Genomic DNA, 51,803 nt, shown 5'->3' on the forward strand with positions numbered 1-51,803 from the left:
GTCGAATCGGGTCAAGCCCACTGTCACCTCGGTCGTGGTCTGCTGTGTATTACTGATGGCCGCTATTCACTCCATCTGGTGGAGCGCGCACATCTACTACCAGGTCCTGATGCGCACACACTTCAGCGATCCCGGCCGCCCCAAGTGGTACCAGTTCCCGTTGGCTCTCTCCAACGGCCGTGCCATGGCGAGTTGGGTCTGCCGCGACATCATTTCCGGGTCGGCGCACGTGAGTGGGCTGAGCGAGCAGTTGCGTCCGGGTAAGGAACTGCGGTCCAGCTCGGGCACTTAGGCGACCCGACGTGTGTTCGGCGGCGCGGAACGTGGGTTCGTCTTCGCTGTCGCCGCGTTCCTCGCCGTACTCATCGCGGTCTTTGCCGGGGTTTCAACCGCCGAGAAAACCGCGCAGGGCTCGCACCAGCGCTTCCGGGTTCTCCTCGGCCATATGGTGGCCGGAGTCGATGGGTACGCCACGGATGTCCTTCGCCCACGGCTCCCAGATCGCGAGCGGGTCGCCGTACAGGTCCTCCATGTCGTCGCGGGTCGACCACAGGTAGAGCGCCGGGCACTCGACGAGCCGGCCGGCCAGGCGGTCATCCTCCTCGTGTTCGCGGTCGATGCCGAGGCCGGCCCGGTAGTCCTCCAGCATCGCCCGGACCGTGGCCGGGTCGTGGACGGCGGCCCGGCGCTCCTCGAAATTCTCCTTGCCCATGGCGTCCGGGTCGCCGCCGTACCAGGCGTCGGGGTCGGCGAGGATGGCGCGCTCGGGCTTGTCCGGCTGGGCGAAGAAGAACCAGTGGTACCAGTCGTGGGCGAACTTGGCGTCGCAGCGGGCAAGGGCCTCACTGATCGGCACCCCGTCCATCACGACGAGCCGGTTCACCGCGTCCGGATGGTCGAGTGCCAGGCGCAACGCTACGTAGCAGCCGCGGTCGTGCCCGGCGGCCGCGAAGATCGGATGGCCCAGCGCCTCCATCAGGCGACGCATGTCCTCGGCTACGGCCCGCTTGGACTGCTGCGCGTGGTCCGGCCGGATCGCGGCCTTGCCGGAACTGCCGTACCCCCGCATGTCCGGGCAGACCACGGTGAACCCGTCGGCGACCAGCCGCGGCGCGACCCGGTGCCAGGTGGCCCCGGTGCGTGGGTGCCCGTGGATCAGCAGGACCGGCGGTCCCTCGCCGCCATGACGAACCCGCAGCTCAACCTCGCCGACGTCGACTCGCTCCTCCGCAAATCCCTCAAACATGGCGGTGACATACCCACCCGATCCGGCAATGAACAGACAACTTGGCAGACGACCGTCCGAGCGTCTCGACACCGCGGGGGGAGAGGCGTTGCGAAATGCGATCGCCTGGCCGGTTCGCGAGCTGCTCGGTGCGGGAAACCCCCGGCATGTCCGGGTCGCCGGCTACCGGTTGCTGATCGGCGGCGACGCATGGGAGCGGCTGGCCGTCAACCTGCTGGTCGACGACCTCGACGGCTGGTTGCGCACCAGTGCGCGAGCGGACATCGACGGATGGCTGGGTGGACCGGCGGCCACCACCTATCGTGCGGTTCCACGCCGGCCTTCCCGGCCGGTGACCATCGGTGGGGTCGGGAGTCAGTCGAAGCGGATGTGCAGGCCGATGATCTGGCCGGCCCGGCGCCGGATGTCGAGGGTGCCGGTGCCGCCGCGCGACCACGCGAAGGCCACCGTCTCGCCGTCCGTGCCGGGACGGACCTCGACGACGCGCATGGTGTCGCCGGGCGGGTTGGTGGCGTACGCGTCGGCGATGGCCTGGCGGCCGTGGAACGGTCCCACCGGCACCCCGGCGAAGGTCATCACGGCGTCGGGATGCAGGGTCGCGATCAGCGCGGACCAGTCACCGCTGAGCACGGCGGCGTTGAACCGGTCGATGTGGTCGTGCCGGACCGGATCGGTCATGGCCGCCATTCTGCGGCATCAACGGCTCGGACCACCGATCAGGGCTGCCGGCCGTTCCAGGACCAGCGCGGGACGGTCAGGCCGGTGGGCACGTCGTCGGGGGAGCGGTGGTAGCGGTTCATCGTCGTCGTGGTCGCCCAGGCGAAGTAGTCGTGCAGAACCTGCCGCAGCGGGTCGGCGGTGAAACCGGCGTCGGTCAGCGCCTCGTCGAAGCAGGCGATCGCTCGCCGGTCCATCTCCTCGTGCGGGCCGTTGCCGCTGTGCATGCGCACCACCGTGGACTCGTCACCGTAGTGGCCGGTGTAGGCCGTGGGACCGCCGAGGGCCTCGGCCCAGTAGGCGGCCAGCCGGGCGGTGTGCTCGGGGTGGTAACCGTGGCTGAACGCGTGGCTCACCACCTCGTCGGCCAGCACCCGGGCGTGCCAGGCCGCAGCCAGGCGGGTCAGGCCCTCGGTAGCGCCGGCTGCCTGGTAGACGCTCGGCATCGGGTGACCTCCGATCGCGCGATAGGCAAACCGTACCGCGAGACCGGACAACGCAGGGCGACGCCGCACCGGCCGTCCGTGGCCGATGCGGCGCCGCCGCGGGGGGGTGGGTAGGTCAGTACTTGAAGGCCGAGACCAGGCCGCGCAGGTCCTCGGCCGTGCGGGCCACCTCGGTGGAGGCCTGGCGGGTCTGCTCGACGCCCTCGGCCGACATGGCCGCCGCGGTGGCGACGTCGGAGATGTTGGTGGCGATGCGGCTGGAGCCGCTGGAGACCTCGCCGATGCTGCGGCTCATCTCGCCGGTGGTCGCGGTCTGCTCCTCGACGGCCGAGGCGATCGTCGTCTGGAAGTCGTTGATCTGGGCGATGACCTCGGAGATCCGGGAGATCACCTCGACCGCTCCGCCGGTGTCCTGCTGGATGGCGGCGACCCGGGCGCCGATGTCCTCGGTGGCCTTGGCGGTCTCCTGGGCGAGGTCCTTGACCTCGGAGGCGACCACCGCGAAGCCCTTGCCGGCCTCGCCGGCCCGGGCGGCCTCGATGGTGGCGTTCAGCGCGAGGAGGTTGGTCTGCTCGGCGATCGAGGTGATCAGCTTGATCACATTGCCGATCTCGGCGGAGGACTCGCCGAGCTGGCGGACGGTTTCGGTGGCGCGGGCGGCCTCGTTCACCGCGGTCGCGGCGATCTGGGCGGACTCGCTGGTGTTGCGGGAGATCTCGCGGATGGCCAGGCCCATCTCCTCGGAGCCGGCGGCTACCGACTGCACGTTGCGGGAGATCTCCTCGGCCTCGGCGGCGGCCGACACGGTCTGGGCGTTGGTGGCGCTCGACGACTCGGCGATGGTGCCGGCCACGGCGGACAGTTCGGAGGAGGCGCTGGCCAGCATGTCGGCGTCGGCGGCGATGGTGCTCATCGAGTCGCGGAGTTTTTCGAGCGACCGGTCCAGGTTGGTGGCCATGGTGCCGAGCTCGTCGCGGCTGGTGATCTCGCTGCGGACGGTGAGGTCGCCGGCCGCGAGGGCGTCGATGACCACGCCGAGGCGGCGGACCGGCGTGAGAATGGAGCGGACCAGCGGGACGGCCAGGCCGATCATCAGCAGCAGGCCGAGGCCGGCGACGATCAGGGCGAGGTTGCGGGAGAAGGCGACGGTGGAGTCCATGTCCTTCTGTGCCTGCTCGGCCGCCGCGGTGCTGGCGTCGGTCAGGGCGCCCAGCTCGTCGTCGGTGACGTGGTTGCGGTCGGCGATCTCGGCGATGTTCCTCACCGCGGCGGCCCGGTCGGCGAGCGCGGCCTTGGTGAAGTCGGTGATGAAGGCGCTGAAGTCGACGAAGTCGGGGCGGATCTTGGTGAATTCGGCCTGCAGTTCGGGGGTGAGGCCGGCCGCGGCGACCGCGTCCTGCGCCTCGACGGAGGACTGCACGTCGTCGACCACGTCCTGGGTGACGTCCTGGCCGAGCAGGGAACGGTAGGCGTCCACCTTGAGCTCGCTCTGCCGGGTGTCCAGGTGGTGCAACGCGGCGAGGCCGGCATCCAGGCCGGTGATCGTACGGCTCTGGGTGGCGACCTTGTTCTGGCTGTACAGGTTGATGGCGGCCAGCGCGGCCAGGAGAACTGCGCCGATGGTGACGATGAGCCCGAGACGCCGGGCGACACCGATGTTGTGCAGTCTCCGCATGTGACTCTGCCTCTGCTGTCAGGCCGCTTCTTCGCGGTGGTCGATGCCAGCAGAATCGGTGGTGATCCGGGTCACCTGAGGTCGGCAACCGCAAAGCAACAAATCAAGATCAGCGGCGGGCGGCGGTCTTCTCCTCGTACATCGCGGTGTCGGCGTCGCGGGTGAGGTCGTCCAGGGAGCGGGTGGAACCGGCCGGGCGGCAGGCGACGCCGATGCTGGTGCCGACGGCCACCTCCGATCCGTCGATGTCCACCGGGCGGCGGATCTCGTCGCGGAGGCGGGCGGCCAGCTCACCGGCGGTGTGCTCGTCGGCGCCCGGCAGCAGCACGATGAACTCGTCACCGCCGATCCGGCCGGCCAGGTCGCCCTGGCGCAGTCCGGCGGCGAGGCGGTGCCCGATCTCCTGCAGCAGCCGATCGCCGGCAGCGTGGCCGCGGGTGTCGTTGACCTCCTTGAAGCCGTTCAGGTCGAGGACCAGCACGGCCAGGGCCCGGCCGCGCTGCGCCTCGGCGTAGAGCACGACCTGGTCGCGGTTGGGCAGGCCGGTCAGGTGGTCGTGGTGGGCCTGGTGCTGCATGGCCCGGCGGGCCTCGTCGAGTTCCTCGACCTGCCGGGCGAACGCCTCGCCCTGGATGCCGGAGAGCACCGCCACGATGAGCCCGAGGATGATCGCGGTGGGCAGTTCGCCGTGCCGGAGGCTGGGCTGGGGGAGGACGCCCATCGACGCGGCGAAGCCGGCCGAGGTGACGGCCCACACGACCAGGGATCCGGCGAGCCGGTGCCGGTAGGCGCCGACCAGGATCGCGATGATCAGCAGCGGCCAGGCGGTCTGCTCGTGATAGCCCTGCGCCCACACCACGATGCCCATCACCGCGCTGGTGTCGACGCCCACCTGGATGACGCTGTAGGCCGAGTACCGGGGTCCGTCCGGGCGCCGGTAGTTGATCGCGGCGAGCACGTTCCCGCAGGCCATCAGCAGGACGCCGAGCATGCAGGAGGTGCGCAGGGTGGGCGGCACGTGCTGACTGACCGGGCCGAGCGCACCGGCCAGGAAGAGCAGCGTGCCGACCAGACCGACACCTCGTGCGACGAAGGCGGCGGCCTCCAGGGTGCGCCGCTTTCGCAGGACGGACGGTTCCATGCCCGGCAGCATCGGTCGCGGCGCCGCCGGGCTGAGCGTTTACCAGGTGGCGAGTACCTCGTCGACGGTCGAGGAGGTCACCGGGGCCGGCACCGGCGGCGGGGTGCGGCCGAACCGGGGTGCCGGTGCCGGCTGCACGACGCCACCGACCTCGACGAACGCGTCGCGGGCCCGGTTGTGCGGGTGGTCCGGCGCCTCGTAGGGGGAGAGCACCGGCGCGACGCAGGCGTCGGTGCCGGCGAAGACCTCCGACCACTCGTCCCGGGTGCGGGTGGTGAAGACCGACGCGAAGCGCGAGCGCAGCACCGGCCAGCCGTCCCGGTCGTGCTGGTCCGGCAGATCTGCGGAGGCGAGGCCGAGCCCGGCCAGCAGCGCGGCGTAGAACGGCGGTTCCAGCGCGCCGACGGCGACGAAGCGGCCGTCCGACGTCGCGTACGTGTCGTAGAACGGTGCCCCGCCGTCGAGCATGTTCTCGCCGCGCGGGAACGGCCACATCCCGGCCGCGTTCATGCCGTGGATGAACGTCATGAGCAGCGCCGACCCGTCGACCATGGCGGCGTCGACGACCTGGCCGCGCCCGGAGCGCTCCCGTTCGAGCAGGGCGGCGAGGATGCCGAGGGCCAGCAGCATGCCGCCGCCCGCGAAGTCGCCGACCAGGTTGAGCGGGGCGTGCGGGCGCTCCCCGGCCCGGCCGATCGGCTCGAGCGCCCCGGACAGCGCGATGTAGTCGATGTCGTGCCCGGCGCGCGGGGCGAGCGGCCCGTCCTGCCCCCAGCCGGTCATCCGGGCGTACACCAGCCTGGGGTTGATCTTGTCGGTGACCGAAGGGCCGAAGCCGAGCCGCTCGGCGACCCCGGGGCGGAAGCCCTCCACCAGCACGTCGGCGCGGGAGATCAGTCGCCGGAGAGACGACGTGCCGGCCTCGGTCTTCAGGTCGAGGAGAACGGAGCGGCGACCGCGCTGCAACGGACCGGGCGGGGGCGCGATGCCGTTGCCGCCGGGCCGGTCGATCAGGACGACGTCGGCGCCGAGGTCGGCGAGGATCATGCAGCCGAAGGGCGCGGGGGCGAGCCCGGCGAGCTCGACCACCCGGACACCGGACAGCGGGCCGCTCATGCGGCGAACCGGTCGCCGTAGAGCTTGGCCAGCTCCGCCGCCCGGTCCTCGAAGTCCGGATGCTGGGTGGCGAACCGCAGGACGCCACCGGTCCAGGCCGGGTAGCCGATGCCGAGGATCGAGCCGACGTTGCCGTCCTCCTCGGTGCGCAGCACGCCCTCGGCGAGGCAGCGCCGCGCGTCGAGCGCCTCCGCGAACAGGAAACGGTCGCGCAGGTCGTCGAACGGAACGGCGCGACCGGACGGGGTGGCGAGCCGGGCGAGGCCGTCCCAGAGGCCGGTGCGCCTGCCCTCGGCGTACGCGTAGAAGCCGCGCCCGGCGGCCCGGCCGGGCCGATCGTGGTTGTCGACCAGGTCGTCGACCAGTTCGTGCGAGGGCAACCGGACGAACTCCGCGCCGGCGGCCGCCTCGAACTGCCGCCGGATCCGCTGGACCAGGGCGAGGCTGACCTCGTCGGCGAGGGCGAGCGGCCCGGTCGGATAGCCGGCCTGCAGCGCGGCCTGCTCGATGGACGGCGCCGGCACGCCCTCGGCGAGCATCCCGATCGCCTCGTCGATGAACTTCCCGATCACCCGGCTGGTGAAGAATCCGCGGCCGTCGTTGACCACGATCGGCGTCTTGCCGATCCGCCGGCCGAGGTCGAAGGCGCGCGCGACCGCCTCGTCCCGGGTGTCCGCGCCGACCACGATCTCCAGCAGCGGCATCTTGCCGACGGGGGAGAAGAAGTGCATGCCGATGAAGTCGGCGGGCCGGGTGACCGTCCCGGCCAGCCCGGTGATCGGCAGCGTGGAGGTGTTGGAGGCGAGCAGTGCGCCGGGCGCCAGGACCGGCTCGACCTCGGCGAACACCGCGGCCTTCAGCGTCGGGTCCTCGAAGACAGCCTCGATCACGACATCACAGCCGCGCAGGTCGTTGACGTCGGCCGTGGTGACGATGCCCGGTCCGGCGGCGCGGGCCGCCAACTCCGGCGTCACGTCCTTGACGACCACCGGCAGGCCGGCCCGGGCACAGGCCTGCGCGATGCCGGCGCCCATCATGCCGGCGCCGAGGACCGCGATCCGGGTGGCCGGCAGCACCTCGACCCGGGGCCGGGCCAGGCCGCCGTTGACCGCGCGCATGTCGAAGAACAGCGCGCCCATCATGTTCTTGGCGATCTGCCCGGTGAGCAGGGAGATCAGGCGGCGGGTCTCGATCAGCTGGGCGGTCTCGAAGTCGACCTGGGCGCCCTCGACCGCGGTCGCCAGGATCGCCTCGGGTGCCGGCATCCGGTTGCCCTTGAGCTGCTTGCGCAGGGTGGCCGGGAAGGCGGGCAGCTGCGCGGCCAGCTTCGGGTGCGACGGCGTGCCGCCGGGCATCCGGTAACCCGGCCGATCCCACGGCTGGGCCGCGTCGGGGTTGGTGATGATCCATTCGCGGGCCAGGGTGATCAGCTCACCCTCGGTGGTCGCGATCCGGTCGACCAGGCCGTTGTCCCGGGCGTCCGCCGGCCGGTAACGCCGGCCGGTCAACAGCCAAACCATCAGAGCAGGACCAAGACCCAACATCCGCACCGTACGCGTGACCCCGCCCGCGCCGGGTAACAGGCCCAGTGTTACCTCGGGAAAACCCAGCCGGGTGCCCGGGCCGTCGAGAGCGATCCGATGATGGCAGGCGAGGGCCACTTCCAGCCCACCGCCCAGCGCGGCGCCGTTGATCGCGGCCACGACCGGACGCCCGTACGTCTCCAGCCGCCGGAAGTCCCGCTTGATGGTGCCCAGGAGCTCGAAGAGCTGCGGCACGTCCTCGTCGGTGACCCGGCTCATCATGGGCAGGTCGCCGCCCGCGAAGAAGGTCGTCTTCCCGCTGGTCACGATGACCCCGGTGACGTCGTCCCGCTCGGCCTCGAGCCGGTCCACGGCCGCGGTCATCGCGGCCGCGTACGCCAGGTTCATGGTGTTCGCGGTCTGGTCCGGGTCGTCGATGGTGAGGGTGACGATCCCGTCCGCCGCGCGCTCGTAGCGGATCATGAAAGCCTCTCGATCACGGTGGCGACGCCCATGCCGCCGCCGATGCACAGGGTGATCACGGCGCGGCGCTGGTCGCGCCGTTCCAGCTCGTCGAGGACGGTGCCGAGGAGCATGGCACCGGTGGCGCCGAGGGGATGGCCGAGGGCGATCGCGCCGCCGTTGACGTTGACCTTCTCGGGGTCGATGCCGAGGTCACGCTCGTACTTGAGGACGACGGCCGCGAAGGCTTCGTTGATCTCGAAGAGGTCGATGTCGTCTACTTCGAGATTCGCGGCTTTCAGGGCCTTCCGCGTGGCGGGGATCGGCCCGGTCAGCATGATCGTCGGATCCGCGCCCGTGACCGCGGCCGAGACAATTCGGGCGCGCGGGGTCAGGCCGGATTTGTCGCCCGCGGTTGCGCTGCCGATCGCGACCAATGCCGCGCCGTCCACGATTCCCGACGAATTGCCGGCGTGGTGCACGTGATCGATCTTCTCGACCCAGTGGTACTTCTGCAGCGCCACGGCGTCGAACCCGGCCGCCTCGCCGATGCCCGCGAAGGACGGCTTGAGCTTGCCCAGGCCCTCGCGGGTGGTCTCCGGGCGCGGGTGCTCGTCGGCTTTCAGAACGGTAAGACCGTTCGGGTCCCGTACCGGAATGATGGAGTTCTCGAAATGGCCGCTGGCGATGGCCTTGGCGGCGCGCTCCTGGGAACGCAGCGCATAGCCGTCGACGTCGTCGCGGCTGAAGCCCTCGACCGTGGCGATCAGATCGGCGCTGATGCCCTGGGGCACGAACCCGGTCTCCAGATTGGTCTCCGGGTCGAGAAACCAGGCGCCGCCGTCCGAGCCCATCGGGTTGCGCGACATCGACTCGACACCGCCGGCCAGGATCAGGTGCTCCCAGCCGGAACGGACCCGGGCCGCGGCCTGGTTGACCGCCTCCAGGCCGGAGCCGCAGAAGCGGTTGAGCTGCACGCCGGCCGCGGTCTCGGGCAGGCCGGCCAGCAGCGCGGCGGCCCGGGGGAGATCACCGCCCTGCTCGCCGACCGGGGTGACGATGCCCAGGACCAGGTCGTCGATGCTGTCCGCGTCGAGGGACGGGTTCCGTTCCCGCAGCGCGGCGATCAGGCCCGTCACGAGGGTGATCGGCTTGGTGCCGTGCAGGGATCCGCTCGCCTTGCCCCGGCCGCGCGGGGTGCGGACCGCGTCGTACACGAAGGCCTCAGAGAACACGGGCGATCAGCTCCTTCATGATCTCGTTGGTGCCGCCGTAGATCTTCTGGACGCGGGCGTCGGCGTACATCTTGGCGATCGGGTATTCGGTGGTGTAGCCGTAGCCGCCGAAGATCTGCAGGCAGCGGTCGACCACCTCGCACTGCCCTTCGGTGAGCCACAGTTTCGCCATCGCGGCGGTCGGCACGTCGAGCTCACCACGGGAGTGCCGGACGATGCAGTCGTCCAGGAAGATCCGGGAGGCCCGCGTACGGGTGGCGCAGTCGGCCAGGACCATCCGGGTGTTCTGGTGGGCGAAGACGGTCTTGCCGAAGGCGGTGCGCTCCTTCGCGTAGGCCACCGCGAGCTCGACCGCCCGCTGCATGGCGGCCACCGCGCCGACCCCGATGACCAGGCGTTCCTGGGGGAGCTGGGCCATCATCTGGAAGAAGCCGCCGCCCTCGGCGCCGAGCAGGTTGGCGGCCGGCACCCGGAAGTCGTCGAAGAACAGCTCGGCGGTGTCGTTCGAGTGCAAGCCGATCTTCTCCAGCAGGCGGCCGCGCCGGAAACCGGGCGGGTCGCCGGCGACCTCGCAGACCAGCAGGCTGATGCCGGCCGCACCCTGGCTGGTGTCGGTCTTCACGGCCAGGATGACCAGGTCGGCCAGGCCGCCGTTGGTGATGAACGTCTTCGACCCGGTGACCACGTAGTCGTCGCCGTCGCGGACCGCCCTGGTGCGCAGCGCCTGCAGGTCGGAGCCGCCGCCCGGCTCGGTCATCGCGATGGCGCCGATCAGCTCGCCGCCGGTCAGGCCGGGCAGCCAGCGCCGCTTCTGCTCGTCGGTGCCGTACTCCACCAGGTAGCCGGTCACGATGCCGCTGTGCACGGCCAGGCCCAGGCTGCCCTCGCCGACGTGTTGCTGCTCGTGCAGCATCACCGCCTCGTGGGTGAAGTCGCCGCCCCCGCCGCCGTACTCCTCCGGCACGGACAGGCCGAGCAGGCCGAGCTCGCCGGCCTTGCGGTAGTGCGCACGATCGGGGTGGCCCTGCCGCTCCAGGCGCTCGGCGTGCGGCAGCACCTCCTTCACGAAGAAGTCGCGCGCGAGCTCGGCGAGGTCGTCGTGCTCGGGTTTGTGCCACGACGGGATATACCCGTCCAGTCCGGGAGTGGGCATGGCCCCACTCTTTCGGCTTGTTGACACAGTGTCAACAAGCGCCGTGCCGTAAGGTCCACTTCGTGAGTGTCGACGTGGGCCAGCGCCGCCGGCTGGAGCCGGACGCCCGGCGCGAACAGATCCTGCTCGTCGCGGTGCGCCTGTTCGGCGAGCGCGGTTACGCCGACGTCTCCACCGGTGACGTGGCGCGCGGCGCCGGCGTCGCCCGCGGCCTGGTCAACCACTACTTCGGCACGAAGAAAGAGCTCTACCTCGAGGTCATCCGGGTGATGCTGACCGTCCCCGCCTCGGCGCTCACCCTGCTGCCGCCGGCCGACCTGCCCACCCGGGCCGACTCCATCGTCTCCTGGTTCCTCGACGTGGTGTCCCGCCACTCCACGTCGTGGCTGGGCGCGATCACCGCCGGCGGGATGGCCGGGGACACCGACGTCGACCGGGTCATCGCCGAGGCCATCGACGTCGCGGCCGACCAGGTGCTCACCGCCGTCGGCCTACCGGTGCACGGCGGTGCCCTGCACGCCATGGCCCGCTCCTACGTGGGCCTCGCGACCTCGACCGCCCGGGAGTGGCTGCAGCGCGGCGATCTCACCCGCGCCCAGGTCCACAAGCTCCTGACCGCGACCCTGCTCACCATGGTGGACCAGGTGTTCCCCGACGCGTGACCGTTCGGGTGACGGTGTTCTAACTCCAGGCTCGACACGATGGGTATCTGCGCGCCCTCGCCCGGCCACCTCACCGGTGACCGACGCACACGCCCACGCCTGGAGGCGGACCCATGCGCACCGACTTCTACAGCGAAGACACCCTCACTCTCGGCACCGCCGACCCGGCCGAGGTCGAGCGCCTCAACGACATACTCGAGAAGAACAACCTGGGCCGGCCCCTGGGGCAGCCCAGTCGCGCGGCCGGCCCCCGGATGATCGTGCCGGTGATCGCCGACGAGATGACCGCCGACCAGGTGGTGAGTGCCCTCGAAGCGGCCGGCGTCGACAGCGAGGTGCGCCGCGACCCGGTGGCCCTGGCCGGCACCCGCTTCCTCAACCTGGCCGGGCGGGACATCCCGCACAGCTTCGAGCCCGCCGAGGCGGCCGCGGCCGCCCACGAACGCCTGCCCTGGGAACCGCTGCCGGCCAACCTGCGCCGCCCGGTCGTCGCGCTGCTCGACAGCGGGGTCCAGCCGCACGAGTGGTTCCCCGACGACGAGGACGACCCGTTCCTGCTCGTCAGCGACTGGGAATCGCCGCTCGACGAGCTCGGGTCGATCGCCCGGCGGCACGGCCGGGACATCCCGCACAGCGGCACCGGCGAGGCCGGGCACGCCACGTTCATCGCCGGGATCGTCCGGGCCGCCGCACCCAGCGCCCGCATCCTGTCGGTCAAGGTGATGAGCGCCGACGGCAAGGTCCGCGAGTCCATCGTCACCAGCGCGCTGCACTGGCTGGTCCGTTACGCCGACGCGAACAACCCGCTCGACGTGGTCTGCATGGCGTTCGGCCGGGAGCCGGGCGACGACAGCGACCAGCAGGCGCTGGTGGACATGGCGGAACCGCTGCGGCTGCTCGCCGACCGCGGGGTCGCGCTGGTCGCCTCGGCCGGCAACGACCACGTCGACCAGGAGATCTTCCCGGCCGCGTTCCCGATGGTCACCGCGGTCGGCGCCGGGTTCGCCCGCTACCACGCCACGTTCAGCAACTACGGCGACTGGGTCGACCGCTACCGCGACGGCGTCGAGGTGCTCAGCACGATGCCGGACGACCGGTGGGCGCGGTGGAGCGGCACGTCCTTCTCGGCGGCGGCCTACGCCGGCGACCTGGCCCGCCCCCATGTGGTCTGACGCCCAGCTCGGGACCCTGCTCGAACGGGCTCGCGACGGCGACCGGGAGGCGCTGCGCGAGCTCGTCCGGGCGCTCGACCCGGTGCTGTGGCGGGTCGCCCGCGGCCAGGGCCTGGCCACCGAGGACGCCGCCGACGTCGTGCAGACGTCCTGGCTGGAGCTGATCCGCCGGCTGCACGACATCCGCACCCCGCGCGCCGTCACCGCCTGGCTGATCACCACCACCCGCCGGGAGGCCTGGCACCGGCGGCAGCGGGCCCGCCGCGACCTTCCCGACGGCGGCACCGCCGTGCGGGCGGTCCCCGACCCCGACCCGCCGCCGGACGAGCGGCTGATGGCCGACGAACGCGACCGGGTCCTGTGGCGGCACTTCGAGCACCTGTCCCAGCGCTGCCGTGATCTGCTGCGCATCGTCGCCCAGGTGGACCGGCCCGACTACACGGTGATCGCCGAGGCGTTCGGTATGCCGCACGGCAGCATCGGCCCGACCCGCTCCCGCTGCCTGGCCAAGCTCCGAGCCGCGCTGACCGCCGACCCGGCCTGGAGCACACCATGACCGATCCCCTCGACGAGGTCGACCGGGAGATCCTCGACCGGATCGGGCGCTACGACCCGCCGCCGCCCGACCTGGACGAGCGGGTGCTGTTCGCGCTGGCTCTCACCGGCCTCGACGACGAGGTGGCCCGGCTCGCCGAAACCGTCGCGCCCGCCGCCCGCGCCGGCGAACAGGCCCGCACGATCACCTTCGACGCGAGCAGCCGTACCGTCATGATCACTATCCTGGAACGCCCCGACGGCCTGGTCCGGCTGGACGGCTGGCTCGCGCCCGGCGCGGCCCTGACCGTCGAACTCCGCCGGCCGGCCCCCGCCCCGCCCCGCACGGTCACCGCCGACGACACCGGCCGGTTCGTCCTGGACGGCGTCCCGCACGGCCTCGCCCAGCTGGTCATCCACGGCACCACCCGGGTGGTGACGCCATCGCTCCTGCTGTGACCGCGCCGCCCGGCCTGCCCGCCCGAGCCGGCCGGCTGTTCGCCGCCGGTCACGCGGCCAACCTGGAAGGGCGGCCGGCGCTGGCGGTGCGCAAGCTGCGTGCGGCAGTCCGGCTGGCCGGGGCGTGCGAGGCGGAGGTACGCGGCCGCCTGCTCATCAGCCTCGCCTGGGCCGAGGCCGAGCGGGGCCGGGTCGACCTCGGCCTGCGCCTGCTCGACCAGGCGGAGCGGCTGCTACCACCGGCCGGGCAGGCGCTGCTGCACGCCCAGCGGGCCGTCCTGCTGCGCCGCAACGGCCGCAACGACCTGGCGCTGCCGGAGTTCTCCCGGGCGATCGCCGGTTTGGCCGAGCCGATCGACCTGGTGAAGGCCCTCAACAACCGCGGCCTGCTGCACCTGGACGGCGGCCGGGTCGGCGCGGCCCGCGACGACCTGCGCCGCGCCGCCCGCATCGCCCAGCGGCACGACTTCACCCTGGTGACCGCGATGGTGCGGATGAACCTGGGCTATCTGGACGTGGTGGCCGGCGACCTGCCCGCGGCGCTGGGCACCTTCGCGGCGGTCCGCCCCGACTACGAACGCCTTCTGCCCGCCCGGCTGTCCAACCTCGCCGTCGAGAAGGCCCGCGCGCTGATCGCGGCCGGGCTGTTCGGCGAGGCGGACCGGGAGCTGGCCACGGCGGTCACCCGGGCGACGGCCCACGGCCAGGACCACACCCGGGCCGACGCCCTGCAGGCCCGCGCCGAGGCGGCCCTGCTGGCCGGCAACCCGTCCGCCGCGGGCGAGTGGGCCTCCCAGGCCCGCACCGATTTCGCCCGCCGGGGCAACCGCCGCCGGGCCGCCCTGGCCGACCTGCTGTCCCTGCGCGCAAGGCTGGCCACGGTGCTTGGGGCAACCTCGACCTCAACCTCAGGTCGACCTCCCGAAGCAGAGAATGCGCAGCTCAAGGCGGGTGTGCCGCCCCCGGCGACCGGAGCGGGAGAGGTGGGCACCGAGGGCTCAACCTCAACCTCAGCTTTAGATTCTGCGATGATCGATGTGAATGGACCAGCGGTGCGGGAGGTCGCTGTTCGGGCGGGGCGGCTTGCTCGGAAGCTTCGGCGGCTCGGGCTGGTCGAGGACGCGCTGGTCGCGGTGCTGGTGGCGGCTCGGGCGACGGTGGCGGGCAGACCGCGGGCGGCGGCCCGGATGCTGGCCGGGGCGGGCGTGCCGGGGCGGCTCGATCGGCTGGACACCCGGCTGTTGTGGCGGCTCACCCGGGCCGAGACGGAGGCGGCGGCCGGGCGGGCGGGGGCCGCCTCGCGGGAACTGGCCGCCGGGATGGCGACGCTGCACCGGTACCGGGGGCGGTTCGGGTCGCTCGATCTGCAGACCGGGGCCTCGGCGCACGGGCGGGACCTGGCTCGTGCGGGGCTGGCCGGCGCGGTACGGGACGGGCGGCCGGGGGTGGTCTTCCGGTGGTCCGAGCGGGTGCGGGCGCAGGCTCTCCGGTTGCCGCCGGTCCGGCCGCCGGACGACCCGGGCGTCGCGTCCGCGCTGGAGGATCTGCGGCAGACCCGGCAGGCGATCCGGGCGGCGGAGATCGCCGGACAGTCCGCCGGTGGGCTGCGGGGGCGGGCCGACCGGCTCCAGCGGCAGATCCGGGAGAGCGCCTGGTCGGTCCGGGGAGCCGAAGGCGGGGCGACCGTTGCCTCGCTGACGGCGGTGCGGGCCGGGTTGGGCGAGACGGTGCTGGTGTCGTACATCGGTGCGGGCGAGACCCTGCACGCGCTGGTCGCCGACCGCTCAGCTGTTGCCCTGATCGGCCTGGGGTCGGCGGCGGCGGCCGAGGAGGCCGTCCGCCGGCTGCGGGCCGATCTTGATACGGGGGCCGGGCGGGCGATGCCGGCGCGGCTCGCCGCGGCCGTCGCCGCCGCCACCCGGCGCGACGCCGACGCGGTCCAGACCGCCTTGCTGGATCCGCTGCTCGGGCTGATCGGCGATCGGGCTCTCGTCGTGGTGCCGACGGGTTTGCTGATGACGGCACACTGGGCGATGTTGCCCGCCTGCCGGGGGAGAGCGGTGACGGTGGCCCCCTCGGCCACGGCCTGGCTCGCGGCACGGCAACGGCCGGCCGGCCGGGATCGGACGCTTCTGGTGGCCGGGCCGGGGATCTCGCGTGGCGTGGAGGAGATCGAGGCGATCGCCGGGATCCGCACCGGTGCGCGGATGCTGGCCGGTGATGCGGCCACGCCGGCGGCGGTGCTCGCCGCGCTGGACGGAGCGGGGCTCGCGCACCTCGCCGCGCACGGGCGGCACGAGGTGGAGAACCCGCTGTTCTCCGCGCTCGATCTGGCCGGTGGGCCGCTCCTCGGCTACGACCTTCCCCGGCTGCGGCGGGCGCCGGAGGTGGTCGTCCTGGCGAGCTGTGAACTCGGCCTGACCGAGGTGCGGCCGGGGGACGAGACCTTCGGGATGGCGTCGGCGCTGCTCGCGGCCGGCACCGCCACCGTCGTGGCGAGCGTCGGCCGGGTGGCGGACGACGCCGCCACCGACGCGATGATCGGTTTCCACCGGGCCCTGTCCGCCGGCCGGGAGCCCGCGGCGGCGCTGGCCGCCGCGGCCGCCGGAACCGGCTTCGTCTGCCTCGGCAGCTGAGATATCTACGCGCTCTCGAAGGCTCGGTTGATGTGGATCTCGATCTGGCGCTGAGCCTCGGCGCCGACCTCCGTCGTCTCCATGCCCAGCTCGATCTCCTCGCCGGTCTCGCGGCGGCGGACCACGCGGGCCGTCATGGTCACCGGGACGCCGTTGAGCTCGGTGGCCACGCCGACCGCGTCGCCGACCGCTACCGGGGTGCGGGCCGGGACCGTGCAGCCGAGGCCGCCGGCGCTCAGATCGGTCAGATGGCCCGCGACCGGCTCCGCGCGGGACGGCACCCGCAGGCGGACCCCGCCGCTGGCGGACAGGCGGTCGGCGCGGCGGCGTTCCAGGCGTTCGGCGACCTCGGACAGGTCCTGGATCTGGTGCATGGTCGCGTCGACCGTGGTGTTCAGGCGTTCGACGATCTGGTGCTGGTCGTCGGCGATGCCGTCGAGCAGGCCCATCGCCTGTTCGATCTCGCCGACGTCCTGGACGATCGCGGTCAGCGTGCCGCCCATCTGGGCCACGTCGGCCTCCAGGGTGGCGATCGTCGCGGCGATCTTGTCGGTGGAGTCGGCGGTGGTGTTCGCGAGGTTCTTCACCTCGGCGGCGACCACCGCGAAGCCCTTGCCGGCCGCGCCGGCCCGGGCCGCCTCGATGGTGGCGTTCAGCGCGAGCATCCGGGTCTGCGAGGCGATCTCGCTGATCACGCTGGCGATGCCGGCCACCTGGTGCAGGCTCTCGTTGAGGGCGGTCGCGGCCTCGTCGGCGCTGCGGGCCCGGCGCACCATGGTCGCCGCGGCGGCGCTGGTCGCCGAGACCCGCTCGTGGGTGGCGTTGGCCGCCTGGCGGGCCGCGCCGACCTGCTCGACCACGTCGCGCAGGCGCTCGCCGATGACGGCGCCGGTGTCGTCGATGGCTTCCTTGGCGCGGCGGCGCAGCCGGCCGTTGACCAGGCGCTGCTCCTGATCGGCCGTGCGGACCCGGTCCTCGCGGTCGGCGCGCATCTGCTCCACCTCGGCCTGCCGCTCGCGCAGCATCCCGTCCAGGCCGCTCAGCCGGTCGTGCAGGTTGTCGAAGGTCAGAGGGACGGCCCCGGCCGCCACCGGCGCCAGGCCGGCGATGCCGGTCTCGAAGGCGCGCAGGTCACGGCCGCGTTGGCGACGGGCTCCGACGAGGTACGCGGCGCCCACCAGCACCACCGCTACGCCGGCCCAGAGCCAGGTCACGCCGTGGTTCCGGGGGTGATGACGTGGTCCACGGCTCTCCGTTCCCCGCCGGCCCGGGGGTGGGGACCGGTCGGTCTGACTATGCCTACGCCGTATTCATCGGCTCCGCGGACACCTGCTTTAGAGGCGCCGCGGCAGCCAGCAGGGTGAGTTTCTCGGCGCTGCTGGAGCCCGGCTCGGCGTGGTAGACGACCAGGGTCTGACCGGCCGTCCCGCCGACCGTCAGCTTCTCCCGGCGCAGGGTGAGCTCGCCGACCTGCGGGTGGTCGAGGCGGGTCGGCCGGCCCACCCGGTGCTGCACGTCGTGCCGCGCCCACAGCTGCCGGAACTGTTCGCTGGCCAGCGAGAGCTCCCCGACGAGCTGGACGAACCGGGGATCGTCGGTGTCGGTGCCGACCGATTCGCGGAAGCCGGCGACCAGGCCGGCGGTGTCGGTGTCCCAGTCGGGGTAGAGGACGCGTTCCTGCGGGTCGAGGAAGACCGCGAGCATCCGGTTACGGCCGGGCTGCACGTTCGGCGACAGCGCGGTGGCCAGGGCATTGGCGGCGAGCACGTCGAAGTAGCGGCCCTCGACGAACGCGGGCAGGCCGATCACCTCCAGGAGCTGCCGGATGCCGGTCGGGACGGACTCGCGGCGGGGGCGGCGGGCCCGGCGGGGTTTCGGGGCGGCCAGGCCGATCAGGTAGTCGGTGGCGGCCTCGTCGAGCTGCAGCACCCGGGCGACCGACTCGAGGACCGGCAGCGACGGGTTGCGGTCACGGCCCTGCTCCAGGCGCAGGTAGTAGTCGCTGCTGATGCCGGCGAGCATGGCGACCTCCTCGCGGCGCAGCCCGGCGACCCGGCGCACCCCGGTGACCCGCACCCCGGCGTCCTCCGGCCGCACCAGGGCCCGGCGGGCCCGCAGGAACTCGCCGATCGCGTTGTCGCTCATGCCAGCCACGCTAGACCGGCGCCGGGCCTCGATCCTGGTCCTGTCACTACCAGGATCGAGGCGGTACTGCCTACTTCCGGCCGGCCGCCCGAAGCTCGATGCATGACAGAGAAGAGCATGAGCACGGTGAACCGGATGGGCTACGGCGCGATGCAACTGGCCGGGCCGGGAGTGTTCGGGCCGCCGAAGGACCGCGGCGAGGCGATCGCCGTTCTGCGTACGGCCGTCGAGCTGGGTGTGAACCACATCGACACGGCCGACTTCTACGGGCCGCACGTCACCAACCAGCTGATCCGGGAGGCGCTCAGCCCGTACCCGGAAGATCTTTTGATCGTCACGAAGGTCGGCGCCGTCCGCGACGACCGGGGTGGCTGGCTGCACGCCCGCGAGCCGGAGCAGCTCGTCGCGCAGGTGCACGACAACCTGCGCAACCTCGGCGTCGACACCCTCGACGTGGTGAACCTGCGGGTCGGCGGCGGCAGCGACGGCCACACCCCGGTGCCCGGGTCGATCGCCGACAAGTTCGGTGCCCTGGCCGAGCTGCGCGAGCAGGGCCTCATCCGGCACCTGGGCCTCAGCGTCGTCGACGCCGGGCAGGTCGCCGAGGCGCAGGCGATCGCGCCGGTGGTCACCGTGCAGAACTGGTACAACGTGGCGCATCGCGGTGACGAGCAGCTGATCGCCTGGCTGAACGAGCAGAACATCACGTATGTCCCGTTCTGGCCGCTGGGCGGCTTCAACCCGCTGCAGTCCGGCACCCTCGACGCCGTCGCCGCCCGGATCGGCAGCACGCCGAACGCGGTCGCGCTCGCCTGGCTGCTGCAGGCCTCGCCCAACATCCTGCTCATCCCGGGCACCTCGAAGACCGCCCACCTGCGCGAGAACCTGGCCGCCGCCGACCTGAAACTGCCCGCCGACGCCCTCGACGAGCTGGACGGGATCGCGGCCGGTACAGGCAAGGACCACTGAGCGTCCTGGCCGCGGTTACGGTCCGGGCATGACACCACGACCCACCGCCGACCCGACGATCGGCGAACGCATCCAGGCCCGCCGGATGCTCCGCGGATGGAGCATCCGCCACGCGGCGAGCCGGGCCGGCATATCCCACGCCACCTGGAGCCGGATCGAACGCGGGCGGCAGGCGGCGGACAACCGGTTCATGCTGGCCGACGTCGCGGCCGCGCTCGAATGTTCCCCGGCCGAGCTGGCCGGCACCGTGGTGCCGGCCGCCGACCGAGCCGCGCTGGCCGCGCACGCCGCCGTGCACGGCATCCGGCAGGCCCTGATCGACATCGACCTGACCGAACCGCCCTCGGTGCCGGCGCCACCGATCGCGGAGCTGGCCCGCACCCTCGCGCTGGCCGACGAGTTGCGGCAGGCCTGCGACTACGCGGGCGCGGCCCGGCTCACCGCCGGCCTGCTGCGCGGCCTGCACGCCGCCGCGACCGGCGCCGACCGGCAGCCGGCGGTGCGGATGCTGGTCAGCGCCGCCTTCATCGCCTCCTCGGTGCTGCGCAACCTCGGCCATCCGGCCGACGCCTGGCTGGGTGCCGAGCGCTGCCGGGACGCGGCCTCCGCCGCCGGCGATCCCGTTCTCCAGGGGTACGCCGATTACGCGCGCGCCGGTGCGGCGAACTCCTGCGGCTCCTTCGACCGGGCCGTGACCCTGGCCTCCCGGGCCATCGACGAGCTGCACGGCCACTCCGGCGGTGCCGAGGTCGTGGGCTCGCTGCAACTGCTGTGCGCGCACGCGACCCGCAGCCCCGACGACAGCCGCGCCTGGACCGCCGAGGCCGCCGCCCTCGCCGAGCGCACCGGCGAGACCACCACCCTGGGCCTGTACTTCGGGCCCACCAACGTCGGCATCTGGCGGATCGGCATCGAGGTCGACCGCGACGACCCGGGCCGGGCCGCCGAGACCGCCCGCGGCACCGAGCTGGGCGCCATCCCGGCCGGCTTCCGGCAGGTCTTCTACTACGCCGACACCGGGCGCGCCCTGGCCCGGCTCCGCAAGGACCGGGAGGCGATCCGGTTCCTGCTCACCGCGGAACGCATCGCACCCCAGCACGTGCACACCTCGGCCGTCGTCCAGGAGACCACGCGTTCGCTGCTGGAACGGGCCCGGCGGCAGGCCGGCGGCTCCGAACTGCGCGGGCTGTGCGAGCGGATGCGCGTGGCCTGACACCGTCGTGCCAGGATGCGGGCATGCTGCTGACCGCCCTGCTCGACCCCGCCGACCTCGACGACGCCCTGGTCGCGCCCTCCGGCCGGCACTCGCGGCACGACCTGCTCGGCTGGGCCGCGGCGATCGCCCGGGAGCTCGCCGCCGTACCGATCGTGGCGATCGACGCGGTGCCGGACGCGTCCACGGTCGCGGCCGTCGCGGGCGCGCTGCTCGCCGGGGTGCCGATCGTGCCGATCCCGCCGGACGCGGGCACCCTCGAACGGCAGCACATCCTCGCCGACTCCGGCGCCACCCTCATCGACGTCGACCGGGACGCGCGCGAGACGACGATCCCGGCCGAACCGCCCGCCTCCCGGCCCGCGCTCGTGCTCTACACCAGCGGCACGACCGGCAAGCCCAAAGGCGTGGTCATCTCCCGGGCCGCCATCGCCGCCGACCTCGACGCGCTCGCCGAGGCGTGGGGCTGGACGGCCGCCGACACCCTGGTGCACGGGCTGCCGCTCTACCACGTGCACGGGCTGGTCCTCGGTGCCCTCGGACCGCTGCGGATCGGCGGGCGGCTCACGCACACCGGGCGGCCCTCTCCCGAGGCGTACGCGCAGAGCAGCGGAACCATGTACTTCGGCGTGCCCACCGTCTGGTCCCGGATCGCCGGGCAGCCGGCGGCGGCCCGGGCGCTGGCGCCGGCCCGGCTGCTCGTCTCCGGCAGCGCGCCGCTGCCCGCGCCGGTCTTCGAGGACCTGCTCGCGCTGACCGGGCAGGCGCCGGTCGAGCGGTACGGCATGACGGAAACCCTGATCACGATCAGCGCCCGCGCCGCCGGGGAGCGCCGCCCCGGCCAGGTCGGGCTGCCCCTGACCGGCATCGAGTCACGCCTCGTCGACGAGAAGAATGCCCTCCTGCCGGCCGACGGCAGCACGATCGGGCAGCTGCAGATCCGCGGCACCACCATGTTCGACGGCTACCTGCGCGACGGCGCGGTGACACCGGCTCCACTGACCGACGGCTGGTACACGACCGGCGACGTGGCCACCATCGGCGAGGACGGCTGGCACCGCATCGTCGGCCGCGCCTCCACCGACCTGATCAAGACCGGCGGCTACCGGGTCGGCGCGGGCGAGGTCGAGGACGCCCTGCTGCTGCACCCGGCCGTCCGCGAGGCCGCCGTGCTCGGCCTGCCCGACCCGGACCTGGGCGAACGCATCACCGCCTTCGTCGTGGCCGACCCGGTGTCCGAGGCCGACCTGATCGCCTTCGTCGCCGAGCGCCTGGCCGCACACAAGCGCCCGCGCGCGGTCCGCCTCGTCTCCGAGCTGCCCCGCAACGCGATGGGCAAGGTGCAGAAGGCCCGCCTGCGCGACGCATAGCCGCCCGCCTCCGCAGCCGGCCGCGTCGCGAAATCGAGCCGGCCTCGCGCACCAGGCTCGTGTCTCGCTCGGGGGAGAGGCTCGCCTGGCTGGGACTGAGTGGCACGGGGTGGTTGTGTCGCGTACGGGGCAAGGAGCGTTCGGATCAGTCTCCGCTGAGGTCCCGGTTCAGGGTCAGGACGGCTACGGCCAGGGCGGCTACCGCCCAGACGGTGAAGACTTCCAGGCCGAAGGCGTCGCCGGAGGCGGCCTCCAGGTAGGCCGAGATCGGCAGCTCCCACTCCATCTTGCCGATGATGCCCTCGACGATGACGAACCAGACGGCGAAGCCGAACAGCAGCCACGAGGCGCGGCGGACGATCGCGGCGACGGCCGCGCCGAAGACGGCCATGACGGGTACGACGATCAGGGTGTCGTTGTAGGGCTGGCTCTGGCCCTTGAGCAGCACCGGGACGCCGGTCAGGGCGGCGAACAGCCAGGCCACCAGGACCGTGGTCAGCACCTGGGCGAACAGGACGGTCAGGCGTTTCGGGCGGGCCAGGTAGAGCAGGGCCACCGTGCGGTGCTGGAAGTGCTGGGCGACCGTCAGCGCCGCTATGCCGAAGGCGCCCAGGCCGGCGAACAGCGCCCAGAAGGTGGCCTCCAGGATGCCGAACGATGCCGCCACCGCGCCGTAGAGGGCCAGGGAGACCCAGCTCGAGCGGATCGTGGCCATGCGGTAGAGCTCGCTGCGGATCAGGGTGATCATGCGGACGCCGCCAGGGTGAGGAAGATCTGTTCCAGGTTCGGGGTGTCGGTGCTCAGTTCGTAGAGCGGGACGCCCTCGGCGAAGGCGATCTCGCCGGCGTCCTCGGCGGACAGGCCGTCCACCTCGAGGATCTCCTCGTCGGTGGTGACCTTCGCGCCGGCGTCCTCGTAGGCCCGCCACAGCCGCACGGGGTCGGCGCCGCGCACCCGCAGGCGGCCGGTGGCGCTGCTGTAAAGGTCGGCCAGCGGGCCCGAGTGGCGCAATTTGCCGTTCGCGATGATCACTACGTCGTCGATGAGCTGGGCCAGTTCGGCCAGCAGGTGGCTGGAGATGAGCACCGTGCCGCCGGCCGCCGCGTGTTCCCGCAGCAGCCGGCGCAGCCACGCGATGCCCTCCGGGTCGAGGCCGTTGGCCGGCTCGTCGAGGATCAGCACGGGTGGCTCGCCGAGCAGTGCCGTCGCCACGGCCAGGCGCTGGCGCATGCCGAGTGAGTAGTCGCCGGTGCGCAGCCGGGCCGCGTCGGTCAGGCCGACCTGGTCGAGCAGGTGGTCGACGCGGGCTCGGTCGGCGCCGGCCAGCATCGCCTGGCCGATCAGGTGGGCGCGGCCGCTCTGGCCGGGATGGGTGATGCCCTGTTCGAGCACCGCGCCGATCTCCCGCAGTGGCTGCTTCAGCTCGGTGTAGGGCTTGCCGTCGATCAGCGCCACCCCGGAGGTCGGCCGGGTCAGGCCGAGCAGCATGCGCAGCGTGGTGGTCTTGCCGGAGCCGTTGAGGCCGAGGAAGCCGGTGACCCGGCCGGTCTGCGCGGTGAAGGACAGGCCGTCGACGGCGCGGTTCCTGCCGTAGGCCTTGGTCAACTCGAGCGTCTCGATCATCGACACGCACCCTATCGATGCAGTGCCAGAAGTCCATCGGCGAAGGTGCGCCGCCAGTTCACGTAGTCGTGGCCGCCGGCGTACTCGAGGTATTCCACCGGGTAGCCGTGGCCGCGCAGGGCGTCGCGCATCTGCCGCACCACCGACACCTGGTCGGGGGCGCCGCCCGGGCCGGCCGTCGTCTCCCATGTGCCCACGTCGAGGAAGAAGCGCAGGTCGGCCCGGGGGTAGCGGGTGATCTGGCGGATCAGCCAGCCGGGCTCGCCGTCGGCCGGTTCCGGCCACCAGAAGCTGCCCGACTGGGCGAGCACCCCGCCGAACATCTCGTGCGCGCACAGCCCGACGTACGCGGCGGCCAGGCCGCCGCGGGACACCCCGGCGATCAGGTTGGCCTCGCGGGAACGGCCGGCGCCCAGTTGGGTACGCGCCCACGGCACCAGCTCGTGCTCGACGAACGCGTGGATCGGCCGGGTCGGCGACAGATCGGCCGAGCGGGTCTTCTCGAAGCTGCTCACGAACAGGGCCACGGTCGGCGGGATGCGGCCGTCGGCGATCAGATTGTCCAGGATCGTCGGCACCCGCAGCACGTGCCGGGCCAGGTAGCCGTCGAAGACGACCAGCACCGGCAGGCCCTCGGCGGGGGTGCCGGCCGGGCGGTAGACGGTGACCGGGCGGGGGCCGCCGAGCGCGAGACCGGGCAGGACGACCTCGGTCAGCTCGCCGGCCGGCACGCCGGGGCGGGGCGCGGTCCACGGCTCGGGCGGCGCCTCGGGCAGTTCGAGGACGGACGCCCAGACGTCCCGGTCGTCGGGGTCGGCCGGGTCGCGCGGGAAGTGCATCCGGTGCGGGTTGGCCAGGTCGATGTGGGTGGGGCCGGTGCCGGACAGGTCGAGGGGGAGTGTCTCGGCCTCGCCGTGTGCGAGGCAGTAGACGGTGCGGGCGTGCGGCGGCATCGCCCGGGAGCCGTGCCACAGGTCGGTGCCGGGCACCCGCTCGAGGGGGATCTCGAAGCCCCAGAACACCCGGGTGCTGGCCGCCTCGCCGCGCCACAGGAACGTGACGAGCAGCTGACCGTCGCCGGCCGGCTCGATCAGCGGGGTGCCGGTGGTGTCCCAGAAATCGGCCAGCCCTTCAGTGGACAAAGTGGACAGAAGGTGGGTGATGCGTGGACTCTGCACGGTGTCGGCTCTCCCACGATTCCAGCCCCGTTAACGTTCTCAGCACCGAGCGTTCCAAGTTGATCACTAGGTGTCAAGTGACTGAAATCGATGACTGCCCGACTATCCGGCGTACGCGTGCAGGCCGGCCAGCAGCGCCGCCAGTCCGGCTTTCGCGTCGGCGAACAGCATCGCGGTGCGCGGATCCGCGTACAGCTCGTTGTCGATGCCGGCGTAGCCGTGCCCGAGTGACCGCTTCAGCACGATCACGCTGCGCGCCTTGTCGACGTCGAGGATCGGCATGCCGGAGACCGGGTTGCCGGGCCGGCGCGCGGCCGGGTTGGTGACGTCGTTGGCGCCGATGATCAGCGCCACGTCGGTGCGGGCGAACTCCGGGTTGCTCTCCTCCAGGTCCTTGAGCTGCGGATAGGGGGCGTTGGCCTCGGCCAGGAGCACGTTCATGTGGCCCGGCATGCGGCCGGCGACCGGGTGGATGGCGTAGGTGACCTCGACCCCGCGTTCGGTCAGCGCCTCGGCCAGCGCGACCGCCTCGTGCTGGGCCTGGGCCGCGGCGAGGCCGTAGCCGGGGACGATCACGACCTTCCCGGCGTACGCGAGTTGGATCGCGGCGTCGTCGGCGGTGATCTCCCGTACCGAAGCGGCACCGGAACCACCGGCCACCGCGACCGCGTCGCCGGTGCCGAAACCACCCGCCATGATCGCGGTGATCGGCCGGTTCATGGCGTCCGCCATGAGCTTGGTCAGGATCGCACCGGCCGCACCCACCAGCCCGCCCGCGATGATCAGCGGGGTGCTCTCCAGGACGAAGCCGGCCATCGCGACGGCCGTGCCGGTGAACGCGTTGAGCAGGGAGATCACCACCGGCATGTCGGCGCCGCCGATCGGCAGGGTGAGCAGCACCCCGGCGGCCAGGGCGGCGACCGTCACGCCGGCCAGCAGCCACTGGTTGAAGTCGCCGGCCACGAACCAGACGCCCAGCGCGGCGGCGACGAGGGTGAGTGCCGCCATGATCGGGCGGCCGAACGGGACGGCGATCGGGCGGCCGGGGATGCGGCCGGCCAGCTTGCCCGCCGCCACCAGGGAGCCGGTGAAGGTCACGCCGCCGATCGCCACGTCGAGGACACCGGTCACCGCGGCCTGGTTCGACGCCGCCGGCTCGCCGAGGGCGATCAGGGCCGCGGCGCCGCCGCCGACCGCGTTGAACAGGCTCACCAGCTGGGGCATCGCGGTCATCTGCACCCGGCGGGCGGCGATCAGGCCGGCCAGCCCGCCCGCGCAGGCCCCGATGACCAGCGCGACGACGGCCCCGGTGGTCATCGTGTGGTCGCGGACCAGGACGACGGCGGTGATGGCGATGGCGACGGCCATGCCGGCCGCGGAGATCCGATTGCCCTTCTTGGCGGTGGCCGGCGCGTTCATCAGGTGCAGGCCGATCACGAAGGACACCGCGCAGGCGAGATAGACCAGATGAATCGTGGTGTTCATCGCCGGCTCCGGAACATCGCCAGCATCCGGTCGGTGACCACGTAACCGCCGGCGACGTTCATCGCCCCGAAGAAGGCCGCGATCGCCAGCAAAATATATCCGGAGATGTCGGTTACCGTTGCGGCCAGGAGCATCACGCCGATGAGCACCACGCCGTGGATCGCGTTCGCGCCGGACATCAGCGGCGTGTGCAGGGTGGCCGGCACCTTGCTGATCACCTCGAAGCCGACCAGCAGAGCCAGGGTGAACACGGTGAGGTCGGCCAGCAGCAGCGGACTCACGATCGGATCTCCTTCCTGGTGAGGGCTCCTCCGTGGCTGACCACGACGGCCGCCAGGATCTCGTCGTCGAGGTCGAGGACGACCTCGCCGCGGGGCATCAGGTGGGTGAGGAGGGCGAGAGCGTTCCGGGCGTACGCCGTGGAAGCCGCCCCAGGCACGGTCGAGGCGAGGTTCGCCGCCCCGATGACCGTGACGCCGGCGTCGGTGACCGTCCGGGTGTCCGGAATTGATCCCTCGACGTTGCCGCCGTCCGGGGCCGCCGCGAGGTCGATCACCACCGAGCCGGGCCGCATCTTGGAGAGGGCGTTCTCGGACACCAGCCGCGGCGCCGGCCGGCCCGGCACCTGCGCCGTCGTGATGATCACGTCGAACCGGGGTATCGCCTCGTCGAGCGCCGACTGCTGGGCGCTCTGCTCGTCGTCGCTCAGCTCGCGGGCGTAGCCGCCCTCGCCCTCCTTGCCCGTCCGCTCCGGCCCGGCCAGGACGGTGGCGCCGGTGGACGCGATATCGGCGCGGGCCGCCTCGCGCACGTCGTAGCCGGTGACCAGGGCGCCCAGCCGGCGGGCGGTGGCGATCGCCTGCAGGCCGGCCACGCCCGCCCCGAGCACCAGGACCTGGGCCGGGCGGGTCGTGCCGGCCGCGGTCATCAGCATCGGGAAAAAACCCGAGTACGCCTCCGCGGCCAGCAGCGCGGCCTTGTAACCGGCCACGTTCGCCTGCGAGGTCAGCGCGTCCATCGCCTGGGCCCGGCTGAGCGTGCGGGGCAGCAGATCGAGGCTGATCACGGTCACCCCCGCAGTGGCCAGGCGCTGCATCAGGTCCCGGTTCGACCGGGGGTTCAGCAGCCCGATCAGCACCTGCCCCGGCCGGCAGGCGGCCACGTCGTCCGGCGGATGCAGGCAGAGCAGCACGTCGCTGTCCGCGTACACCCGGTCGCGGCCGGCCACCACGGCGCCGGCGCCCTCATAACCGATGTCCTCGAACCAGGCGCGGGCGCCCGCACCCGCCTCGACCAGCACCGCGACATCCAGTTTTCGCAGGCGGGCGACCCCGTCCGGGGTGAGCGCGACCCGCCGCTCCCGACCCGCCGTCTCCCGCAACACACCGACCGTCGTCATGGACACCTCGTCGTCGATCCCAACCGTCAACATCGATGCTGTCCCACTCGGCGTCAAGGGGCCACCCTGCTCCATCTGTCGGGTCCGGTCGCCGCGCGGTACCGTCATCCGATGGCGGAGCGCATCGGTGCCGGCACCTGGTCCATTCAGGGCGAGACGGTCACGCTGCCGGTGACCATCACCGATGCCCGCATCACCGCGGCGGTCTTCACCGCACCCGCGGCCGGCGCCCGCCAGGTGCTCGACGGCGTGCCGCTGAAACCGGTCACCCTCTTCGGGCGGGCCATCTCCGTGCTGATGTTCATCCACTATCCGGAGTGGGCGCTGAAGAGCTACGACGAGGTCGGGGTCGCGCTGCTCGTGCGCGGGCCGGGCGGGCGGCCCGGACTGCACATCGTGGAACTGCCGGTGACCGGCGCGTTCACCCGGGAGGCCGGGCAGGACTTCTGGGCCCTGCCGAAATGGCTGATGGACGCGGACCTGTCGTTCGGTGGCACCGGGACGTCGGTGACCGTCCGCGACGGCGGGGCCGAGGTCCTGCACGCGTCGGTCGGCAACGGGCGGCTTCGCCTGCCCTTCGGGACGCGGCTCAAGGTGCCGTCGTGGTCGTTCCTCGGCCACGGCGCGCAGGCCGGGCGCCTGCTGCGCGGCACCCTTCCGATGAATCTGTCCGGCATCCGGGTGGGTCGCGGTGCCTATGCCGTACGGCTGGGAGAGCACCCGATGACCGCGAAGATGCGGGCGCTCGGGATGCTGGAGAAGCCGCTCCTCACCGTTACCGCGGCGCGGATGGCCGGCGCCCTGGGGGAGTTCCGGCCCGTTTCCCGCTGATTCTGGCTTCGCTTGCGCGCCGGTGAGCGCGGCGCCGTGGCGTCGCGCTCACCGGGTTGCGGTCCGCCGGGGGCTGCGGGCCGCGGTCACGGAAGCCGCAGGACCAAGCCGACCGGGATCAGGTCCGGGTCCGGGCCGATGGCATCCCGGTTGAGCCGGTAGAGCGCCTGCCAGCCACCCGGGATGTTCAGCCGCCGGGCGATCGTGGACAGGGTGTCGCCCGACTTGACCGGGTACTTCTCCGGCGTGTCCGGCTTCATGTGGCCGAGGTCGCGGCGCGCCTTGGACAGCATGTCGTCCGCGTCGTCCGGCGAACCCATGAACTCGAAGTGCATCGGGTCCTTGTGCCGGCCGCTGTAATTGCCACCCCAGGCGAACCCGAAACGGTTCCACATCGGCCCGACCCACGGCGGAAGATTGGTACGCAGGACACCGTCGAACCGTTCCGGATTTTTGTCCCAGTTCAGATCGACCGCCAGTCCCCAGGAATGGTTGCTGGCCTTTTTGGTGTTCTTGATGGGCCGATTCACGTACCCGCCGCACCGTTTCGGATCGAGCCGGTATCCACGCCGCTCGGTCTCGTCGAGCAGCAGGTCCACCAGCGCGGCGATCCGCTTGTGCACGTTGACCTTGGTGCCGGACCGGTCCGCCCGGACCCGCGCCATGTCCCGCGACCGATCCTCCGGCCAGCCGTTCTTCCAGCCCTTGCCCTTGGGACTGACCGAGTAGTCACTGATCGAGAACCGCATCGGACACCTCCTCGGGCTCCGGCTGGACGGAGTCGGTGACCTCGTCCTCGTGATCGGGTGGCTCGGGCAGATCCAGGTCGATCTCGGCAAGCCGGCTCTCATCGCCGACCAGATTGGTGTCGCTCATTTCCGCCCTCCTTTCCATGCCGCCAAGAATGGAAAGAATCGAAGCGGCGGTCAACGCACACGTCATATCCGGGACGGAATGTATCTGGCCGGCGGTCACCGCCCCCGGTCAGGCGTTTCGGCGGATGATGCGGGCCAGCCGCCCGGCCTCGACGGCCACATCGGAACGCCACGGCTCGGCGGCGGCCACCACCACATCGGGCAGATCCGCCCGAGCCCCGATGGCCGCCGCCGCGTCGGCGGCAACGGCCAGCAGATCAGCCACCCCGTCCGCGATGGGCCGCTGCCGCAGCAGCGCCGGCACCACGGCATAGGAGACCGCCCACACGACATGCCAGGCCCGCCCGGCCCCGATCCGCCCAAGGCTGTCCGCGGCCCACCCGACGACCCCACCGACGGCGGCGCCTTGGGCGGGCGTGCCGCCCTCAGCCGGTCCGTTCGCGGTTGTCTCGCTGCTGGCCGTCTCGGTTCTGGCGGTGAGCATGGCGCGTAGTTCGCGGCCGAGGAGGCCGGAGTCGAGGCCGCTACCGGATGCCAGGTGCAGCACCGCGTCGACGGCCGCCTCCCGCCGGCGGTCCTGCGGCGAAGTCAGTCCGTGGGCCAGGGCGAGTGCCATCGCGGGGCCGAACGGGCCGTCGGCTCTCGCCAGCGCCGACAGCGTCTCGGCGGCATCCGGGCCGTGGTGCGCGGCCGCGAGACAGTGGGCGGCGATCACCTCACGGTGGCGGGGAAGAACCATCGGCCAGCAGCGCATATCCGAAATGCCCGGCCGGGAGGCACCGTGGATGTCCGGCGGCGTCATCAAGTCGCGGACGATGCTGTCGACGGTCGCCGCTGGTGCGGCATCGTGCAGGAGCGGCGGGACCCCCGCCGGGGTCGGTTCCGGCTGCGCGTCGTGCGGCAGAGTCGGCGCCTGCGGTGGGAGGAAAGTCGCCCGCCGCTGCGGTTCAGCCTCCGTGCTCGCGCCGGCCGCGCCCGCCGACCGGCAGGTGGTGATGACCGTAGCCGTGACGGGCGGCAGGCCGCCGGCGCGCAACCAGGCCGCGAACTGCAGGCCGGCCGGGGACACCAGGCGGTCGGCGGCGCGCTGCACGGTCGGGTCCACGGCGGCGGGCAGGCGCAGCAGAGCCTGCGCGAGGTCGTAGGGACCGGGCTGCCAGCCGTCCCGCTCGGCGGCGATCAGCCGGAACAACATCCGCACCGGACTGACCAGCCCATCCGTCGTCGTCGGCGTGGCCAGCAGCGCGGGCGGTGCCACAGTGGCCAACTGCCGGGCCAACTCCCGAACCCGGCCCGGCACCATCGCCGCCGGCGGTGCGACAACCGACGGCGCCCGATCCGCGAACCGACCGGGCCGGGCCAGCGACCCCAGCAACATGTCGAACGGCGCCGGCGCCGCATCAGCGAGCGGCACGAGAGCAGCGGCAAGATCGTCCCGGTCGGAGTGCGCCAGCGAGACCACCGCGGCGAGCACTCGTTCCAAACCGACCGGCTCCAGCGGCTGCGAGAGCCGCACGGTGAGCTCGGCAACCAGCTCGGCAACCGTCGCGATCGGCGGCGGCATCCCGTCCGCCGGCAACGAAACCGGCGCAGCCGGAAACCGAGGCGCGACAAACTGCTGCGCCGGAACCGGAGCTACCGCATCCGCCGGTCCCAGACCCGCCGGCCCCGCGCTAGCCGGTCCCGGGGCCGTTGGTCCCGCGCTCGTGGGTCCCAGGCCGGCCGGTCCCGGGCCCGTTGTTCTTGCGCATGCCGATCCCGGATTTGCTGATCTCGCGCTTGCCGGTCCCAGGTCCGTTGTTCTCTCGCTTGCCGATCCCGGCCTCGGCGGCACCGCGTTCGTCGGGCCCAGGTCCGCCGGGCCCAGGACCCCCGGTCTGAGGTCCTTCGATTCCGGGTCCGTTGGATCTGGGCCTGCCGTCCCCGGCGGGCTCGTCGGTCCGTCGATCGCTGGCCCTGCGCCCGCTGGGATCGCGGCCGGATCGCCTGCGGTTTCGGCGAGATCATGATCATTAGCGGTTTGCTGGGCCTCGACCCGGATTGGCGCACGCTTCGCGGGCTCGGTGCGGCCTGGTACGGCCTTTGGCGTCCTGACCGGCGTCTGCGCGATCGGCGAGGTCTCGGCTCGGCTTGCTTCGGCTTTCCGCGTCCGGGTCGGGATCTGCGCGGCTGGCGGAGTGCCGGCTGCTGCGGACTTCGCTGTCCGGGTCGGGGTCTGTCCGGTCGGCCGGGCGTCGGCGCGGCTTGGCCCGGGCTTTCTGGTTCTGGCGGGGGATTGTTCGTCCGGCGGGGTCTCCGCTCGGCTTCGGGTGGGCTTTCGGGGCCGGGCCGGCGGTTGGGCGTCCGACGGAGTTTCGGGTCGGGTTCGGGCGGGCTGCTCGGCTGCCGGTCGGTTTCGTGAGGGCGCCTTGGTCTCGGGTCGGGTTCGGGCGGGCTGCTCGGCTGCCGGTCGGTCTCGCGGGGGCGCCTTGGTCTCCGGTGGGGACTGCAGGGCTCGACGGGCCAGCTCCGCGTGGGGGCCGTCCAGGAGGGCCGTGTAGTCCCGGCGGTGCTTGGCCGTCTCGGCCTGGGTCGGGGCCAGCAGGTCGTGGGTTGTCGCGGCGGGGCGCAGGGCCGCGGGGCTGCCGTCGGCGCGCAGGCGGTGCAGGGTTCGGCGGAGCAGTTGGGCGCGGTCGAGGTGGCCGGTCGCGGCCAGTCGGGTGAGGGCGGGTGGCCAGGCGCGGTCCAGGCCGGGGGTGTCGAACAGGTGGGGGAGCAGGTGTTCCAGCCACGGGTCGGCGGCCAGCCGGTCGGCGAGGGTGTCGGGGTCGCCGGCGTGGCCGCGGATCCAGGCGCGGAGGACGGCCTCGGTGGTGGGTGGGGGTGTGCCGGTGGCGTGGAGGAGCGCCGCGAGGATCGGCCATTCGCCGGGCCAGGCGGGGCGGGGGCGCATGCGGTCGGCCAGGACGGCGGCCACCGAGGCCGGGCGGGGGCGGCCGGGGGCGGTCAGCACGCGGAGCAGGTCGGCCAGGGTGGCGGCCGACGGTTCGTGGTGGAAGCGCCGCGAGCGTAGCCACGACACGATGGCGTCGGCGCGGGGCAGGCAGGCGGCGCCGGCGATCAGCAGGGCGGCTTCCGGCTGCTCGGCCAGGTCGGGGGCCGCGTGGGCGCCGGCCCGGCGGACCGCCATGGACAGGGCCCGGCGGTTCGCCTCGGGCAGCGACAGCAGGACGTCGGCCACGTCGGCGGGGGTGCCGTCGCGCAGGAGGGCCCGCAGCTCGTCCTCGGTGAGGTGGCGCGGGACCTGGGCCGCGGGCGTGCCGTCGTTGCGGCGGGCCGGGCGGCGGCCGCCGACACGCGACGGGAGCCGGTCGGCTGCGGTTTCGGTGGCCGCGCCCATGATCGCGACCGTACCGGGCGTTCCGCCCGGCTCGCGGCGATTCGCGGCGAGTGCCTGATCCCAAGGAGTCCCGGGAAGGTCCCGAAGGGACCGGACCTAGCCTCCTAGGACGACCTGCGAGGCGTACGCCCGGCCACGAAAGCGGGCGAAGCCGGTGGTAACGGAACGACCGACCATCTATGTAAACGGCGGTCGAATCAGGGAATTTCGCCCTGATCCTCATCGACGGTGACGCCCGTGCCGATCGTTACTACGGGATGTGTGATCACGAGAGGGCCAGGAATGGGACTGCTTAGTGGGTTCGACAACCGCTCTCTGCGGACCAAGATCGGTACGGCCGTTCTGATCGGCACGATCTGCGGTCTCATCGTCGGCGTCGTGGGCATCGTGACGCTGAACGGCCAGAACGACGATGCCGCGGCGGCGCAGCGCCGGACCATCGCGGTCGAGGCCGCGGCGGCGTCGTTCGCCAAGAACATCGAGTCGTACTCGGGTAACCAGTCGGCGCTCGCGCTTTATCCGAGCCTGGCCGAGACGATCAAGAAGGGGCAGGCGGCCAACAAGGCGGCCGTCAACGATGCCCTGACCAGCCTGGCGTCGAGCCTTGCCGGCGACAGTTCGGGCGTGACGGCGGTGGCGAAGGCCAAGACCGACTGGGAAGCCTTTCTCGCCTTCATCGCCGTCGACCGCAGCAAGTTCACGGCCGCTCAGCTCTCCACGGTCCTGGACGAGTACAACAGCCTCTACGGTGCGCTGGTGACCGACGAGACCGCGCTGCAGGACCGGGCCACGGCCCTCTCCGAGGCGAGCATCAAGGATGCCGAGTCCGACACCGCCCAGGCCACCTGGATCGTGTCCGGCATGCTGGCGGTCGGGGTGATCCTCAGCCTGCTGGTCGGGTTCCGGGTGGCGGGCCGGGTTCGCAGTGCGGTGCAGGGCGTCTCGCGCCTCGCCGAGGGCCTGGCCGAGGGCGACCTCACCCGGTCGTCCGGGGTGACCAGCGACGACGAGCTCGGCCGGATGGCGGCCGCGCTGGACCGGGGGATCTCCCGGCTGCGCGAGGACGTCATCCAGCTGGTCGGCAACGCCGGCACCCTGAACTCGGCGGCCGCCCAGCTGACCGCGGTGTCCGGCGAGGTCGACGCGGCCGCGTCGGAGGCGTCGGCGCAGGCCGGCTCGGTGGCCGACGCGGCCGACGTGGTCTCCAACAACCTGCAGGTCGTGTCGGCCGGCTCGGAGGAGATGGGCTCGGCGATCCGGGACATCAGCGTCTCCACCAGCGAGGCGTCCGAGGTGGCGGTGCAGGCCGTCGCGGTGGCCGCACAGACCAACGAGATCGTGGGGCGGCTCGGCGAGTCGTCGGCCGAGATCGCGACCGTGGTCAAGACGATCACCGCGATCGCCGAGCAGACGAACCTGCTGGCGCTGAACGCGACGATCGAGGCGGCTCGCGCGGGTGAGTCCGGCAAGGGCTTCGCCGTGGTCGCCGGTGAGGTCAAGGACCTGGCGCAGGAGACGGCCAAGGCCACCGAGGACATCTCGCGGCGGGTGTCGACGATCCAGACCGACACCGACGGCGCGGTCGCGGCGATCGGCGAGATCTCGGCGATCATCGAGCGGATCAACGGCATCCAGCTGGCCATCGCCTCGGCGGTGGAAGAGCAGACGGCAACGACCCAGGAGATGAACCGTACGCTGTCCGAAGCCGCCGCCGGCGCGGGCAGCATCGCCCAGACGATCGGTACGGTCTCGGACGCGACCCGCCGCACGTCGGGTGCCGTCGGCGACACCCGTCAGGCCGCGGACGAGCTGGCCATGACGGCCGGTCAGCTGCAGAGCCTGGTGTCGCGCTTCCGCTACTGAGGTCGTCGAACGAGAGCGTCAGTGCTCGAAGGCGTGGGCCATGGTGGCCTGCTCTTCGAGCACTTCGCCGATCCGGGCCTGCACCGCGTCCAGCTGGCCGATGGTCTCGCTGGTGGTGCGGATCCCGCCGGCCACCGACTCGGCGCTGTGCTGCAGGGCGGCGATCTGCTCGGACACCCGCTTGGTGGCCTCGGCGGTCTCCCGGGCCAGTTCCTTCACCTCGCCGGCGACCACCGCGAAGCCCTTGCCGATCTCGCCGGCCCGGGCCGCCTCGATGGTGGCGTTCAGGGCGAGCAGGTTGGTCTGGTCGGCGATCGAGGTGATCACCTTGATGACGTCGCCGATCGCGTTGGAGGCCTCGCCGAGCGCGGCCACGTCGCCGGTCATGTCGGAGGCCCGGGCGACCGCGTCGTCCGCGACCCGGGTGGCGTCGCTGGTGGCGTCGCGCAGCCGGGAGACGGTGTCGAGCAGGGCGCGGGCGTTGGTGGCCGAGATCTCGGCGCCGCGGACGATGTCGAGCCGCTGCGAGACCAGCTGCTGCACGTTGCGCAGCGCGTCGGCGCGAGAGTCGCTGAGGTCGATGAACTCGGTGGTGAAGAAGTCCATCGTGCCGACGATCCGGTCCATGCTGACGATCGGGAAGCAGACGCCGGAGCGGACCCCGGCGCGGGTGGCGGCCGGTGCGCGTACGCAGTCGGTCAGTTCGCCGATGTTGCGGACGAAGACAAGGTCCTTCGCCCGCCAGGCGCGCCCGGACAGGCCGACCCCCTCGGCGAACGTGGCCGCCAGGGTCACCTTGCGGAACTCGTCACCGGCCGAACCGGATTCAACCTTGAACTTGAGGACGTTCTCCTCGTCGTCGATCTCCCAGTAGGAGCCGTAGGCCCAGCCGAACGCGGTGCGGACCGCGTCGAGCGCGGACTTCAGCGCCCGGGCCGAGTCGGCGGTGTGGCCGAGGGCGCTGACCACGGTGGTGACCGCGAGCCGGTCGTCGGCGATCTGGCGGGTCAGGAACGAGGAGAGCGCGGCCTGCCGAGCCTGCTCGGCGACTCGCATGATCGCGCCCCACTTGCTGATCAGGGCGCTGTCCACCGCGGAGGGGTTGCGGCCGTACAGCTCGAGGACGGCGGTCACGGTGCCGCGCCGGACGATCGGCAGGGCGATGGCGGCGAGCGCACCGGCCCGCATCGCGGCGGCCATCCGGGCGTCGTTGCCGGCGGTGTCGGCGTAGGCCGCCTCGCGGGTGCGGATCGACTGCTGGACGAGGGCGGCCGAGCCGGCGGTGCCGTTCAGGGAACCGGCGATCCGGCCGAGCTCGTACTCGATGTGGGCCACGCCGTTCTCGACGCACCAGACCGCGCCGTACTCCATGTCGTAGAACTCGACGTAGGTGGACGCGAAGATTCGCCAGGTGCTCGCCTCGTCCGTGGCGGTCTCGAGGTTCGACACGAACTCTTCCAGCGCCTCGATGTCACGGGGCACGGCCCGCGTCGCCACGGGCTGGTCTGGCAGGCGCTTTCCGAAGAGACCCATGATGTCAGGCTACGGAGTGATTTCCCGGTTTTGGCAGCTTATCGGCAGGTTGGCGAGGTCGGTTCGGCGCAGATGGCGTACCGTTCGGCGCGCGTTCCGCCGCGGCCCCCGATCCCGCCGTGACGCGGGTGTTGACTGGGGCGCATGGGTGACTACCGGCGGGCGTACGAGCGGAGCGTGACCGACCCCGAGGGCTTCTGGCGAGACGCCGCCGCCCTGATCGACTGGGTGACCCCGCCCGGGCGCATCCTCGACGACAGCGCCGCCCCGCTGTACCGGTGGTTCCCCGGCGCCGAGCTCAACACCTGCCACAACGCGCTCGACCGGCACGTCGACGCGGGACGCGGGGAGCAGCCCGCCCTGGTGCACGACAGTCCGGTGACCGGAGCGCTCACGACGTACACCTATCGGGGTCTGCGCGACGAAGTCGCGATCTTCGCCGGCGCGCTGCGCCGGTTGGGAGTCGCCCAGGGTGACCGGGTCGTGATCTACATGGCGATGATCCCGGAGACCGTGGTGGCGATGCTCGCCTGCGCCCGGCTCGGCGCGGTGCACTCGGTGGTGTTCGGCGGATTCGGCGCCAAGGAGCTCGCGGCCCGCATCGACGACGCCCGGCCGGTCGTGGTGGTCGCCGCGTCGTGCGGGGTCGAGGCCGGGCGGGTCGTGCCCTACCTGCCGATGCTCGACGCCGCCCTCGACCTGGCCACGCATCGGCCGCAACGGTGTGTGATCTTCCAGCGTCCGCAGCATCCGGGCCGGTTGCGGGAGGGCCGCGACCTCAGCTGGGGCGCGGCGATCGAGGACGCCGAACCGGCCGGCTGCGTGCCGGTCGCGGCCACCGATCCGCTCTACATCCTCTACACCTCCGGCACGACCGGGAAACCGAAAGGCGTGGTCCGGGACAACGGCGGGCACGCGGTGGCGTTGCGCTGGTCGATGGAAAAGATCTTCAACACCGGGCCGGGGGACGTCTTCTGGGCGGCGTCCGACGTCGGCTGGGTGGTGGGTCATTCCTACATCGTGTACGGGCCACTGCTCACCGGCGCCACCACCGTCCTCTACGAGGGAAAACCGGTCGGCACCCCGGACGCCGGAGCGTTCTGGCGGGTCGCCGCCCAGCATCGGGTCACCACCATGTTCACCGCGCCCACCGCCATCCGGGCGATCAAGAAGGAGGACCCGGCCGGCCGTCTGGTGCGCGATCTGCCCAGCCTGCGGCTGCTGTTCCTGGCCGGGGAGAGGCTCGACCCGCAGACGTACGAGTGGGCCGGCTCCCTGCTGGGCGTACCGGTGATCGACAACTGGTGGCAGACCGAGACGGGCTGGCCGATCGCCGCCAGCCCGCGGGGCATCGAGGCGTTGCCCACCAAGCCTGGATCCCCGTCGGTGCCGATGCCCGGTTACCGGGTCCGGGTGGTGTCGCCGTCCGGTTCCGAGGCGGCCCCGGGCGAGGACGGCGCGATCGTCCTGCAACTGCCGCTGCCGCCGGGCTGCCTGCCCACCCTGTGGGGCGACGATGCACGCTACGTCAGCTCATATCTGTCCGCCTACCCGGGCAACTACCTGACCGGCGACGGCGGCCGGTTCGACGAGGACGGTTATCTGTACGTCATGGGCCGCACCGACGATGTCATCAACGTGGCCGGGCACCGGCTGTCCACCGGCGCCATGGAGGAGGTCCTGGCCGGGCATCCCGCGGTGGCCGAGTGCGCGGTGATCGGGGTGGCCGACCCGCTCAAGGGCCAGCTGCCGCGTGGCTTCGTGGTGCTGAAGTCCGGGGTCGAGGCCGACCCGATCGGCCTCGAGGAGGAACTGGTCGCGCTGGTCCGGGCCCAGATCGGCGCGGTGGCCGCGCTGCGCCGGGTCGACGTGGTGTCGGGCCTGCCCAAGACCCGCTCCGGCAAGATCCTGCGCCGCACCATGCGCGGCATCGCCGACGGCACCGACGAGCCGGTCCCGTCCACCATCGAGGATCCCGCGGTCCTCGACCGGCTGCGCCCGGTCCTCCTGGACCATCGCGGATAGTGATTCGGCGGTATTGCGTGATTTTTGAACGTGACCCTGCTGCCAATCTGCGGTGATTGAATCCGGGTGCGGCGGAAACCATCGAAGCTCTTCACGAGCACGGATTCCGGCAGACCGTGCTGACCGGAAACCTGCGATCGGCTGCGGAGGCCAAACTCCGTGCGACCGGCCTGAGCCGGCACATCGAGTTCGCCATCGGCGGCTACGGATCGGATGCCCGTGACCGCTTCGAACTGCCGGATGTGGTCGCCCAGCGTTTCCTGGCGACCTACGGTGAGGCCATCGATCCGGCTCGGACCGTCGTGATCGGTGACGCGCCCAACCCTGACGCGATCTTCGACGCCCTTGCACCGACGCCGTCGTCGGCGCGATCGAGTCGCTCGTGGAGGGGCGTGGCTAACCGGCGAACACCTCGTCGAGGCGGCGGACGGCTGGTTCGTCCTGCCACGGATCGAGTCTTCTCCGCACGCGCCGAGCCCGATCCATTCCTGTGCCCCGGCCAGGTCGACACGAGCAGCCGGACATTCACCTTGCTTCGGTCGTTCTCGGAGCGGGCCACAGCCTCGGTGAGGACCTCGACGGCCCGCTCGCGAAGTGCCTGGCGGCGCGTCTCGCGGGGAAAGGCGACCAGCCCTCGCTCGACTTTCCCGATGTCGTTGGCGCTCAACCGGCTGTGCGCGGGCAGCTGGGCATCGGCCGCGTCGGCGACCTGTTGTCGGCTCAGGCCCAATCGCAGGCGAGCCTACCGGAACAGTTCGTTCGCCACGCGGTCCACCTTCCGGCCGGCGACCGACGGGCGGGAAGGTGGTCCGTGGGGGAATTCCAGGGAATCGCAGATGGTGGTCAGGCCGATAATCGGGTCATGGTCACTGTGGAGACTGAGCGGCTTCTGCTGCGTGGGTGGCGGGATGACGATCTTGACGCTCTTGCGGCTATCAACGCGGACCCGGAGGTCATGCGGTTCATCCTGGACGGCTCGGTGTTCGATCGGGAGCGGAGTGCGGAGAGCCTTCGGAAGATCGTGCGGGACTGGGACGACCGTGGGTTCGGGCTGTTCGCCGTGGAGGTTCGGGGGAGCGGCGAGATGATCGGGTGGGCCGGGCTGTCGGTGCCCGCGTTCCTGCCGGAGGTGCTGCCGGCCGTGGAGATCGGGTGGCGGCTGGCCCGGCACGCCTGGGGCAACGGTTACGCCACCGAGGCGGCGGGTGCGGCGCTGCGGTTCGGGTTCGGCGCGGCCGGGCTGGATCGGGTGATCAGCATTCGGCACGTCGACAACGTGCGGTCGGAGCGGGTCATGCAGAAACTCGGGTTCGTGCACGAGTTCGACACCGTCGTGCCGGGGCACGGCCAGCCTGTTGCCGTCCACGCGATCAGCGCCGGTGGGTAGTCTCGGCCGATGTTCTCGGCTCAGGGACCCACTCTTCGCGAACTGTGCGTGCAGGCGTTGTCCTCGGTCGAGGGCGGCTATGACCGGCTCGCGCCGAAATTCGACCACACGCCGTTCCGCACCCCGGGGAGCATTCTTTCCGGGACCGTCGACGCGCTGACCGGGCTCGGGCCGTTCGAGGCGGGGCTGGACCTCTGCACCGGCACCGGGGCGGGCATGCTCGCCCTGCGGCCGCTGTGCACCGGGTTGATCACCGGGGTCGACTTCAGCTCCGGGATGATCGCGCGGGCGCGGGCCGCGCACCCGGACGCCACCTGGGTGCGGGCCGATGCCCGGGCGCTGCCGTTCGCCGGGGGCTTCGACCTGGCGGTGTCGTTCGGGGCGCTCGGGCACTTCCTGCCCGAGGAGCGGCCGGGGCTGTTCGCGGGGGTGCACCGGGCGTTGCGGCCGGGCGGGCTGTTCGCGTTTCCGATCGGGGAACCGGCGCCGGTCACCTCGGTCGCGCACTGGGCGCTGCTCGGTTTCGACGCGGCGATGCGGGTGCGCAACGCGGTGTGGCGGCCGCCGTTCGTCATGTACTACCGGACGATGCGCATCGAACCGGTCCGGGACGAGCTGGCCGCGGCCGGCTTCACCGTGACGGACGTCGACCTGCCCGCGGTGAACCGCTGCCGGCTCGTTCTCGCCCGCAAACAGCCCCTCAGCCGTCGGTGAATTTGCCGCGCATCTCCAGGGCGATCTGCGACGCGTCGAGATTGGCGAGGGCGTTGGCCAGCAGGTCGGCGTCGAAGGTGCCGTGGTCGCGGGCGTCGAGCAGCACCGACCGCTGCGCCGCCAGGATCGCGAGGCGGTACTCCTTGGCCGCCCGGAAGCCTTCCGCGGTGGGAGCGGTGGTGGCGGGCGGCGGGTGTTCGAGCGTCTCGCCGCTGGTCCGCATCAGTTCCATGATCCGGTTCCACTCGGCGTGTGCCTGCTCCTCGGCCGCGACCGGGTCGGCCTTCGGCGTGATCAGGCGCAGCAGCGGGCCGATGGTGCCGCCCTGGACCACCAGCGAGATCGCCGCGACCGCGTAGGCGATCAACACCAGGGTGGACCGCTGCGGGGTGTCCTCGGGGAGCGTCTGGGCCGCGGCCACGGTCACCGCGCCGCGCATGCCCGCCCACACCACGGCAACGCCCTCGCGCCAGCCGAGTGGCTCCCGCACGAAATAGTCGATGTTGGCGAGCCCCTGCCGGATCCGGCTGGTGAAGAAGTTGAGCTCGCGTTCCGACGCTTCCCGGTTGCGGCGGTTCATCTGCGCGAACGTCTCCTGCTTGCCCTCCGGCGTACTCATCCGGTCCTGCATTTCCCGCAGTTGCCGTTGCATGGTCAAGCCGTGCCGGGCCCGGCTGACCAGAACAGCCAGCAGCGGGACCACGTAGGCCGCCCGGACCAGGACCGTCAGGACAAAGGCGACGACCGCGACGAGTACGGCGGACAACACCCCGGAATGGTCCTGCTCGACGGTCGTCACGATCGGCTTGATCTGTACGCCCATGGTCAGGAACACCGCGCCCTCGAGGACGAGTTCCACCGTGCGCCAGTTCTGCGAGTCGGAGAGCCGGTTCTGCGGGGACAGGTCGCGAGGCGCCCGGATCCCGGTGACCAGCCCGGCGACGACCGCCGCGACCAGGCCGGACGCGCCGAGCAGCCCGGCCGGCACCGAGGCGGCGAACGGTACCGCGAACGAGATGACGGTGTTCACCGTCGGGTCGGTCACCCGCTTGCGGACCACCAGGTTGAGCCAGCCGACGAACCCGCCGACCACCAGGGCCACCACCACCGAGTACGCGAACGAGCCGAGCGCGCCCCAGAACGAGAACGCCACCGACGTCGCGACGATCGCGGCCCGCAGCATGACCAGCGCCGTCGCGTCGTTGAGCAGGCTCTCGCCGTCGAGCAGCGCCACCACCCGCTTCGACACCGGCATCTGCTTGATGATCGAGGTGGCGACCGCGTCGGTCGGGCTGACGATGGCGCCGAGAGCGACCCCCCAGGCGAAGCCGATCTCCGGGACGACCAGCATGAAGAACACCCCGAGCAGCAGCGCGCTGCCGACCACGAGCAGCACCGACAGGCCGCTGATGGCGCCGAACTCGCGGCGGAAGTTCATTGTCGGCATCGACACCGCGGACGAGTAGAGCAGCGGCGGCAGGACGCCTTCGAGGATCCACTCGGGTTCGATGTCCACCGACCCGAACATCGGCAGGAAACTCGCCGCGACGCCCATCGCCACCAGCACCAGCGGCGCCGCGATCCCCAGCCGGGGGCCGGCCTCCTTCGCGCCGGCGATCACCATCAGCGCGGCCACCATCACCACGAGCAGTTCGGTCACCGTTCCAGCCTGGCAGCCGCCCGGATGCCCCGTATCGGATTCGTCGCGCAGCGTGTAACACTCCACCTCATGGCGTGGGTCGCGCGGCATCGGCGGGTTCTGTTCGCGGTGTGCGGCGCGTTGATCGCGGCCGTTCTCGGTGCCGCCGTCCAGGAGATCCTCGACACCCGGCTGCGGATGGCGGCGGCCGCCGCGCTGGTCGTGTGCCTGCTGGTGGTGACGATGCTGGCCGGGCTGGCCGCGGTGGTGGAGAGCCGCATCCAGGCCGACCGGGAGATCACCGACGCGGTCCGCGACGAGGTGGCCCGGCACCACGCGCTGGCCGACGGCACCGCGGCCCGGATCGCCGCGCTCGGCCGGGACATGACCGCCATGGTGGGCAGCATCGGGATGAAGGTCGACACCATGCTGCTGAGCGAGCTGAACACGGCGAAGACGATCGAGGGTGACCGGACCGTTCAGCTCATGCTGTCGGCCAAGGAGGAGATCCGCATCCTCGATCTGCTGCTGGAGGACGGGCGATGGCCGGACGAGGCGATGGACCAGTCGTACCAGAACAACGCTTTTGATGTCTTTCTGGCGCTGCTCGAACAGCCGTCGATCTCCTACAAGCGGATCATCCAGGTCGCCGAGCCGGCGTCGTCGCTGAGCCGGGCGCTCACCCCGAGCCTGGTGAAGCACTGCACCGACGTCCTGGCCCTGCGGCAGGCGCGGGGCAGGGTGTCGCTGCGGGTGACCCGGCACCGGTTCCCGTTCAAGTTCATCCTCATCGACACCTCGGCGATCGTCCTGCAGCTGCAGGAGTACGGCGGGCACACCGGCGACCTGCGGATCTGGGGCGAGGTGCTGATCACCGACCCGGGCGGTCAGCTGGTCGCGGTGTTCCGGGCGATCTGGGACGAGTTCGTCGAGGACCCGTCGACCCGGGCCGTCAGGCTCGCCGACCTGCCGCGACCCGGCGGTTCCCCAGCAGAATGACCGCGGTCATGCTGAGCCCCAGGACGGCCAGGTAGGCGGCGAACGCGTAGTGCGCCGGCGACCACGTCGTGATGGTCGCCAGGGTGATCAGCGCGCTGACGGCCAGGCAGGCGAAGTTGAACCACGACTCGCTGCCCGGGTTCCGCCAGGCCTTCCGGTAGGTCGGCACGGCGGCCAGCGCGTCGGCCGCGATCGCGAACAGCACGGCGTAGGCGGCATGCCGGGTCAGGGCCCAGATGATCAGACCGGCCACCGACAGCGCACCGCAGAACAGGTCGCACGCGGTCACTCCCCAGGCGCCCTGCCGCCGCGCGATCAGCATCACCACGACGACGAGCGGGCTCGCACCGGTGAACAGCGTGATCAGCGACTGGACACCGATGTGCTCGCTGAGCTGCGCGACGAAGGCGACGAGCGGGGCGAGGGCCCACAGTGCCCAGGTGACGATGTGCGGCTGGATCTCGCGGCGGGCCAGACGGTACAGGTAGGAGCCGGCACCCAGGACGTTGAACGCGAGCGCGAGGAACACGAATCCGGCGGGAATCACGGTGGAGTCACCCTACCGTCGCGGCGGATCCGCGCCATCGAGTTACCCCAGCAGTTCGGCCAGCGCCGCGCCGAAGACCTCGTGGTGACGGTGCACGTCGGACAGCGTGGTCGCCGGCGACATCAGCGCCATGTTGTGGAACGGCGTCAGCAGGATGCCCCGGTTGGCCAGGTAGACGTGCAGGAAGTCCTCCAGCTCGGCGTCGGCCGAGGCGGCCGACTCGGTGCCGGTGCGCGGGGCCGGACTGGCGAACCGGTATTCGACCCGGGCGCCGAGCTGGGCGACCGACCACGGCAGGACGTGCCCGTCGATCAGCTTCCGGACGCCGTCGGCGAACGCCGTGGCCGTCGCGATCATCCCGGCGAACGCCTCCTCGGTGAGGACGTCGGACAGGGTGGCCCGGGCGGCGGCCATCGAGACCGGGTTGCCGGCCAGCGTGCCACCGACCCCACCCATGTCGACCAGGTCCAGGTCGGGGCGGCCGGTCAGCGAGTCGGCGAGCGCGGCCGACAGGCCGTACGCCCCGATCGGAATGCCCCCGGCGATGGCCTTGCCGATGGTCAGCACGTCGGGTTCGAGGGACCAGGCGGCGGTCGCGCCGCCGGGCCCGGCGGAGAACGTGTGGGTCTCGTCGTTGATGAGGTAGGTGCCGTACCGGCGGGTCAGCTCCCGGACGCCCGCGAGGTAGCCCGGTTCGGGCAGGACGATGCCGATGTTGGTGAGCGCCGGCTCCATCAGCACCGCGGCCACGTCACCGTGGGCCAGTTCGCGCTCCAGGCCGGCCAGGTCGTTGAACTCGGCCACCCGGCTGGTGCCGGTCACGTCGGTGGGGGCGCCCACGTTGCCCTCGCGGGAGACGCCGCGGCCGTCGGGACCCACGACGATCAGCGACTCGTCCACCGAGCCGTGGTAGCAGTAGCTGTTCACCAGGATCTTCGGGCGGCCGGAGACCGCCCGCAGCAGGCGGATCGCCCACCGGTTCGCGTCGGTCGCGGTCAGCGCGAAACTCCAGTACGGCAGGCCGAAGCGGCGGGCCAGCTCGGCGCCGACGGCGGCCGCGTCCTCGGTCGGCAGCATCGTGGTGGCGCCGCCCAGCGTCGCGAGCCGGTCGGTGACCGCGGCGACGACCGGGGCGGGGGAGTGGCCGGCCATCGCGCCGGTGTCGCCCAGGCAGAAGTCGATGTACTCGTGGCCGTCGATGTCGGTGAGCCGAGCCCCGCGGGCCCGGTCGACGTAGACCGGGAAGCCGGCGGCGTTCTTGTTCATCCAGGTCATCGGGACCCGGCCGAACAGGTGGTCGGCCCGGCCGTAGGCGGCCGCCGAGCGGGGGTGGCGCTCGGCATAGGTCGCCCGCTCACGTGCGGACAGTGAGGCGAGACGAGCGCGATCAACTCCGGAATCCGTCGGCATGGCGCGACGCTACCAACGATCAGCTCGTCACGGGAGGGGTCAGCTACGGAATCCGAGGATTCGGCGGAGGATCACCGGTGCGCCCGGCTCGGCCAGCGCCAGCACCACCCGTACGGCGGAAGCAGCGGAAGGATCCTCCCGCACCGCACCCTCCGGATCGACCCGCAGCGGCAGCTGCGGGGCGTCCGACGGCGCCAGCACGCCGACCGCGACGGCCGCGGCCAGGGGATCGTGCAGGGGAATTTCGCGTACGCCGAGCCGCGGCTGGTAGGACTCGAAGTAGACCGGCAGCATGTCGGCCAGGGCCTCGTGCAGGGGTGTGCCGCCGGCCCGTAGTGCCTCCTGGTCGGGCACGGTCCAGCGGTGCCGCATGGTCACGTCGAGCGGGACCAGGGTGACCGGCCACGGCGCGGCCAGCACGGCGGCGGCCGACCGCGGGTCGTCGCGGAAGTTGGCCTCGGCGTGCGGCGTGACGTTGCCGGGTGCGCGGACGGCGCCGCCCATCACCGTGACCGAGGCGATGAGCGTGGGCAGGTCGGGAGCGGTACGCAGCGCCTGGGCCAGGTTGGTGCACGGCCCGGTGGCGATGATGTGCAGTTCGCCGGGATTGTCGCGGATGACATCGGTCAGCAGGGCAACCGCCGTCCGGGCGTCCGGCGCGTCGCCGCAGGGCAGGGTCACGCCGCCGATCCCGTTGCCGCCGTGAACGCCGGCCGCCCCGCCGCGGTAACTGCCTTCGCCCACCGCGACGGGAATTCCGGAAATGCCGGAAAGCGCCAGCAGGCCCAGCGTGTTCCGGGCCGCCTGCACCGCCGACGTGTTCCCGTTGACGGTCCCGATCCCGACGATCTCGACATCGGGCGAGGCCAGCAGAAAGGCGAGGGCCAGGGCGTCGTCGACCCCGGTGTCGCAGTCGAGATAGATCTTCAGGACGCCGCCGCCTTCGGTCCGAACGCCGTGAAGAACCGGTCCCGGAACGCGTTCATCGGCCACACCGGGGTGTCCCCCTGCGGCCGCAGCCCGTCCACCCACTGCCAATCGGTGATCCTCTCCAGGACCGACCGGTCCTTGGTCACGATCGAGATCGGCACGTCGTGGCTGGCCCCGGCCCCGGACGCGATCGGCGACGGCTGGTGGTCGCCGAGGAAGACCAGCACCAGGTTGTCGTCGCCGTACCTGGTCACCCAGTTCACCAGGGAGGTCACCGAGTAGACGATCGACTTGCCGTACTCCGGGCGGACGTCGCGCGGATTGGCCCACAGCGCCTTCGGCTTCTTGCCGTTCTCGGCCATCGAGGCGTAGACCGACCCGTCGCCGATCTGGTCCCAGTCGTCGAGGTAGGTGGGGATCGGCGCCCACGGCGTGTGGCTGGACACCAGCGGCATCTCCACCATCAGCGGTTCCCGTCCCGGCTTCTTGTACTCGATCGTGTTGAGCTGCTTCAGCGTGTACTGGTCGGGCATCGGCGCCCAGGAGAACTTCGGCCCCTGGTAACCGAGATTACGGGAGTCCCAGACCGCGTCGTACCCGTAGAACTTGCCCTCCGGCCAGGCCCGGGTGGCGCCCGGCATGACGCTCACCGTGCGCGCCCCGGCGTTCTTGAACGCCCTGGTCAGAGTAAGCCGGTTGCTGGAGACCAGGTTGCGGTACCGCTGTTCGTTGTTGATCCACAGGCCGGACTCGAACGTCGAGTGGGCGAGCCAGCTGCCGCCGCCGAACGTCGGCGAGGTGAGCCAGCCCGACTCGGAGCCGAAGCCGGCCGCGGCGAGCTGCCTGGTGCCGGCGTCCAGGACCGGGTCGACCAGCGGGGCGAGGGCCGGGTGCTCGACGGCGCTGCGGCCGTAGCTCTCGACGAACGTGAAGATGACGTCCTTGCCCTTCAGCGCGGTCAGCATCTGGTCGGCCGGCACGTTCGCGAACGCGTCGTTCTTGACCTCCTCGGCGAACTTCGCCGAGTCGGCGAACCCCGCTTTGGCCTGGTGGGCGCGGTCCCACGCGTACGTCGCCGTGCTGCGCGCCGCGATCGGGACCGTGCCGGTGAAGGACGCGCCGAGGGCGAAGGTGGCCGCCCAGGCCACCGCCAGGCCGCCGGCCGCGTAGAGCGAGCGCCGCCGGCGGTTGCTCACCAGCCGGCCGATCCGCAGCGTCGCCCAGGTGGTCAGCGCCATGATCCCGGCGACCAGCAGCAGGATGGCGGCGACCGCGCCGATCGCCGCGACCCGGCCGTAGGAGTCGACCACGAAGCTGTATGCGTCGTCGAACAGCACCCAGTCCAGCACCGGGTCGAACGGCCGGTTCAACTCCGAGAAGAAGCCCATGTCCAGGCATTTCTCGATGACCAGCCAGCCGAGCAGGACACCGACGACGATGCCGGCGACACGGCGGGCCCGGGCCGGGACCAGCAGCAGTGCGATCAGGAACGCGCCCTCCACCGGAATACGGAGGAAACCGACGGGGGTCAGTCTGGAGACGACGTTCGGGAAAACCAAGGCGACAAAGAGCAACAAACCCGCCAGTACGGTCAATGTTCGGTTGACCGCCGGACGGGAAAGCAGAGTGAAGAAGCTACGAATCCGGGAGCGTGGGGGGAGTGGGGCATCGGGCTGCACGCCTTGGGGAACGGATCAACGACGGCCACGGTTCAGCGTCGCCGGAAAGTCACTCCAGGGCCATAAGACCCTACGAAAGCGGTTCCGAGACCACGTAGGTTTTTCCGTAGCCGAGGATCCGCGAAAGGAATCACCGTGACGACGGTCAGTGCCGATCTTGTCCGCACCCTGGGCGAGCCGAGCCAGGAAGACCTGGACCGGCTGGACGCGTGGTGGCGGGCCAACAACTATCTGACCATCGGTCAGATCTACCTGAAGGCCAACCCGCTGCTGCGCGAGCCCCTGAGTGCGGATCACATCAAACCCCGCCTGCTCGGGCACTGGGGCACCAGCCCCGGCCTGTCGTTCATCTACGCCCACGTGAACCGCCTGATCAAGCACACCGGGCAGGAGGCCATCTACCTGGCCGGCCCCGGTCACGGCGGTCCGGCGCTGGTGGCGGCCGGCTACCTCGAGGGCACCTACACCGAGCACTTCCCCGACGTCACCCAGGACGAGGGCGGCATCCTCCGCCTCTTCCGCCAGTTCTCCAGCCCCGGTGGCATTCCCAGCCATGTGTCGGTGACCACCCCCGGTTCCATCCACGAGGGCGGCGAGCTCGGCTACGTCCTGGTCCACGCGTTCGGCGCGGTCATGGACAACCCCGACCTGCTCGCGATCGCCGTGGTCGGCGACGGCGAGGCCGAGACCGGGCCGCTCGAGGGCTCGTGGAAGGGCATCTCGTTCATCAACCCGGAGCGGGACGGCGCGGTGCTGCCGATCCTGCACCTCAACGACGGCAAGATCTCCGGCCCGACCGTGCTCGGCCGCAAGGACCCGGAGCGGGTGCGCCAGCTCCTGCAGGGCCACGGCTACCAGGTCATCGAGGTCTCCGGCAACGATCTGCCCGGCATGCACGTGCGGTTCGCCCAGGCGCTCGCCGAGGCGTACGGCGCGATCAAGGCCAAGAAGTCCGGCGACAGCAGTGTCGCCTGGCCGGTGATCGTGCTGCGGTCGCCGAAGGGCTGGACCGGGCCGCACGAGGTGGACGGGGTCGTCGTCGAGGGCACGTGGCGCTCCCACCAGGTGCCACTGTCCGGCGTGCGGGAAAACCCGGAACACCTCGAGCTCCTGGAGAAGTGGCTCCGGTCGTACCGTCCGGAGGAGCTGTTCGACGCCACCGGCGCACCCACCGCCCTGGTCCGCGACCAGTCGCCGGAGGGCCCGCTGCGGATGAGCGCCACCCCGCACGCCAACGGCGGCCTGCTCACCCGCGACCTCGACATGCCCGACTTCCGCGCGTACGCCATCGACGTCACGAAGCCCGGCACCACGCGCGCCGAGTCGACCCGCAAGCTCGGCGAACTGATGCGCGACATCTACACGTCGAGCCCCGACCGGTTCCGGCTGTTCTGCCCCGACGAGACCAACAGCAACCGCCTCGGTGCCGTCTTCGAGGTCTCCGACCGGGCGTTCATGGAGCGCACCACCGCCGACGACGTGAAGCTGGGCCCGAACGGCCGGGTGATGGAGGTGCTCAGCGAGCACAACTGCCACGGCTGGCTCGAGGGCTACAACCTCACCGGCCGGCACGGCCTGTTCGCCACCTACGAGGCGTTCGCCATGGTCAGCGCCTCGCAGACGGTCCAGCACGGCAAGTGGTTGCAGGAGGCCGCGCACCTGCCCTGGCGGGCCAAGGTGCCGTCGCTCAACATCCTGCTGACTTCCACGGCGTGGCGTAACGACCACAACGGCTTCAGCCACCAGGGCCCCGGTCTGCTGCAGGTCGTGCTCAACCAGCGCGGCAACGTGGCCCGGGTCTACCTCCCGCCCGACGCCAACACGCTGCTGTCGGTGGCCGACCACTGCTTCCGCTCGCGCAGCTACGTCAACCTGATCGTCATCGACAAGCAGCCCCAGCTGCAATACCTGTCGATGGACGAGGCGATCGCGCACTGCGAGCGCGGCGCCGGCATCTGGGACTGGGCCGGCACCGACGACGGCGTGACCGACCCCGACATCGTCCTGGCCTGCGCCGGCGACGTGGTCACCATGGAGACGGTCGCGGCCGCGCAGATCCTCAAGGAGCGGCTGCCCAACTTCAAGGTCCGGGTGGTCAACGTCGTCGACCTGATGGCGCTGCCCCGCCCGAAGGACCACCCGCACGGCATGTCGGACGTCCAGTTCACCGAGCTGTTCACCGACACCGTCGACGTGGTGTTCGCCTTCCACGGCTACCCCGGCGCCATCCACCAGCTGGTGCACGGCCGGCCCGACGCCGACCGGTTCCGGGTGCGCGGCTTCATCGAGCAGGGCACCACGACCACCCCGTTCGACATGACGGTCCGTAACAAGACGTCCCGTTACCACCTGGTCATGGACGCCATCAACAACGCCAAGCGCCTGCCGCGCGGCGCCGCCGACCTCAAGTCCTGGTGCGAGTCGCAGCTGGCCCGCCACGAGGAATACGTGGTGGAAAACCTGGAGGACATGCCCGAGGTCCGAGACTGGGCACTGCCCGCTTAAAAACATATGAATACGGGATTCGGCAGAGTCCCGTGCGAACCGCACAGGCCGTAGACGGCCGAGGCCGTTCCCCGCCGCCGGGCATACCCGGTGGCCGGGAACGGCCCTTATCATCACCGCGTGACTACAGCGACGGCTGTCGAAGTCGACGTCCGGCCGGCCCCGGCGACCACTCCCGGCGTTCCCGGCATCGTGCGGCGCCGCCTGGCGACGCTGGAGAACTGGCTCGACCCGCACTCGTGGCTGGCGACCGCGGTCGTGACGCTGATCGCCGGGATCCTCCGCTTCCAGGGTCTGACCAGCGCGAAGGGCTACGTCTTCGACGAGGTCTACTACCCGACCGACGCCTGGGACATGCTCCAGCACGGCGTCGAGTGGGACGAGAAGAGCAACGGCCCGGCGTACGTCGTGCATCCGCCGCTGGGCAAATGGCTGATCGCGCTGGGCGAGAAGATCTTCGGCAACAACGAGCTCGGCTGGCGTTTCACCGCCGCCGTCGCCGGCACCCTGATGATCCTGGTCCTGATCCGGATCGCCTACCGCATGTTCCACTCGGTGCTGCTGGCCGGCACGGCGGGCATGCTGATGGCGCTGGACGGCTTCCAGCTGGTGCTGTCGCGCACCTCGCTGCTGGACATCTTCGTCGGCCTGTTCGTGCTGTTCTCGTTCGCCGCCATGGTCCTCGACCGCGACCACTACCGGCGCCGCCTGCTCCGGGCGCTGGAGGACGGCACGAAGCCGCGGATCGTGCCGTGGTGGCTGCTCGCCTCCGGCGCCCTGTTCGGCCTGGCTTGCGGCGTGAAGTGGAGTGCGCTGTTCTTCGCCCCGTTCTTCGCCGCCCTGGCGTGGGCGTGGCGGGTGCAGGCCCGCCGCTCGGCCGGCGCGCCCGCCCGGTTCCGCCCCGACGACCTGATCTGGGGCGTCCTCAGCGTCGCCCTGAGCCTGCTGTTCTACCTGGCCACCTGGACCGGCTGGTTCGTCACCAGCACCGGCTGGTTTCGGCACTACCGCGAGGCGAAGGGCCTGAGCGAACCCCCGATCCTCGGCGCCCTGCTCAACCTGGCCCACTACCACCACGAGGCCTACCGCTTCCACAGCGGACTCACCTCCCCGCACGTCTACCAGTCCTGGCCGTGGCAGTGGATGCTGCTGGGCCGGCCGGTCAACTTCTACTGGCCCGGCGCCACCGGCTGCGGCGCCCCGAGCTGCGCCCGGCAGATCCTGCTGCTCGGCACGCCCATCCTGTGGTGGTCGTTCCTGCCGGCACTGTCCGCGCTGGTCTGGTTCGGCATCGCGCGGCGCGACTGGCGGGCCTGGGCGATCCTGGTGCCGGTCGCCGGCGGCCTGCTCCCGTGGTTCTACTACGCGGTCAAGGACGGCCGGACGATGTTCTCGTTCTACGCCCTGCCCGCGCTACCGTTCCTGATCCTGGCCGTCACCTACGTGCTGGGCGCCATCATGAGCGCACCACCGGGCTCCGACCGGCGAGCACTCGGCATCGTGGCGGCCGGCATCTACGTGGCCGCCGTGGCGGTCTGCTTCTTCTATTTCCAGCCCATCTTCATCGGCCAGGTGATCACCTACGAGGGCTGGTCGCACCGCATGTGGCTGGGCAGCCGCTGGATCTAGAGATCTTTTCGGGTGGGGGTCCCGCCATTCCAGAAGGAGCGGGACCCCGGTTCAGGCCCGGCCCAAGCTCGCACCCCGACCTCCACAAGATCTGCGATGCCGGGCGCCACGACGGGCATCGACCCGTCACCGACCGGCCGAATACGTATAAACGCCCCTCCGGGCAGAGCTGGGCGGCGTGCATGGGTGAGCAGCGCAAGGCGTTGCCGCGCGGGGCTGGGTGCGTGGGTCGTTGCGCGAGAGTCGCGGCGCGTGCTGGTGTGGCCCGCTGCTTGCGGGGTGGCGGCGGTCGGGTGATG

Annotated in this window: 43 protein-coding genes and 1 pseudogene; 18 read left to right on the plus strand and 26 right to left on the minus strand. The window is 71.8% G+C overall.

Going from position 1 to position 51,803, the window contains the following annotated elements; all coding sequences use genetic code 11:
- Positions 1-292, plus strand: a 292-nt coding sequence (locus Ato02nite_RS41655; protein WP_213012228.1) for a hypothetical protein, incomplete at its 5' end; no start/stop codon positions are given.
- A 93-nt stretch (positions 293-385) separates the two neighbouring features.
- Here Ato02nite_RS41655 and Ato02nite_RS41660 read toward each other — a convergent pair.
- From Ato02nite_RS41660 to Ato02nite_RS41700, 9 genes are all read right to left on the minus strand, one after another.
- Complete coding sequence (locus Ato02nite_RS41660) at positions 386-1,246, minus strand: alpha/beta fold hydrolase (protein WP_213012229.1); 861 nt, start codon at positions 1,244-1,246, stop codon at positions 386-388.
- 354 nt (positions 1,247-1,600) lie between these two features.
- Positions 1,601-1,924: a nuclear transport factor 2 family protein gene (locus Ato02nite_RS41665; protein ID WP_213012230.1), complete on the minus strand. Its 324-nt coding sequence runs from the start codon at positions 1,922-1,924 to the stop codon at positions 1,601-1,603.
- 38 nt (positions 1,925-1,962) lie between these two features.
- Complete coding sequence (locus tag Ato02nite_RS41670; protein WP_213012231.1) at positions 1,963-2,409, minus strand: group II truncated hemoglobin; 447 nt, start codon at positions 2,407-2,409, stop codon at positions 1,963-1,965.
- A 115-nt stretch (positions 2,410-2,524) separates the two neighbouring features.
- Entirely contained in the window at positions 2,525-4,084 is a 1,560-nt protein-coding gene (locus Ato02nite_RS41675) for a methyl-accepting chemotaxis protein (RefSeq protein ID WP_213012232.1), read from the minus strand.
- Between the two features lie 109 nt (positions 4,085-4,193).
- Positions 4,194-5,225: a GGDEF domain-containing protein gene (locus Ato02nite_RS41680; protein WP_213012233.1), complete on the minus strand. Its 1,032-nt coding sequence runs from the start codon at positions 5,223-5,225 to the stop codon at positions 4,194-4,196.
- A gap of 39 nt (positions 5,226-5,264) precedes the next feature.
- The gene (locus Ato02nite_RS41685) at positions 5,265-6,341 is read right to left on the minus strand and encodes a CaiB/BaiF CoA transferase family protein (protein WP_213012234.1); all 1,077 of its coding nucleotides are present in this window, start codon (positions 6,339-6,341) and stop codon (positions 5,265-5,267) included.
- Complete coding sequence (locus Ato02nite_RS41690; RefSeq protein ID WP_213012235.1) at positions 6,338-8,347, minus strand: 3-hydroxyacyl-CoA dehydrogenase NAD-binding domain-containing protein; 2,010 nt, start codon at positions 8,345-8,347, stop codon at positions 6,338-6,340. The genes Ato02nite_RS41685 and Ato02nite_RS41690 overlap by 4 nt, the downstream gene beginning before the upstream one ends.
- Complete coding sequence (locus Ato02nite_RS41695; protein WP_213012236.1) at positions 8,344-9,561, minus strand: acetyl-CoA C-acetyltransferase; 1,218 nt, start codon at positions 9,559-9,561, stop codon at positions 8,344-8,346. The genes Ato02nite_RS41690 and Ato02nite_RS41695 overlap by 4 nt, the downstream gene beginning before the upstream one ends.
- Positions 9,551-10,714 (minus strand): acyl-CoA dehydrogenase family protein, encoded by a 1,164-nt coding sequence (locus Ato02nite_RS41700; protein WP_213012237.1) that lies wholly within the window; start codon positions 10,712-10,714, stop codon positions 9,551-9,553. Before Ato02nite_RS41700 ends, Ato02nite_RS41695 begins: the two co-directional genes overlap by 11 nt.
- A gap of 62 nt (positions 10,715-10,776) precedes the next feature.
- Between Ato02nite_RS41700 and Ato02nite_RS41705 the strand changes: the two genes are divergently transcribed.
- The 5 genes from Ato02nite_RS41705 (at position 10,777) to Ato02nite_RS41725 (ending at position 16,177) form a co-directional block, all read left to right on the plus strand.
- The gene (locus Ato02nite_RS41705; RefSeq protein ID WP_213012238.1) at positions 10,777-11,376 is read left to right on the plus strand and encodes a TetR/AcrR family transcriptional regulator; all 600 of its coding nucleotides are present in this window, start codon (positions 10,777-10,779) and stop codon (positions 11,374-11,376) included.
- Positions 11,377-11,489: 113 nt separating this feature from the next.
- Positions 11,490-12,548, plus strand: a complete 1,059-nt coding sequence (locus Ato02nite_RS41710; RefSeq protein ID WP_213012239.1) for a S8 family peptidase — start codon at positions 11,490-11,492, stop codon at positions 12,546-12,548.
- Positions 12,538-13,104: an RNA polymerase sigma factor gene (locus Ato02nite_RS41715; protein WP_213012240.1), complete on the plus strand. Its 567-nt coding sequence runs from the start codon at positions 12,538-12,540 to the stop codon at positions 13,102-13,104. The genes Ato02nite_RS41710 and Ato02nite_RS41715 overlap by 11 nt, the downstream gene beginning before the upstream one ends.
- Complete coding sequence (locus Ato02nite_RS41720) at positions 13,101-13,541, plus strand: hypothetical protein (protein WP_213012241.1); 441 nt, start codon at positions 13,101-13,103, stop codon at positions 13,539-13,541. The genes Ato02nite_RS41715 and Ato02nite_RS41720 overlap by 4 nt, the downstream gene beginning before the upstream one ends.
- Positions 13,538-16,177 carry a CHAT domain-containing protein gene (locus tag Ato02nite_RS41725; protein ID WP_213012242.1) on the plus strand — a complete coding sequence of 880 codons (2,640 nt, stop codon included), beginning with the start codon at positions 13,538-13,540 and terminating at the stop codon, positions 16,175-16,177. Before Ato02nite_RS41720 ends, Ato02nite_RS41725 begins: the two co-directional genes overlap by 4 nt.
- A gap of 5 nt (positions 16,178-16,182) precedes the next feature.
- Here the strand turns inward: Ato02nite_RS41725 and Ato02nite_RS41730 are convergent, their stop codons facing one another.
- Both Ato02nite_RS41730 and Ato02nite_RS41735 read right to left on the minus strand, forming a co-directional pair.
- Positions 16,183-17,391, minus strand: coding sequence for a methyl-accepting chemotaxis protein (locus tag Ato02nite_RS41730; RefSeq protein ID WP_213012243.1), 1,209 nt, complete (start codon positions 17,389-17,391; stop codon positions 16,183-16,185).
- 85 nt (positions 17,392-17,476) lie between these two features.
- Positions 17,477-18,322 carry a helix-turn-helix domain-containing protein gene (locus Ato02nite_RS41735; RefSeq protein ID WP_213012244.1) on the minus strand — a complete coding sequence of 282 codons (846 nt, stop codon included), beginning with the start codon at positions 18,320-18,322 and terminating at the stop codon, positions 17,477-17,479.
- A 102-nt stretch (positions 18,323-18,424) separates the two neighbouring features.
- On the opposite strand from Ato02nite_RS41735, the gene Ato02nite_RS41740 reads away from it, so the two are divergent.
- The 3 genes from Ato02nite_RS41740 to Ato02nite_RS41750 are packed head-to-tail and all read left to right on the plus strand — an operon-like array spanning position 18,425 to position 21,874.
- On the plus strand, positions 18,425-19,291 hold the full coding sequence (locus Ato02nite_RS41740) for an oxidoreductase (RefSeq protein WP_213012245.1): 867 nt from the start codon (positions 18,425-18,427) through the stop codon (positions 19,289-19,291).
- A 28-nt stretch (positions 19,292-19,319) separates the two neighbouring features.
- Positions 19,320-20,504 carry a helix-turn-helix domain-containing protein gene (locus Ato02nite_RS41745; protein WP_213012246.1) on the plus strand — a complete coding sequence of 395 codons (1,185 nt, stop codon included), beginning with the start codon at positions 19,320-19,322 and terminating at the stop codon, positions 20,502-20,504.
- Positions 20,505-20,527: 23 nt separating this feature from the next.
- On the plus strand, positions 20,528-21,874 hold the full coding sequence (locus Ato02nite_RS41750; protein WP_213012247.1) for an AMP-binding protein: 1,347 nt from the start codon (positions 20,528-20,530) through the stop codon (positions 21,872-21,874).
- 145 nt (positions 21,875-22,019) lie between these two features.
- Here Ato02nite_RS41750 and Ato02nite_RS41755 read toward each other — a convergent pair whose 3' ends face one another.
- The 6 genes from Ato02nite_RS41755 to Ato02nite_RS41780 all read right to left on the minus strand — a co-directional run bounded on the left by Ato02nite_RS41755 (position 22,020) and on the right by Ato02nite_RS41780 (position 27,592).
- The gene (locus tag Ato02nite_RS41755; RefSeq protein WP_213012248.1) at positions 22,020-22,622 is read right to left on the minus strand and encodes a hypothetical protein; all 603 of its coding nucleotides are present in this window, start codon (positions 22,620-22,622) and stop codon (positions 22,020-22,022) included.
- Complete coding sequence (locus Ato02nite_RS41760; protein ID WP_213012249.1) at positions 22,619-23,497, minus strand: ATP-binding cassette domain-containing protein; 879 nt, start codon at positions 23,495-23,497, stop codon at positions 22,619-22,621. Before Ato02nite_RS41760 ends, Ato02nite_RS41755 begins: the two co-directional genes overlap by 4 nt.
- Before the next feature lie 11 nt (positions 23,498-23,508).
- On the minus strand, positions 23,509-24,675 hold the full coding sequence (locus Ato02nite_RS41765; protein WP_246608032.1) for an alpha/beta hydrolase-fold protein: 1,167 nt from the start codon (positions 24,673-24,675) through the stop codon (positions 23,509-23,511).
- Between the two features lie 102 nt (positions 24,676-24,777).
- Complete coding sequence (locus Ato02nite_RS41770; protein WP_213012250.1) at positions 24,778-26,160, minus strand: NAD(P)(+) transhydrogenase (Re/Si-specific) subunit beta; 1,383 nt, start codon at positions 26,158-26,160, stop codon at positions 24,778-24,780.
- The gene (locus Ato02nite_RS41775; RefSeq protein ID WP_213012251.1) at positions 26,157-26,441 is read right to left on the minus strand and encodes an NAD(P) transhydrogenase subunit alpha part 2; all 285 of its coding nucleotides are present in this window, start codon (positions 26,439-26,441) and stop codon (positions 26,157-26,159) included. Before Ato02nite_RS41775 ends, Ato02nite_RS41770 begins: the two co-directional genes overlap by 4 nt.
- Positions 26,438-27,592: an NAD(P) transhydrogenase subunit alpha gene (locus Ato02nite_RS41780; protein ID WP_246608033.1), complete on the minus strand. Its 1,155-nt coding sequence runs from the start codon at positions 27,590-27,592 to the stop codon at positions 26,438-26,440. The genes Ato02nite_RS41775 and Ato02nite_RS41780 overlap by 4 nt, the downstream gene beginning before the upstream one ends.
- Positions 27,593-27,670: 78 nt before the next feature.
- Here Ato02nite_RS41780 and Ato02nite_RS41785 point away from each other — a divergent pair, with 78 nt between their 5' ends.
- Positions 27,671-28,390, plus strand: coding sequence for an acetoacetate decarboxylase family protein (locus tag Ato02nite_RS41785; protein WP_213012252.1), 720 nt, complete (start codon positions 27,671-27,673; stop codon positions 28,388-28,390).
- Positions 28,391-28,476: 86 nt separating this feature from the next.
- Here Ato02nite_RS41785 and Ato02nite_RS52715 read toward each other — a convergent pair whose 3' ends face one another.
- From Ato02nite_RS52715 to Ato02nite_RS52720, 3 genes are all read right to left on the minus strand, one after another.
- Positions 28,477-29,139, minus strand: coding sequence for a M15 family metallopeptidase (locus tag Ato02nite_RS52715; RefSeq protein WP_281419890.1), 663 nt, complete (start codon positions 29,137-29,139; stop codon positions 28,477-28,479).
- On the minus strand, positions 29,120-29,266 hold the full coding sequence (locus Ato02nite_RS41795; RefSeq protein ID WP_213012253.1) for a hypothetical protein: 147 nt from the start codon (positions 29,264-29,266) through the stop codon (positions 29,120-29,122). Before Ato02nite_RS41795 ends, Ato02nite_RS52715 begins: the two co-directional genes overlap by 20 nt.
- 108 nt (positions 29,267-29,374) lie before the next feature.
- Positions 29,375-32,644 carry a hypothetical protein gene (locus Ato02nite_RS52720; RefSeq protein WP_213012254.1) on the minus strand — a complete coding sequence of 1,090 codons (3,270 nt, stop codon included), beginning with the start codon at positions 32,642-32,644 and terminating at the stop codon, positions 29,375-29,377.
- A gap of 282 nt (positions 32,645-32,926) precedes the next feature.
- On the opposite strand from Ato02nite_RS52720, the gene Ato02nite_RS41805 reads away from it, so the two are divergent.
- Positions 32,927-34,507, plus strand: coding sequence for a methyl-accepting chemotaxis protein (locus tag Ato02nite_RS41805; protein WP_213012255.1), 1,581 nt, complete (start codon positions 32,927-32,929; stop codon positions 34,505-34,507).
- 18 nt (positions 34,508-34,525) lie between these two features.
- Here Ato02nite_RS41805 and Ato02nite_RS41810 read toward each other — a convergent pair whose 3' ends face one another.
- Positions 34,526-36,040, minus strand: a complete 1,515-nt coding sequence (locus tag Ato02nite_RS41810; protein WP_213012256.1) for a methyl-accepting chemotaxis protein — start codon at positions 36,038-36,040, stop codon at positions 34,526-34,528.
- A gap of 144 nt (positions 36,041-36,184) precedes the next feature.
- On the opposite strand from Ato02nite_RS41810, the gene Ato02nite_RS41815 reads away from it, so the two are divergent.
- From Ato02nite_RS41815 to Ato02nite_RS52725, 4 genes and pseudogenes are all read left to right on the plus strand, one after another.
- Complete coding sequence (locus Ato02nite_RS41815) at positions 36,185-38,065, plus strand: propionyl-CoA synthetase (protein ID WP_213012257.1); 1,881 nt, start codon at positions 36,185-36,187, stop codon at positions 38,063-38,065.
- A 56-nt stretch (positions 38,066-38,121) separates the two neighbouring features.
- A pseudogene (locus Ato02nite_RS53385) lies at positions 38,122-38,385 on the plus strand (haloacid dehalogenase-like hydrolase); the annotation flags it as partial.
- Between the two features lie 542 nt (positions 38,386-38,927).
- Positions 38,928-39,452 carry a GNAT family N-acetyltransferase gene (locus Ato02nite_RS41825; protein ID WP_213012258.1) on the plus strand — a complete coding sequence of 175 codons (525 nt, stop codon included), beginning with the start codon at positions 38,928-38,930 and terminating at the stop codon, positions 39,450-39,452.
- A 9-nt stretch (positions 39,453-39,461) separates the two neighbouring features.
- Positions 39,462-40,166, plus strand: a complete 705-nt coding sequence (locus Ato02nite_RS52725) for a class I SAM-dependent methyltransferase (protein ID WP_213012259.1) — start codon at positions 39,462-39,464, stop codon at positions 40,164-40,166.
- On the opposite strand, the gene Ato02nite_RS41835 is transcribed toward Ato02nite_RS52725, so the two are convergent.
- On the minus strand, positions 40,153-41,826 hold the full coding sequence (locus tag Ato02nite_RS41835; protein ID WP_213012260.1) for a cation:proton antiporter: 1,674 nt from the start codon (positions 41,824-41,826) through the stop codon (positions 40,153-40,155). The genes Ato02nite_RS52725 and Ato02nite_RS41835 overlap by 14 nt on opposite strands.
- Positions 41,827-41,895: 69 nt before the next feature.
- On the opposite strand from Ato02nite_RS41835, the gene Ato02nite_RS41840 reads away from it, so the two are divergent.
- On the plus strand, positions 41,896-42,804 hold the full coding sequence (locus Ato02nite_RS41840) for a hypothetical protein (protein WP_213012261.1): 909 nt from the start codon (positions 41,896-41,898) through the stop codon (positions 42,802-42,804).
- Here Ato02nite_RS41840 and Ato02nite_RS41845 read toward each other — a convergent pair.
- From Ato02nite_RS41845 to Ato02nite_RS41860, 4 genes are read right to left on the minus strand one after another with little or no spacing between them, the layout of a single operon-like run.
- The gene (locus Ato02nite_RS41845) at positions 42,758-43,351 is read right to left on the minus strand and encodes a hypothetical protein (protein WP_213012262.1); all 594 of its coding nucleotides are present in this window, start codon (positions 43,349-43,351) and stop codon (positions 42,758-42,760) included. The two genes, Ato02nite_RS41840 and Ato02nite_RS41845, sit on opposite strands and share 47 nt — an antisense overlap.
- 42 nt (positions 43,352-43,393) lie before the next feature.
- The gene (locus tag Ato02nite_RS41850) at positions 43,394-44,761 is read right to left on the minus strand and encodes a transaminase (protein WP_213012263.1); all 1,368 of its coding nucleotides are present in this window, start codon (positions 44,759-44,761) and stop codon (positions 43,394-43,396) included.
- 39 nt (positions 44,762-44,800) lie between these two features.
- Positions 44,801-45,754 (minus strand): nucleoside hydrolase, encoded by a 954-nt coding sequence (locus Ato02nite_RS41855; RefSeq protein WP_213012264.1) that lies wholly within the window; start codon positions 45,752-45,754, stop codon positions 44,801-44,803.
- Complete coding sequence (locus tag Ato02nite_RS41860) at positions 45,688-47,193, minus strand: alkaline phosphatase family protein (RefSeq protein ID WP_307854236.1); 1,506 nt, start codon at positions 47,191-47,193, stop codon at positions 45,688-45,690. The genes Ato02nite_RS41855 and Ato02nite_RS41860 overlap by 67 nt, the downstream gene beginning before the upstream one ends.
- Positions 47,194-47,505: 312 nt before the next feature.
- On the opposite strand from Ato02nite_RS41860, the gene Ato02nite_RS41865 reads away from it, so the two are divergent.
- Positions 47,506-49,875 (plus strand): phosphoketolase family protein, encoded by a 2,370-nt coding sequence (locus Ato02nite_RS41865; protein WP_213012265.1) that lies wholly within the window; start codon positions 47,506-47,508, stop codon positions 49,873-49,875.
- 120 nt (positions 49,876-49,995) lie between these two features.
- A complete protein-coding gene (locus tag Ato02nite_RS41870) occupies positions 49,996-51,504 on the plus strand; it encodes a dolichyl-phosphate-mannose--protein mannosyltransferase (RefSeq protein WP_213012266.1) in 1,509 nt (502 codons plus the stop codon).
- Positions 51,505-51,803 lie beyond the last annotated feature (299 nt).

The sequence above is a fragment of the Paractinoplanes toevensis genome (assembly GCF_018332695.1).
In the GTDB taxonomy this organism is placed as follows: domain Bacteria; phylum Actinomycetota; class Actinomycetes; order Mycobacteriales; family Micromonosporaceae; genus Actinoplanes; species Actinoplanes toevensis.

What these genes read in the sequence shown, in the direction of transcription:
- Ato02nite_RS41690 (WP_213012235.1), bottom strand. Translation starts at nt 8,347, where the DNA reads ATGATCCGCTACGAGCGCGCGGCGGACGGGATCGTCACCCTCACCATC.
- Ato02nite_RS41715 (WP_213012240.1), top strand. Translation starts at nt 12,538, where the DNA reads ATGTGGTCTGACGCCCAGCTCGGGACCCTGCTCGAACGGGCTCGCGAC.
- Ato02nite_RS52715 (WP_281419890.1), bottom strand. Translation starts at nt 29,139, where the DNA reads ATGCGGTTCTCGATCAGTGACTACTCGGTCAGTCCCAAGGGCAAGGGC.
- Ato02nite_RS41850 (WP_213012263.1), bottom strand. Translation starts at nt 44,761, where the DNA reads ATGCCGACGGATTCCGGAGTTGATCGCGCTCGTCTCGCCTCACTGTCC.
- Ato02nite_RS41750 (WP_213012247.1), top strand. Translation starts at nt 20,528, where the DNA reads ATGCTGCTGACCGCCCTGCTCGACCCCGCCGACCTCGACGACGCCCTG.
- Ato02nite_RS41825 (WP_213012258.1), top strand. Translation starts at nt 38,928, where the DNA reads ATGGTCACTGTGGAGACTGAGCGGCTTCTGCTGCGTGGGTGGCGGGAT.
- Ato02nite_RS41685 (WP_213012234.1), bottom strand. Translation starts at nt 6,341, where the DNA reads ATGAGCGGCCCGCTGTCCGGTGTCCGGGTGGTCGAGCTCGCCGGGCTC.
- Ato02nite_RS41675 (WP_213012232.1), bottom strand. Translation starts at nt 4,084, where the DNA reads ATGCGGAGACTGCACAACATCGGTGTCGCCCGGCGTCTCGGGCTCATC.
- Ato02nite_RS41760 (WP_213012249.1), bottom strand. Translation starts at nt 23,497, where the DNA reads ATGATCGAGACGCTCGAGTTGACCAAGGCCTACGGCAGGAACCGCGCC.
- Ato02nite_RS41770 (WP_213012250.1), bottom strand. Translation starts at nt 26,160, where the DNA reads ATGAACACCACGATTCATCTGGTCTATCTCGCCTGCGCGGTGTCCTTC.
- Ato02nite_RS41720 (WP_213012241.1), top strand. Translation starts at nt 13,101, where the DNA reads ATGACCGATCCCCTCGACGAGGTCGACCGGGAGATCCTCGACCGGATC.
- Ato02nite_RS41785 (WP_213012252.1), top strand. Translation starts at nt 27,671, where the DNA reads ATGGCGGAGCGCATCGGTGCCGGCACCTGGTCCATTCAGGGCGAGACG.
- Ato02nite_RS41680 (WP_213012233.1), bottom strand. Translation starts at nt 5,225, where the DNA reads ATGGAACCGTCCGTCCTGCGAAAGCGGCGCACCCTGGAGGCCGCCGCC.
- Ato02nite_RS41755 (WP_213012248.1), bottom strand. Translation starts at nt 22,622, where the DNA reads ATGATCACCCTGATCCGCAGCGAGCTCTACCGCATGGCCACGATCCGC.
- Ato02nite_RS52725 (WP_213012259.1), top strand. Translation starts at nt 39,462, where the DNA reads ATGTTCTCGGCTCAGGGACCCACTCTTCGCGAACTGTGCGTGCAGGCG.
- Ato02nite_RS41815 (WP_213012257.1), top strand. Translation starts at nt 36,185, where the DNA reads ATGGGTGACTACCGGCGGGCGTACGAGCGGAGCGTGACCGACCCCGAG.
- Ato02nite_RS41670 (WP_213012231.1), bottom strand. Translation starts at nt 2,409, where the DNA reads ATGCCGAGCGTCTACCAGGCAGCCGGCGCTACCGAGGGCCTGACCCGC.
- Ato02nite_RS41810 (WP_213012256.1), bottom strand. Translation starts at nt 36,040, where the DNA reads ATGGGTCTCTTCGGAAAGCGCCTGCCAGACCAGCCCGTGGCGACGCGG.
- Ato02nite_RS41780 (WP_246608033.1), bottom strand. Translation starts at nt 27,592, where the DNA reads ATGTTGACGGTTGGGATCGACGACGAGGTGTCCATGACGACGGTCGGT.
- Ato02nite_RS52720 (WP_213012254.1), bottom strand. Translation starts at nt 32,644, where the DNA reads ATGGGCGCGGCCACCGAAACCGCAGCCGACCGGCTCCCGTCGCGTGTC.
- Ato02nite_RS41795 (WP_213012253.1), bottom strand. Translation starts at nt 29,266, where the DNA reads ATGAGCGACACCAATCTGGTCGGCGATGAGAGCCGGCTTGCCGAGATC.
- Ato02nite_RS41700 (WP_213012237.1), bottom strand. Translation starts at nt 10,714, where the DNA reads ATGCCCACTCCCGGACTGGACGGGTATATCCCGTCGTGGCACAAACCC.
- Ato02nite_RS41660 (WP_213012229.1), bottom strand. Translation starts at nt 1,246, where the DNA reads ATGTTTGAGGGATTTGCGGAGGAGCGAGTCGACGTCGGCGAGGTTGAG.
- Ato02nite_RS41710 (WP_213012239.1), top strand. Translation starts at nt 11,490, where the DNA reads ATGCGCACCGACTTCTACAGCGAAGACACCCTCACTCTCGGCACCGCC.
- Ato02nite_RS41805 (WP_213012255.1), top strand. Translation starts at nt 32,927, where the DNA reads ATGGGACTGCTTAGTGGGTTCGACAACCGCTCTCTGCGGACCAAGATC.
- Ato02nite_RS41665 (WP_213012230.1), bottom strand. Translation starts at nt 1,924, where the DNA reads ATGACCGATCCGGTCCGGCACGACCACATCGACCGGTTCAACGCCGCC.
- Ato02nite_RS41740 (WP_213012245.1), top strand. Translation starts at nt 18,425, where the DNA reads ATGACAGAGAAGAGCATGAGCACGGTGAACCGGATGGGCTACGGCGCG.
- Ato02nite_RS41840 (WP_213012261.1), top strand. Translation starts at nt 41,896, where the DNA reads ATGGCGTGGGTCGCGCGGCATCGGCGGGTTCTGTTCGCGGTGTGCGGC.
- Ato02nite_RS41745 (WP_213012246.1), top strand. Translation starts at nt 19,320, where the DNA reads ATGACACCACGACCCACCGCCGACCCGACGATCGGCGAACGCATCCAG.
- Ato02nite_RS41735 (WP_213012244.1), bottom strand. Translation starts at nt 18,322, where the DNA reads ATGAGCGACAACGCGATCGGCGAGTTCCTGCGGGCCCGCCGGGCCCTG.